Raw genomic sequence first — 49,149 nt, forward strand, 5'->3', positions numbered from 1 at the left:
CGCTGGATCGGGCACGTCAGCCGGCACCCGGTGCCGTACGCGGTCGGCGCGGCGGGGTTGCTGCTGACCGCGACGCTGCCCGTGCTCGGCCTGCGCGTCGGCCTGCCCGACGACGGCTCACTGCCCCACAGCCGCACCGAGCGCCGGGCCTACGACCTCGTCGCCGAGGGGTTCGGCCCGGGCACCAACGGTCCCCTCGTCATCGCCGCGGACCCCACCGGTGATCCGGGAGTGCTGGACCGACTCGTCGGGGCGGTCGCGGCGGATCCGGGCATCGCATCCGTCGCGCCGACGCACATCGATCGGGCCACCGGCATCGCGACCCTCGTGGTGTTCCCGACCACCAGCCCTCAGGACAAGGCCACGGCCGACACCATCGCCCGGTTGCGCACCGACGTGCTGCCCACGGCGATCGGGGACGGCCCGGCCAGGGCCCACGTCGGCGGCGCCGCCGCGAGCCTGTCCGATGTGGGCCGACGCACCAGCCAACGCATGCCGGTGTTCGTCGCCGCCGTGCTGGCGATGTCGTTCCTGCTGCTGATGCTGGTCTTCCGCTCGATACTCGTACCGCTCAAGGCGGTACTGCTGAATCTGCTGAGCATCGGCGCGGCCTACGGCATCATGGTCGCGGTCTTCCAGTGGGGCTGGGGAGGCGCACTCATCGGGCTGGAAGCGACGGTTCCGATCGTGTCGTTCATCCCCATGTTCCTCTTCGCCATCCTGTTCGGCCTGTCGATGGACTACGAGGTGTTCCTCCTCTCCCGCGTACGCGAGGAGTACCTGCGCACCGGAGACAACGGCACGGCGATCGTCGAGGGCGTCTCGCGCACCGCCCGGATCATCACCTCGGCCGCCCTCATCATGGTGGCGGTCTTCCTGTCCTTCGCCGTCGCCGAGGACCCCTCCACCAAGATGTTCGGGCTCGGCCTGGCCACCGCGATCTTCATCGACGCCACGGTCGTACGCATGGTGCTGGTACCGGCGACCATGACACTCCTCGGCCGGACCAACTGGTGGCTGCCGAAGTGGCTGGACCGGTTGCTTCCCCGCGGCCCGGTCGGCACCGACGACACCGACGACACCGACGCGGAGTCCACGGGTGAGGCCCCGCGTCCACGGCTGGCCGACCGTTGACTCGACTCCTGCCGCCCTTGGCGTCCGGCCCCCTGGGGACAGGTGGGAGGCGATGGTTTTCGGGGTTCAAGGGGAGGCGTGGGGGGAGGCTCCCCCCGTGGAGCAATCCGAGATCATGCGGCGAGTCGTGGGCATCCTCACCGAGGCGATCGAGATGCGGCGGCAGGTCCGTGAGCATCCCGGGGACGAGGTGGCGTTGACGGGCGCCGTCTCCGCGTTGCTCACGGAGACCCTGCCCGTGATCAGGCTGCCCGCCGACGCGAGCGCCCAGGAGGCCACCGCCATCATCACCGATGCCCTGGGGCCGGCGATCGTGGGCCTCGTCAACTGTTTCTCCTACGCCTTCGTGCACCTCGCCGAGGTGCACGACGAGGGGCGGTCCGACACCACGACCGCCGACGTCCTGCGGGCCATGTCCCTGCAGTTCGCGCAGCGGGACGGTACGTGACGCGGCCGCCCCGGCCGGGTCAGCCGAACATGCCGACCTGGTAGTCGCCCGCCGGCTGGCGCAGCATGACGTTCAGCCGATTGAAGGTGTTGATGAGGGCGATGAGCGCCACCAGGGCGACGAGCTGGTTCTCCTCGAAGTGCTTGGCCGCGTTCTCCCAGACCTCGTCGGGGACGCCGCCGGCCGCGTCGGCGATGCGGGTGCCCTGCTCGGCCAGCTCCAGCGCGGCGCGCTCGGCCTCGGTGAAGACCGTGGCCTCCCGCCAGGTGGCGACCAGGTGCAGCCGCTGGGCGGTCTCCCCGGCATGCGCGGCCTCCTTGGTGTGCATGTCGAGGCAGTACCCGCAGCCGTTGATCTGGCTGGCGCGGATCCTCACCAGTTCCTGGGTGGTGACCGGCAGCCCTGTCTCGTCGACGGCCTTGCTCGCCGCGACGAGGTGCTTGACGAGCTTTCCGGCGACGGGCTGGGCGAGCAGGTTCAGACGCGCTTCCATGGCGGGCTCCTTGTGCCGTCGTATGCGGTGACAACACGAGGACGGGCCGCACCGGGTCCGATGTGACATGACGGGATGTGACCCCCGTCACACTTCCTCTCGCAGCTGCTCGGCGTGAGGGTGACCGTGCCGTTGAGGAAGCCCATGGGGTCGCCCTCGGGCCACCAGGCGGTCCAGCGGCCGTCGGCGGCGAGGTCGGTCCGGCCGTCCACCAGCGCGGCCGGATCGGCGGCCCGGTCGTGGCCCCCGGCCTCGGCGGCGCGCTGGACGCGCACGGCGAGCGCGGTGTGCCGGCGCATGCCCCGCTGGGCGTGGAGCATCACCTTGCGGGCGGTGCCGAACAGCCAGGACCTCGGCTCCTCGGGGAGTTCGCGGCGCCGGCGCCAGGCCGCGAGGAACGTCTCGCCGACGATGTCGTCGACGTTCATGGGATGGGCCCGACGGCGCACGAACCGCAGCACGTCCGCGTAGTGGGCCCGGTACACCTCCGTGAACTGGGCCTCGGTGTCGATGGGCATGGCTTCCTTTGTTCTCGCGGGTTCCGTCCCGGCCGCCCGCACGCACGGGAAAGGGCCGGGCCCCACTCCGAGGAGCAGGGACCGGCCCTGTGCCCGCCCGTGGGCGGTACGGCTGTACGGCGGTCAGTAGAGGGCGATCCTCGGGTGGACCGTGCCCTCGGCCGCCGGGGCGGTGACGGTGACGCGGTAGAGCTCCGCGAGGGTGGCACCGGCCGGCAGGGTGCGCCGCGCGGTGCTCAGGTCGGTGAAGAGGGTGCCGGTCTGGCTGCCGAGGACGACGGCCTTCCAGCAGCCTCCGGCGGTGCGGTGCTCGACCCTGACGTCCGCCGGGTCGAGGAACGGGCCGGAGTCCGGGGACTGAAGCAGGAGCTGCGGGGCGACGGTCCGGTCCGCGCCCGAGTCGTTGCGGTAGGTGAGGGTGACCTCGTGGCTCCGGCCGTCCGCGGTGAGCGGGACGGCGGTGAGGTCGACGAAGTCGACGGGTATGGCGGGTGCCTGGGAGGCCGTGGACACGGTGGAGGCGGCCCTCGGCGCGGCGGCCGCGGCGGGACCCGCCAGGGCGAGACCGGCGGCGGCCACGGCCACGGCGAGGAGGGCGATCCTGAGACGACTGTTCCTGGATGACACGTGCCTGGATCCTTCGTGCTGGTGGGGGGTTTCCAGCCGGACCACACGGGAGCCGGCCGGGGACGGTCCCAGGTTACGAAGGGATGACTGTGGACGGTAACTACCGTTGGGTAGTGGAAAGATTGAGGGGAAACTCGGCCATGACGCCACCGCTCTGGCCTTTTTACCGTCTCTTCGACTAGACATTCTCCGAACTCACACTGACCAGTGGGTTCTCAGGGGTCTCAACCGCTCAGGGGGAAGACAACCATGACCACGCATCACCACGCACCCAGACGTTCCGCACGTCTCAGAATCGTCGGGGCGGCGCTGACCGCCCTCGTCCTCGCCGGCACGGGGACGGCGACCCAGGCGATGGCCGCGCAGAACACGGAGCAGCAGCCTCAGTCGGCGTACACACCGCCGCCCGTCCCGACGTTGGCCTGGTCCGACTGCCAGGGCGGCTTCGAGTGCGCCAACGCGGACGTGCCGCTGGACTACCGGCAGCCGCAGGGCACCAAGATCACCCTCGCGGTGGTCCGCAAGAAGGCCGCCGACCAGACCAAGCGCAAGGGCACACTGTTCATGCAGCCCGGCGGTCCGGGCAACTCCGGCGTGGACTACGTCCGCAACAACTACGCGGGCCTGCCGGCCAAGCTGCGCGAGTCGTTCGACGTCTTCGGCTACGACGTCCGTGGTGTCGGCCGCAGTTCGGCGCTCACCTGCTTCGACGACGCCCGCTACACCAAGGCCGTCACCGACGCCAAGGGCGTCCCCGGCCCGGACGCCTTCGGTCCCGCGCTGAGCGAGGCCGCCGAGTTCGACGCCGCCTGCCAGACCAACTCGGGCGCGCTGCTGCCGTACGTCGGCACCGAGTACGTCGCCCGCGACATCGACCTGCTGCGCCAGGCGCTCGGCGAGGAGCAACTGACGTACTACGGCCGGTCGTTCGGCTCGTACATCGGCACGGTCTACGCCGCCATGTTCCCGAAGCGGGTGCGGGCGCTGACGCTCGACGGCGCGTACGACCCGTACAAGTACGCCCACCGGCCCTACGCCTACGACCGCGACCAGTACCTGGCGCTGGACGGCTCGATGAGCCGCTTCCTCGACTGGTGCGCCTCCGACCAGCCCGTCTGCGGCTTCGGCGACGGCGACCCGCGCGGCGCGTTCGAGCAGCTGAAGAAGGACCTCGACGCCAACCCGGTGACCACCGCGAGCGGCGGCAAGGCCAACGGCTACACCCTGGTCTACCGGCTGATGTTCAACATCAACGAGGGCAAGGTCATCTGGCCCTCGCTCGGCGCGGCGCTGAAGAAGGCGCAGGCGCGGGACAACACCTCGTTCCTGCTGCGTCCGCCGTCCCCCGCCAGCTTCGACTTCCTCGGCCCGAACGTGGTCGTCGAGTGTGTCGACAAGGACTACCCCAAGAGCCTGCACAAGCTGGAGTGGAACGTCGAGTCCAACGCGGCGGCGGCGCCGCTGCTGGGCCCGGCCATGGCGTTCGGTCCGCCGACCTACGACCACCAGCACGCCACCGCGTGCGTCCAGTGGCCCGCCGAGACGCCCAGCCGCTACGACGGCTCCTTCCGGGCCAAGGGCTCGGCACCGATCCTGGTCCTCGGCACCACCGGTGACCCGGACACCCCCTACCAGCACGCGGTCGCGCTGTCCCACCAGCTCGACAACGCGGCGCTGGTGACGTTCGAGGCCGAGGGCCACACCGCGTTCGGCCGCAGCGCCTGCGCGACCGACGCGGTGATCGACTACCTCGTCGACCTGAAGGTCCCGGCCCGCGGCACCACCTGCGCGGACGAGACGCAGCCGCCGTCCTCCACCCCGAAGACGGCCCCGCCCGGCACGACGCTCGGTGAACTCCGCAACGGCGTCAACGAGCGTGTCGACGCCCTCGGCACCGTCAAGTGACCGGCCGGCCCGTTCGATAGGCCGAGGCGATCGGTGACCCGGCACGTCCGGTGATCCGACCGGCCCGGCACGGACCCCGGGGCGCCCGCCCTTCCACGGCGAGCACCCCGGGGTCCCGCACGTCCGCGGCACGTCCGGACGATGCGGGCCGGGAGCCGGCACCGCCCAGGGGGAGGCTGGCCCGTCAGGGTCCGTCAGCCCGTCAGGGTCCGCCAGGGTCCGTCAGGGCCCACCGGGGCCGACCTGTCGGCCGTGGTCCGGGGCGATGTCCAGGTCCTCGAAGGACAGCGACTCCAGGTCGCCGTCGAAGTCGTCGGGGATCAGGGGCGGAGGGGTCGGCGCGGTGAGGGCGGGGCCGGTGAGGGACTGTTCGGTCCAGATGCACTTGCCGGTCGGGGTGTAGCGGGTGCCCCAGCGCTGGGAGAGCGCGGTGATCAGCTGCAGGCCCCGGCCGCCCTCGTCGGTGTCGCCGGCCCGGCGGATGCGGGGCATGGTGAGGCTGCCGTCGAAGACCTCGCAGACCAGCGCGGAGCCGTGCAGGAGGCGCAGCCGGACGGGCCCCTTGGCGTGGCGTACGACGTTGCCGACGAGTTCGCTGGCGAGGAGTTCGGTGGTCGGGGCCAGGTCGTCCAGGTCCCAGGCCGCGAGCTGGTCGCGGACGTGGCGGCGGGCCTGCCCGGCGGCCCTCGGGTCGTCCAGCAGCGACCAGGAAGCCATCCGGTCGCCGGTCAGGGCGTGCAGGCGGGCGACGAGGAGGGCCGCGTCGTCCGCCGCCGCGTGCTCGGCGGGCAGCAGGCCCTGCGTGAGGGTGTCGCAGAGGCGTTCCAGGTCGGCGGCGCTGCCGTCCTCGTGGGCGGTGCGCAGCAGCCGGGCCAGGTCGGCCATGCCCTCGTCGATGCCGCGTTTCGCCGACTCGACCAGGCCGTCGGTGTAGAGGACGAGCAGGCTGCCCTCGGGCACGCTCAGCTCCACCGTCTCGAACGGCGGCTCGGCCGCGCCGAGCGGCGGGTCGGCGGTCCACTCGGGGAAGCGCACGGTCCCGTCCGGGCACACCAGCGCCGGCGGCGGGTGTCCGGCGCGGACCATCGAACAGACCTGGGTGGTGGAGTCGTAGAGGGCGTACAGGCAGGTGACGTACGACTCCTCGCCCATCGTGCCGACGATGTCGTTGAGGTGGCTCATGATCTCGTCGGGGGGCAGTTCGAGGTCGGCGAGCGTGTGGACGGCCGTGCGCAGGCGGCCCATGGTGGCGGCCTCGGCCAGGCCGTGGCCCATGACGTCGCCGACGACGAGGGCGACCTGTCCGCTGGAGAGCGGGATGACGTCGTACCAGTCGCCGCCGACGTCCATGCCCTGACCGGCGGGGAGGTAGCGCGCGGCGGACTCGCAGGCGGCGAGGACCGGCAGGTCCTGGGGCAGCAGGGCGCGCTGGAGTTCACGGGACCGGGTGTGTTCGAGGTCGTAGAGGCGGGCGCGTTCCAGGGCCTGGGCGAGGAGCGCGCTGATCGCGGTCAGCAGGGTGCGTTCCTCGTCGGTGAGGCGACGCGGCCGGTCGAAGGAGACGACGCACACGCCGAAGGTGTGGTCGGAGGCGGTCAACGGCAGGAAGGCCCACGCCTGTTTGCCCGAGCGGGCGGGCAGGTCGGCGTGCTGGGGGACGTACTCGGCGAACTCCCGCGGTGAGGAGATGAAGACCGGGGTGCCGGTGTCGATGGCGTCCCAGACCGGGCCGTACCGCGTTCTGGGACGGCGGTTGACGAGGCGGATGAAGTCGTCCGCGTAGCCGACGGCGCCCACGTTGTGCGGGCGGTCGTTCTCCACGGTCTGGACGAGCAGGCCGGCGGCGGCGAACGGCGGCAGGACCCGGAGCGCGACCGCGTCGACGACGTCCTGCGAGGTGGTCGCCTTGGCGAGGGCGGTGGTCAACGCGGCGATGCGGTGGGCCCGTTCGGAGGCCGCGCGCTCGGTCTCGCGGCGCTCCTCCTCGTGCCGTCGCTTCTCGGTGACGTCGCTGAAGTAGATGGTGCGGCCGTCGGGGCCGGGGACGAGACGCAGGTGGTAGACGAGATCGGTGTCCGGTACGTGGACGTCGAACCCGGCGGGCCGCTCCTGGGCGGCGGCCTCCCGGCAGCGGCTCTCCAGGCAGGGCGTCGCGCGCACGGAGGGCAGGTCCCACAGCAGCCGCCCGCACAGCTCCTCCGCGGAGAGGCCGAGGGTGCGTTCCGCCTCCAGGTTGGCGAAGGTGATCCGCCAGGCGTCGTCGACGGCGAGGAAGCCGTCGCTCATGTGCCGCAGCGCCCGGTCGAGCGCGTCCCGCGCGGACCGCGACTCGTCGCTCTCCCAGCCGACGCCGATCATCCGGTGGGGCCGGCCGTGCTCGTCGTAGGTCGCCCGGCCGCGGGCCCGTGTCCAGCCCCAGGTGCCGTCGAGGCGCCGTACGCGGTACTCCGCCTCGTACACGCCGTGCTCGCGGATCGCCCGTTCCGCCGCGGCGAGGGTCGGGGCGAGGTCGTCCGGGTGGACGATCCGCATCCAGTTCTCTATCTGGCCGGTGAACTCGGCGGGTCTGGTGCCGTAGAGCTCCAGGGCCGCCTCGTCCCAGATCAGGTCGCCGGTGCGGATGTCCCAGTCCCAGGAGCCGAGGCTGACCTCCTTGAGCGCCTGCCGCAGCCGGTCGGCGCCGGGCTCGGGCTGCGCGGGGCCCGTCGGCGGGGGTGCCTGCGCCATGCGGTCCTCGGTCCAGTCGACGACCGCGCGCAGGAAGTCCCATTCCAGACCGGTGGGTTCGCCCCGGTCGCCGGTGAGGACGGTGAGCGCGCCTATCGTGCGGTCGCGGCCCGCGACGGGTAACGCGGCCAGGCCGGTGCCGGGCCAGGAGGGGGCAGTGGAACCCAGCGGCGACCACACTCCGCCGTCCTGATGCAGCGCGCGGGCCGGGGGCAGCGGGCCCTCCTGGTCGATGATCTCCCAGGGGCGGGTGAGCGCGGGCGGCAGGCCGGTGGACGACACCAGGCGCAGGGCCGACATGGGCCCCCGCAGATGGACCATTCCCCCGAGCGCGTCGAGTTCTCCGACCGCGTGCTGGAGCGCCAGCCGGAAGACCTCGCTCTCCGCGACACCGGGGTCCACCGTGCTGAGCAGGGCCAGCCGTGCGTTCATACGGCAGACCCTAGTGCTCTACCCACCCGTAGGGCAGCCCGCCACAGTAATTCCACAACGACTCCCCGGGTCCGCGCCCCCGCCCCAACAGGGCGGTCGACAAAGCGAGTTGACCGGCCGGCCCGCCCTCGGCGTGACCAAGATCCGCCGACGGTCGTTGGGCCGCTGCGACACAGGAAGCGGCGCCACCCGGATCTCCGGCCCGACCTCAGCAGGCGGCATGTTCAAGGCATTGAAGACGTTGGTCAAGACGTTCGTCGAGCAGTACGCGAGGAACCAGCAGCTCGAACGGGAGCTGCGGGCGCAGCGCGACGAGCAGGAGCGGCGCTGGCGGGAGGAGGACCGGGTGGTCCTGCGGGCCGCCCTCGCCGCGAACCGGGTGGCCCTCGAACAGCACAACGCCACGCTCCGGCAGGCGGCCGGCGTCTCGTACCTCACCCTGCGCTGCCACGAGGACACCTGGACCTTCCTGGCCCGTACGGCGTTCGGCGCGTGGGAGCCCGGCTGGACCCAGAGCACGCGCGACCCCTACGACCGCGTCGGGCCGACCGCGACCGGGGCGGCCCGCCTCACCACCGACCCCAACCTGCCGCCGGGCCGTATCACCAAGGCGGACGGCGGGATGCAGGACGTCCTGCTCTCCGGCCACAACCTGGTGCTGGTCCTCGACGCCCTCCGCGCGGCCACGGCCTCGGACCTCACCGCCACCGGGGCCCGGGCCCGGACGCTCTACGACCGGCTGGCCTCCTTCACCGCCAAGCTCGACCCGGCGGCGCCCACGGGCCGCACCACGGGCATCCTCTGGCGGATCGACGACAGTCTGCACAGCCAGTACGTGAGCCGTCCGCCCGGCACGGGGCGCCCCACCGCCGCGCCCCTGCTCCACAAGGTCCCCTCCCCCGCCCCGGCGGTCCGCCGTCATCCGGAGCGCAACGGCTCCCCCGTGGCGCGGACGTAGGCGGCGGGCGCCGTCGGGAACGGGAGGGTTCCGGCGAGGGGCCGGGGGACGGGCGGGGCGGGGGTCGGGCGAGGGTCAGACGGGAATCAGGCGCACTCGTCTCCGGCCGGACGGTCCTTCTTGCGGAACGTCATCTGCGGGGTTCCGTCGTTCTTGAGTTCGTCGGCGACACCATCGATGTAATTGCCGTAGGAGTAAATACGGTCGTATCCGCGGCCACGCCAGGAATCGACGACGACGACGTCGTCACGCTTTCCGGTCAGATTCCAGGTGTACGACTCGATTTTGAACACCGGATTCACGCGGACGACCCGTTTGGTGGGGCTCGCCTCGATCCAGGCGGTTTTCTGGGGGCCGATGTCGATGACGTCGTTGTTGGTCACGGAGACGGAGTTCTCGATGGCCCAGGAGTAGCTGTAGGAGGCCTCGGCGGAGACGCCGAACCAGCTGCCGATGGACGCCTCGACGCTGGTGGAGCCGCCGACGGTGTGGGAGTACGACCGGGAGGTCGCGTACTCGCGGGCCAGTTCCAGGCCGTAGCCGCTGTCCGTGCAGTTGGTGCGGGTCTCGCTGATGGGACGCCAGGCGGCCCGGTAGGTCCAGCTGGCGGCGACGGGGTACTCGCAGTGGCCCTCGAAGCGCTCCCAGCCGGGCCGGAGCGTCCACTTGCCGTCGTCCTTGTGCCATACGGGGGCCTCGCGCCAGGCGGAGCTGTCACGCAGTTCGCCGGTCGTGATGTTGACGTACCAGTCCTCGTAGCCGGTCCCGCCGTCGGCGCCGCAGACCCGCGCCATCATCTCGTCGGTGTTCCAGGGCTCCTGGCCCCGGATGTTCACGGCGCCGTTCGGACCGGCCGCGTGCGCGGGCTGGGTCGCGAGCACGCCCGCCATGGCGCCGACCAGTGCCGCGCCGACGGCCGCGGCCCGCCGCACCCGAAAACGGGAAAGGAATCCGGAACGGGACAGCGTCGATTTTTCCGTCACTGAAGTGTTCGCTCTTTTCGGGGTTCGGGGCGGGATTATCGAATAACTTCTTACCCGAGAGTAAGTACACTATCGATTTCCGGTGCTTCAACTGTCAAACGCCCAGGAGGAACAGGAAACAAAGCGGCACAACCGGACACCCGAACCAGGGAAATTCGGGCAGTGGCGACCGCGCCCGCACCGTCACGCGCGTTCCTGTTACGTTCCTGGGACACTTCCGCGGTCCCCGGAGTACAACCTTCCGCCGAATCAGGTCGTCCCCTCCGACAACAGCGCCATCCCGGCGTTGCGCCACACAGGGGGCAGCATGCGACGAATCGGAGCCATGGTCATGGCACTCGCGCTCGCGGGGACCGCGATCGCGACGGCGGCGGTCACCGCCAGTGCCGCGCCGGGGGGCGCAGGGCGGGCCGCGGCCTGCCCTACGGGCTGGGGCAGCGGCCTCAAGGGCCGCCCCGACAGCGGCACGGCGCCGCTGGCGGACATCAGGACCGGCCGCCACGACTGCTACGACCGCATCGTGTTCGACGTCCCCGAGGGCGGCGACCACCTCGGCCACTGGGTCCAGTACGTCGACCGGCTCCACCAGACCGCCTCCGGCGACGTCATCCCCGTGGACGGGGGCGCCATCCTGGAGATCCGGGTCGCCGCCCCCAGCTACGACCCCGAGACCGGCGCGGTGGCCTACCCCGGGGACGTCGCCGAACCCCTGCCCGGCGTGGACATCGCCGGCTACCGCACCTTCCGCGACACCCGCTTCGCCGGCAGCTTCGAGGGCGAGACCCAGATCGGCCTCGGCGTCCGCGCGCGCCTGCCGTTCCGGGTGCTCCAGCTCCCCGGCCGCCTGGTGGTGGACGTCGCGCACAGCTGGACGTAGGGCACGCGAGGAGTCCCCCCGGGACACGCGGGGCCCGGCGGCGGCATCGCTCCGGGCCAGGTGACTTGTAGGGTCCGGACGGTGGAGAGATCGAACAACCATGTGAACGACGGAGCCGCGGCGACGCTGCTGGACGTGCTGCTCGGGGCCGCACGGGAGACCCCCGGCCGGACCGTCGTCCACGTCCGGGGGGACGGCCGCGAGCACACGGTCACCTTCGCCGAACTCCGCGACGACGCCCTGCGCGTGGCAGGCGGCCTGAGGGCGGCGGGCGTGACGCCCGGCACCCCGTTGCCGCTGGTCGCCGACCGGGGCGACTCCTTCCAGCCGATGTTCTGGGGCGCGCTGGCGGCGGGGGCCGTACCCGTGCCGCTCGCCCCGGAGCCGCGCCGGATCGGCCCGGTGTGGGAACTCCTCGGCAGGCCGCCCGTGGTGGTGGACGAGGCCACGGCCGGCGTCGTGACCGCGATGGGCGATGGAAGCGGCGCAGCGGTCACCCAACTCCCCTGCCCCATAAGGGTGTTGAGACTCGACACACTCCGCCGGGGACGTCCGCCGCGGCACCTCCCCCGGCCGGCCCCCGGTGATGTCGCCTTCCTCCAGTTCTCCTCCGGCAGCACCGGCGCTCCCAAGGGCGTGGAACTGACCCACGCCGGCGTCCTCGCCAACATCCGCCAGATCCGTACCGCGATGGCGATCGGCCCGGACGACGTGCTCGCGACCTGGATGCCGTACTTCCACGACATGGGTCTCATCGGCACCCACCTCGTCCCCATGGCCGCGCGCCTGAAACAGATACGGATCGAGCCGCTGTCCTTCGCGAAGCGGCCCGCCCTGTGGTTCGAGGCCGTCGACCGCCACCGCGCGACCCTGCTGTCGGCCGCGAACTTCGCCCTGGCGCTCGCGGTACGCCGCGTCCCCGCCGCCGCGCTCGACGGCCTCGACCTCGGCTGCGTACGCCTGCTGCTGGTCGGCGCCGAGCCCATCGCGCCGCGCGTGTGGCGGGAGTTCACCGCCCTCACCGCTCCGGCGGGACTGGATCCGCGCGCCCCGCTGCCGGTGTACGGCCTGGCCGAGGCGACCCTCGCGGTGACCGTGCCGCCGCTGGGCGAGAGGGCTGCCCCGCTGGTGCTGGACCGGGCCGTGCTCGGCCGCGGGCGGGTGGTGGAGGCCGAGCCCGGGCCGCACGCCGTGGAGTTGATGGATCTGGGGCGTCCGGTGGCGGGCTGCGAGATACGGATCACCGGGGGTTCCGGCGCTCCCGTGGGTGATCTGCGGGTCGGGCACGTGGAGGTGCGGGGCCCGCAGCTGGGGCGCGGATACCACCGGGCGCCCGAGGCGAGCGCGGAGGCGTTCGGGGACGACGGCTGGCTGCGTACCGGGGACCTCGGCTTCCTGCGGGACGGACGGCTGTGCGTCACCGGGCGCCACAAGGACGTGGTGTTCGTCAACGGCCGTACGTTCCACGCCGCCGACCTGGAGGAGACGGTGGCCGCGACGCCGGGACTGCCGCCGGGTGCCGTGGCCGTCGTGGGCTCCACCGACCCGGCCGGTGGCGGTGAACGGGCCGTGGCCTTCGTGCAGTGGGCGCGACCCGCGCCCTCGGCCGCCGCACCCGTGCTGCGCGCCGCGGCCGGCCGGCTGCGGGAGGCCCTCGGCCACGACGACGTCCGGGTACTGCCGCTGCCGCCGGGGGCGTTCGCCCGGACCACCAGCGGGAAACTGCGCCGAGGGGTGCTCCGGACGCGCTACGAGGGCGGCGCGTACGCGGGTGTCGAGGCGCGCTGGACGGGGGCGGAGGACACGACGGCGCAGGACACGACGGCGCAGGACACGACGGCGCAGGACGCGACGGCGGACGCGGCTCACGTGGCGACGGAAGCGGCTCGCGTGGCGGCGCAGGCCGCTCATGTGGTGGCGGAGCCGGCCGCGGCGGTGGGCCGCGGGACCGGGGCGACGAGCCGGACGGCCGGCACGGGAGGGGGCGTTCCCCGTTCGCCGCGGGAGGTCCGGGAGGCCGTACGGGAGGTGTGGGCGCGGGCGCTGGAGGTGCCCGTGTCCGACGTGGGGACGCGGGAGCGGTTCTTCGACCTCGGGGGGTCCTCGCTGCGGGCGATGGCCGTACTGGGCGGGCTGGAGGACGTGTTCGGGGTGACGGTGGAGTCCGGCGCGCTGCGGGACCACGACACGGTGGCGGCACTGTCCGGCCATGTGCTGCGCCTGCTGGAGGAGGGTGGCACGCGTGGCCGCCCGACGAGTACGGATGAGCCGTCCGCCGGGGTGCCCGCGGGCGCTCCCGCTGCCGGTCCCGCCGGTGCGGTCGCCGTGCTCTCCGTCGCCTGCCGGTTCCCCGGCGCCGGGACGCCGGAAGCCTTCTGGGAGCTGCTCGCGGACGGCCGGGACACGGTCGGCGGTCTGCCCGAGGGCCGCCGGGGGGACGGGCCCCGCGCGGGCTCCTTCCTCGCCGATCCCGCCGCCTTCGACGCCGGCTTCTTCGGCATGGACGACGCGGAGGCACGGGCCACCGACCCCCAGGCGCGGATCTTCCTGGAGCTGGCCCACGAGGCACTGGAGCGCGCCGGGTACGCGGGGCCCCGCCGGGCGGGCCGCCGGATCGGGGTGTTCGCGGCCACCGGTGACAGCGGCTACCGCGAGATCCTGGCCGAGGCCGCCGACGGGGACCTCGCCCGCCACCCGGCCGCCCTCACCGGCAACCTCCCCAACCTGATCGCCGCCCGCGTCTCACAGGTGCTGGACCTGAACGGGCCCGCCCTCGCCGTCGACACGGCCTGCTCCTCCGCGCTCGTCGCCCTGCACCTCGCCCGGCGCAGCCTGCTGGCCGGCGAGTGCGACCTCGCCGTCGTCGGCGGCGTCAACCTGGGCCTCACCCCCACCGGCCACCGACTCCTCGAAGCGACGGGCGCGCTGTCGCCGAGCGGCCGGTGCCGCGCGTTCGCCGCCGAAGCGGACGGCTTCGTCCCCGGGGAGGGCGGCGCCACACTCGTCCTGGCCCGCCCGGCCGACGCCCGCACCGCCGGCGACCCGGTCCTCGCCCTCGTACGCGGCACGGCGGTCAACAACGACGGCCGCTCGCTCGGCCTCCTCGCCCCCGCCCCGCGCGGCCAGCGCGAGGTGATCGGCCGGGCGTACGAGGAGTGCGGTGTCGATCCGGCCGAGGTGTCGTACGTGGAGGCGCACGGCACGGGTACGCCGATCGGCGACCCCGTCGAGGCGCGGTCGCTCGGCCAGGCGTTCCCGCCGCGCGCCGACGGCGTCCCGCGCGGGCTCGGCTCCGTCAAGGCGAACGTCGGGCACCTCCTGAACGCGGCCGGCATGCCCGCCCTCGTCAAGGTCGTCCTCGCCCTCGTCCACCGCCGCCTCCCGCCCTCGCCCCACTCCACCCCGTCGGCCCCCTTCCTCGCCCAGGCCGCCCCCGGCTTCCGGCTGGTCACCGAGGACCAGGAGTGGACGGGGCCCGGCAGCGCGCAGGGCCGTCCGCTGACCGCCGGCGTCAACTCCTTCGGCTTCGGCGGCACCAACGCACACGCCGTGCTGGAGGAGGCGCCCCGGGAGGTGCCCGCCGCCGACGCGGTGTCCCTGGCGGACTCCGAGGGCCCGCGTCTGCTGACCCTGTCCGCACGTTCCGCCGGCGGACTGCGCGCCGCCGCCGCCGAGTTGGCCGCGTATCTGCGGGCCCACCCCGGACTCGACGAGGGTGAGGTGTGCGCAGGCGTCAACACGGCCCGGGACGAGGGACCGCACCGGCTGGCCGTGGTGACGGCGGGCGGTGACCTCGCGGAGCGGCTGGAAGCGGCCGGGGAGCACCTGGAAACGGCGGGTGAGCCGGGTACGGCGGGCCGGGCCCGGCCCCGGACGGTGTTCGTCCTGCCGGGTCAGGGTGCCCAACAAGGGGGAACCGGGCGTGAGTTGTACCGCACGGCACCCGTGTTCCGGGACGTCCTGGACGAGGTCTCCTCGCTCACCGGACCGGTGCTCGGCCGGTCCCTGGCCGCCTGGTGTCTGGACGAGGACGCCGACCCCTCCGACCTGGCGCGTACGGAGGTGACGCAGCCGCTGCTGGTCGCGTTCGGGGCGGCGCTGGCCGGGCAGCTGGCGGCGTGGGGCGTGACGCCGGACGCGGTCGTGGGGCACAGCGTCGGCGAGATCACCGCCGCGTGCGTCGCCGGGGCCCTGTCCCCGGCCGAGGCCGTCGGCTTCGCCGCCGAACGCGGGCGGCTGATGGGCGGGCTCGCCGCACCGGGTGCCATGGCGGCCGTACGGGGTGACGAGGAGACCGTCGCCGCCGTGCTCGCCGCGTCGGACGGCACGCTCTGCGTGGCCGCCGTCAACTCACCGACGCAGGTGGTGCTGGCGGGCGCGACGGAGGCCGTCGACCGGGCGGTGACGGTCCTCGCGGCCCGTGGTGTGGCCGTCCGCCGCCTCCGCGTCTCGCACGCCTTCCACTCGCCGCTGCTGACCCCCGTGCTCGATCCGCTCCACCACGCGGCGAAGGCCCTGACCGTCCACCGGGCCGGCGTTCCGATGCTGAGCACGGTCACCGGCCGGTGGAACCCCGACCTCACCCCCGGCTCCGGCTCCGGGCCTGACTTTGGCGCCGGCTCCGGCTACTGGCGTGAGCACGCGATCCGTCCCGTCCGCTTCGCTGCCGCCGTCGCCCGGCTCCTCGACGAGGGGTACGACACGTTCGTCGAACTCGGCCCCGGTGCGACCCTCTCCGCGCCGGTCCGCGCGACCGCCGCCGCCCGGCCCGGTGTCACCCCCTCCGACGTCACGGTCCTGCCCGCGCTGCCCGCGATGGCGGGGGCGGGGGCCCTGCTGGAGACGGTCGGCAGGCTCTGGACCCGTGGTGTCCCGCTGGACCCGGCGGCTCCGGCCTCCCCGGTCCGGCGTACGGCACGACGTCGGGTACCTGTCCCCCCGTACCCCTTCCAGCGCGGCCACCACTGGCCCGAACACCTCGTCACGGCGCCCGAGTCCGGTACAGCCACCCCTGCGACGGGGCCCGTGGTCCGGCCCCTCCTCTGGCGCGACGCCCCGCTCACCGCCGCTCCGGGCCCCACCCCGCGGGTCGTCCGCCCGGCCGGCGCCGACACCCCTCTCCGCCGGGCCCTCACCGACCGGCTCACCGCGCGCGGAGTCACCGTGCGGGGACCGGCGGAGGGCGCGGAGACGGGCGCCGCCCCGGAGACCGTGCTGTGGTTCGCCCCCACCGGGGGACCGGGGGCGGCGGCGGAGGCCGTCGAGACCGCCGTCCCCGCCCTGCGGGACGTACTGTCCTCGCTCGGCTCGGGCCCCGCCCGTCTGCTGCTGATCACGGAGAACGCGTACACGACCGGCGGAATCGGCACCGACACCGCCGCCACCCCCCCTTCCCACCCCTGCCCCCGCCCCGCACAGGCCCTCCCGCACGGCTTCGCCCTGGCCCTCCCCGAGGAACATCCGGGGCTCTCCTCCCTGGGCGTCGACCTGTGCGCCGGAGATTCGCTCGACGTCCAACTCGTCGCGCTGGAAGAGGAGTTGAGCGCCAGCAGCGCCCCCGGCGGAGGCGGTACCGTCGCCCGGCGCGCGGGCCGCCGACTCGCCCGTACGGCCGTCGCCCCCGCCGCGCCGGTGCCCCCCGCACCGCTCCCCCCGGACGGCACGTACCTGATCACCGGCGGCGCGGGCGGTCTCGGCTCCGCGCTCGCCCGGGACCTGGCGGAACGCGGCACCCCCACCCTGGTCCTCACCGGCCGCACGGCCACTCCGCCCCGCGCCCTGCTCGCCGACCTGCGCGCCCTCGGCGCCGACGCCCGCTACCGGGCCGCCGACATCACCGACGCGTCCGCCGTCGACGCACTGGTCGCCGAACTGCCCTCTCTGGACGTGGTGTTCCACGCGGCGGGTACGGCCCGTCCCGGCAGCCTGCGCGGCAAGCCCGACGACGAGATCGAGGCCGTCCTCGCGGCGAAGGTACGCGGCACCGCCCTCCTCGCCGAGGCACTGCGCCGGCACGGCCGGGAGGACGTCGTGTGCGTCGTCCTCTCGTCGGTCTCCGCCGTGCTGCCCGGACTCGCGGGCGCCCTCGGCGACTACGCCGCCGCCAACTCGTTCCTCGACGCCTTCGCCGGTGCCGAACGCGCCGCGGGCCGCCCCTGGCAGAGCATCGCTCTGGGCCCCGTCACCGACACGGGCCTCGCGAGCGGCACGACCCCGCACACCCGCCTCCGGGACCACGGCCTCGCGCCGATGACCGTACGGGCCGCCCTGGCGGGTCTCCACTCGGCCGTCGGCCTGGACGCGGCACACGTCCTGGTGGCGGCCCCGGACACCGCGGCCCCCGGACATGGCGAGGGCCGCCCTGACGAGGGCCGAAGGCCCTTGAGGAGCGCGGAGAACCGCGCGACCGGCCACGACGAACCCGCGGCCGCCGAGAAACAGCCCCTGCCGAGCCCTCACACGCCCACAAGCACCGGCACTCCCGCCCCCGCAATCTCCCAGGTCACCACGCTCATACGCCGCCTCCTCGCGGAGGCCCTGCACCGCCCCCCGCAGGAGATCGACGACGACACGCAGTTCCTCGCCCTCGGCCTGGACTCCCTGACCGCCGTCGACCTCGCCCGCCGCCTGGAACGCGAACTCGGCCGCCCCCTCCCGGCCACCCTCCTCTTCGAACACCGCACCCTCGGCGAACTGGCCACCCACCTGGCCACCACCCCACCGCCGCACACAGCGACCCAGCCGTCGACGCGGCCACCGACCCCGGCGTCCGCTGCGGCACCCGCCCCGACGCCGGACGTCACCCCGGAGGCCACCCAGCCCCTCACCCCCCTCCAACTCGCCTTCCACACCACCGAGACCCTCCACGAGGGCATCACCGCCTACGGCTACCTGCGCCAGAGCGTCCGCGGCCCGCTCGACCCCGCGCTCCTCGGCCGGGCGTTCGCGCTCCTCGCCGCCCGCCACCCCCTGCTGCGGCTGCGGTTCACCGGGGACGACGGCGCGCGCCCCCGCCAGTACGCCGCCCCCGCCGGGCCCGTGGACACGGCACCCGGCTGGTTCGAGGTACGGGAGCCGCTCGACCTCCGGCAGCTGGAACACGACCTGTGCAACCGCCCGTTCGACCTGACGACACAGGACCCGGTCCGGGCCGTCCTCGTCCCCGACCGCGGCGACGCGCGCCTCGCGCACCTGCTGTTGGTCGTCCACCACGCCGCCGCCGACGGCTTCAGCCTCAAGCTGCTCGCCGAGGAACTCTGGTCGCTCTACACGTCCCTGGAGCGCGGGGACGACCTCTCCTGCCTCCCGCCGCCCCAGGGCCGGTTCGCCGACTACGCGGCCGCCGTGGACGCCGAGCGCCGGTCGCCGGCGTACGCGCGGGACCAGCGGTACTGGCGCGACCGCCTGGCCACGCACACCGTCCCCTCCCCCGCCCTCCCGTACGACGGCGACCCCGAGGCTCCCCCCGCACCGCCCCTCACCCACCACCGCACCGGCATCGACGAGGCGCTGACCGCCGCGCTCCGCGAGACCGCCGCCCGGCACGGGGTCTCGTTGTTCCATCTGCTGCTGGCGGTGTACGGGCGCTGTCTGGCGCGGTGGAGCGGGCGGCGGGCCGTCGCGGTGAACGTGGCGCGGGCCCGGCGGGAGCTGCCGGTCTGGGGCATCGACGCCCTGGTGGGGCCGCTGGCCGACACGCTGCCGGTGTTCGTGGACGTCGACCCCGACGAACCGGTCACCGGGCTCGCCGACCGGCTGCGGCGGATCTGGGCCGAGGCCGAGGCGCACGCGACCCCGAGCAGCACCGACCTGGCCCGGCTGCTGTCCGGGCTGCGGCCCGCCACGGGCCCGGCACCGCGCACGGCGGCCGAGGCGGGCTTCAGCTTCGCCCGCTTCCCGGTGGTCCACGGCCCCGACTGGCCCGTCACCGTCACCCCGACGGCCGCGGCCACGGCCTCCGCAGCCACCCGGCTCGGCCTGCTCTGCTGGGAGGCCGACGCCGCCCTGTGCCTGTCGTGGAACCACCCGGCCCGCCTCTTCCGCCCCGAGACCGTACGCCGCCTCGCCGAGGAGTACGTCGCCGAACTGCGCGCCGCCGTCGCGGACCCCGCCGCGGCCCCGGCCGCGGTGACCGGCGACGGCATCGTGGACCGCCTCCGCGCCCGGTTCCGCGCCACACCCCTGTCCGTCGCCGTCGACACCGGCGACGGGACCACGCTCACCTACGCGGCCCTCGACACCGCCTCCGCCGCCCTCGCCACCCGGCTGCGCGCCCACGGCGTACGCCCCGGCGACCTGGTCGGACTCCTCACCGAACCGGGCGGCACGGCCACGGTCACCGGAGTCGTCGGCATCCTGCGCGCGGGCGCCGGCTGGGTACCGCTGGACGCGACCCACCCGAGCGCCCGGCACCGGGACCAGGTGTCCCGCACGGGCGTGCGCGTCCTGGTCCACGACCGGGCGACCCGGGAGACGGCCGCCGCCCTGGACGGCGTCACGGCGGTCCCGGTGGTGCCCGAGCCGTCGCCGCCCGACACCCCGTTCCCGGCGACGGCCGAGGTTCCCGCACCCTCCGCCCCGCGCGCGCCCTCCCCCTCCCCGGACGCCATCGCGTACGTCATCTTCACCTCCGGCTCGACGGGCCGCCCCAAGGCCGTCCCCATCACCCACCGGTCGATGACGAACTACCTCGACTGGTCCCTGGACACCTTCGGCTACGGCCCCGGCGACCGGCTCGCGCAGACGGCGTCCGTCTGTTTCGACGCCTCCGTACGGCAGTTGCTGGCCCCGCTGCTGGCCGGCGCCACCGTGCACACCCTCTCCCGTGACCTGTTGCGCGACCCCGAGGCCCTCCTCGACCGCGTCGTGGCCGGCCGGATCACGGTGTGGAGCTCGGTCCCCACCCTGTGGGAACGCCTGCTGACCGCCGCCGAGGACCGCCTCCGGCGGCACGGCACGGCCCCCGATCTCTCCGCACTGCGCTGGGTCCACGTGGGCGGCGAAGCTCTGCCCGCCGCACATGTACGCCGCTGGTTCGACCTCCTCGGCACCCCCGCCGGTGACAGCTCGCGCCCCGCGCACGCGCCCCGGATCGCCAACCTCTACGGCCCGACCGAAGCCACCATCAACGCGACCTGCCACCTCATCGACACCCGCCCCGGCGACGACGTACGCCACCTCCCCATCGGCCGCCCGATCGCCGGCACCGAACTGGCCGTGATCGGCGAGGACGGGCACGAGTGCGCCCCCGGCGAGCCCGGCGAGCTGCTCATCGCCGGCACCGGACTCACCCCCGGCTACCTGGGCGAGCCCGGCCTCACGGCCGCCGCCTTCACCGAACGGGACGGCCGCCGCTGGTACCGCAGCGGCGACCGCGTCCGGCGCGGGGCCGACGGGGTGCTGGAGTTCCTGGGCCGGCTCGACGACCAGGTCAAGGTCCGCGGCCACCGCGTCGAACTCGGTGAGATCGAGGCCGCCCTGCTCACCCACCCGGGCACGGCCCGCGCGGCCGTACTGCTGCGCGAGGGACGGCTGGAGGCGTACGTCGAGCCGAGGACCGGCACCTCCCCGCTCGACCCCCGTGAGGTGCGCGCCTTCCTCTCCCGCGCCCTCCCCCCGTACATGCTCCCCGCCCGCGTCCACGCCCTCCCGGCCCTCCCCCTGACCGGCACGGGGAAGATAGACCGCAACCGCCTGGCTCCGCGCGGCCCGGCGGCCACGGAACTCCCCGCTTCGGCGGCCGAGTTGCCGTACGCGGCTCCCTCGACCCCCACCGAACACCTGCTGGCACGCGTCTGGTCCGCGCTGCTGGACGTGCCGGAGTCCCGGATATCCCGGCAGGACGACTTCTTCGCGCTCGGCGGTGACTCCCTCACCGTGCTGGAACTGTTCGCCCGCCTGCGCCACGAGCGCCCCGCCCTGCCCCGCCCGACCGCCGTCTACACCCACCGCACCCTGACCGCCCTGGCGGCGGCCATCGACGCCACCACCGCGGGGGCCGCGCCCACCGGCGTCCGCGAGAACCGTCGGCCCGAGCACGACCTCACCCCCTACCCCCTCACCCCGTCCCAACAGGGCTTCCTCCTCGCCGACGCCCTCGCCTCCGGCACTCCCGGCGGCCCCGGGGCGCCCGGCGCCGACCCCGCCTGGCTGGCCCGTTTCCGGGTCCGCGGGCCCCTGGACCCGGACCTCCTGCAGCGTTCCGTCGACGTGCTCGTGGCCCGCCACCCCATGCTCCGCACGGTCTTCCCGGCCGGCGCCCGCCCGCCCGTGCAGCAGGAACTCCCGCCCTCGCTGCGGCTCCCCGTACGGACGGAGACCCTGGCCCACCCGGGTCTCCTGGAGGAGCGGGCCGCCGAGGAGGCCGGCCGCCGGTTCGAGACCTGGGCCTGGCCCCTGCTGCGGCTGCGCCTGCTCACCGTGGCGCCGGACGACCACGTGCTCCTCGTCCACGCCCACCACCTCATCGGCGACGGCTACAGCGCGGCCCTCCTGACCCGCGAACTCCTCACCGTGTACGGCCGCTTCGCGCGCGGCCTCCCCCACGGCCTGGAGCCCCTGGAGTCCACCTTCCGCGACCACGCGCTGCACCGCGCGGCACCCCGGCCGCCCCTGACCCCGGAGGGGGAGGCGTACCGCGCCCGGCACCTCGCCCCCTACTCCCCGCCGGTCCTGCGCGCGCCGCACCAGGACGGCACCACCCCCGCCTTCCACACCGCCGCCTTCGCTCTGGACGCCGCCCGCACCCGCGCCCTGCGCCGCCTCGCCGAGGCCGCGGGCACGACGCTCCACGCCCCGGTCCTCACCGGCTACTACCGTGCCCTCACCGCCCTCACCGGCCGCCGCGACCTGGTACTCGGTCTGGCCGTCACCGGCAGGGACGAGACCGTCCGGGACGCGCACCGCGTCTTCGGCCCGTTCGCCGAGGCGGTGGCCGTGCGCCCGGCGCTGCCGTCCGACGGCAGCGCCGGCGACGGCGGCTTCGACGCGGACCTCCACCGGGTCGCCGCGGAGTCGGTCGCGGCCCGTACCGCCGGTCCCCTGGATCTCCGTACGCCCCAGGGCCTGCCCCGTACCGCCCAGTTCTTCTTCACCTTCCTCGACTTCACCGCCCTCGGCACCCCGCCCGACACCGCCCTGACCCTCCGGGCCGACGACACCGGGACGGAACTCGCGCCGCCGCCCGTGGGCACCGACGTCTTCCTGGCCGTACGCCCCGCCCCGACCGACGACACCGACCACGGGAAGGGCGACGGCGACGGCCTGCGCGTCACGGTCCGCGTATCGGCGGCCGCCCTCGCGCGCGAGCAACTGGACGACTTCACCAGGGAGTTGCGGCGCCAGCTGGAGCAGGCACCGCGTACGGGGAGCACCTCACCCACCAGGACCGCCGTCGCCGCTCCGCCCCTCGACGCGGCCCTGGTCGGCTACCTCCCGGCCCCGCGGCAACTGGCCGCCTACGCCGGGCTCGCCCCGGACACCGCACCCGGCCGCGAGGCGATCCGCGCCCTGCTCTTCCCGGACGGCCGCCCCAGGCTCCTGGAGAGCGTCAGCACGCCCCTCGGCAGATCCGGCTTCGTCTCGCTGCCGCTGTTCGCCGACGAACTGACCGGCCCGCCGCCCACCGGCGGCCCGGCCACCCTCGCCGCCCTGACCGCGCGCGCCGTGGACCACGCCGCGTCCCTGGGCGCCCGCTGCGTCTCCCTGGCCGGCATGATCCCGGCCCTCACCGGCTACGGCTACGACGTCCTGCGCGAGGCCTCCCCGGCCGCGGGCACCACCCTCACCACCGGCCACGCCACCACGACCGTCGCCGTCGTCAGAACCGTCCGCGCGGCGCTCGCGGCGACCGGCCGGGACCTGGCCGGGCTCACCCTCGCCGTCGTCGGCTGCGGCTCCATCGGCACGTCGTCCCTGCGGCTGCTCCTCACCCTGAGCCCCCGCCCGCCGGCCCGGCTCCTGCTCTGTGACGTGCCCGGCAGCGCCCCCCGCCTGCGGCGGCTCGCCGCCGAACTTCTCGCCGGCCATCCCGCCCTGTCCGTACGGGTCGTCGAGCCGGCCGGCCCCACCGCCCTGCCCGCCGAGGTCTACGGGACGGCCGACGTCATCGTCACCGCCGTCAGCGGCGGCCCGACGGCCCTGCTGGACATCGACCGGCTGCGCCCCGGCACGATCGTGGTGGACGACTCCTTCCCGCACTGCTTCGACACCGGGCGGGCCCTGGACCGGATGCGCAGCGAGCGGGACGTCCTGATCGTCGGGGGCGGGCTGCTGGCGCTGGACTCCACCGAGACCCGGCTGTCACCGGACCTCCCGGCCGCCGCCCTCACCGGCCACGCCGCCACCGGCCGGGCGGGGCAGCACCTCGCGCTCCACCTCCCCGGCACCCTCGCCTCCTGCCGCCTGGAATCCCTCCTGCACGCCCATCTCGCCGACCCGGCATCCGGTACGGAACTGCCCCTGGTCCACGGCCTGGTCGACCTCCCCCGCGCCCTCGCCCACTGGGACGCCGCCGAGGCCGCCGGCGTCCGCACCGCCCCGCTCCACCTCCTCGACCACACCGTCCCGCCGGAGGCCCTGCGCGCCCTGCCCCCGCCCCCGGCCCGGTGACCGCGGCCCGCCCGGCACCACGGGGCTCCCGGTCAGGCGCCCGACTGCCGTACCAGTTCCCGGGCGAACGCCTCCGTCGCCGGCGCCGTCCAGCGTCGGCGGTGCCGGGCCAGCCGCACGGGGACATCGTCGAAACCGGGCCCCGGCACCCTCGTCAGCCGCCCCTGCTCCAGATACTCCGCCACGGTCGTCAGCGGCAGCAGGGTCAGCCCCAGCCCGGCGGCGGCGCAGGACCGTGCCGCGTCCACACTGCCGAACCGGGTGAGCCGGGGCCCGGTCCCGGGCAGGGCGAGCAGCCGCCGCTCGAGCGCGTCACTGTACGAACAGCCCTGCTCCAGCAGGAAGAAGGTCTCCGTCGCCAGCCGCGCCCAGGTGGCGGGACGGGTACGCGCCGCGAGCGGGTGGTGGGGCGCGCACACGAGGGCGAGCGGTTCGCGGGTGACCGGCTCGGCCGTGATCTCCGGGAAGTCGGCCTCGTCCTCCAGCAGCAGCGCCAGATCCAGCCGCCCGGCCCGCAGCCCCGCGACGCACTCCGCCGTACCGGCCGCGTGCAGGTCGACGTCCACCTCGGGGTGGCGGGTGCGCAGGGCCGCGATCACGCCCGGCAGCCGGGTCGCGCACAGCGACTCCGGGGTGCCGACCCGCACCCGCCCCCGTACGACACCGTCGCCCTCCCGGCCGCCGGCCCGCAGCCGTGCCACGGCGTCGAGGACCTCCTCCGCGCCGTCCAGCAGACGGCGGCCCGACTCGGTGAGCAGTGTGCCCGTGGGCAGGCGGTCGAACAGCCGGGTGCCCAGCTCCCGTTCCAGGGTGCGGATGTGCACGGTGACCGTGGACTGGGCGAGGTGCAGTTCGGCGGCGGCCGAGGTGAAGCCGCCGGTCCGGGCGAGGGTGGTGAAGGTGCGCAGCAGTCTGGTGTCCACGACGCCAGCGTAGGCCGCCCATCGCTCATCCCGATGGATGGCATCGAAACCGATCGTTGGACGCGATCCCCGTCCGGTGACAGCGTGGGGCCATGACCCACGACACGAACGCGACGAGCCCGCTGTCCCGCCCCGACCCGTCGGCCGGTGCGCCGCGCCCCGGGAACCCGCTGCCCGGGGACCCGTTGCCCGCGATCCTGCGCTACTCCGCCTTCACCGACGACCCGGCGGGCGGCAACCCGGCCGGGGTGGTGCTCGACGCCTCCGGACTGGACGACACGGCGATGCTCGCGATCGCCGCCGAGGTGGGCTACTCGGAGACCGCCTTCGTCACCGCCGCCGACGAGGCCGCGCGCCGGTTCCGGGTGCGGTACTTCAGCCCGCTCGCCGAGGTGGCGTTCTGCGGGCACGCGACGGTCGCCCTGGCCGTGGCCCTCGCCGGCCGACTGGGCCCCGGCGAGGTCCTGCTCGACACCCTCGCGGGCGAGATCCCGGTCGCCACCTCGGTCGACGCCTCCGACGGCACGGCCCGCGCCACCCTCACCAGCGTGCCGGCCCGCTCCCGCCCCGCCACCGCCCCCGAGCGGGACGCGGCGCTGGCGGCCCTCGGCTGGTCCGTCGACGACCTCGACCCGGCGCTGCCGCCGCACGTGGCCTTCGGCGGTGTCCAGCACCTGGTCCTGGCGGCCGGTTCCCGCGCCCGCCTCGCGGACCTCGCCTACGACTTCGACGCCCTCGGGGACGTCATGCGCCGGCACGACTGGACGACCGTGCACCTGGTGTGGCGCGAGTCGCCGGACCGCTTCCACGCCCGGGACCCGTTCCCCGTCGGCGGGGTCGTGGAGGACCCGGCGACGGGCGCGGCGGCGGCCGCCTTCGGCGGCTACCTGCGCACCCTCGGCCTGGTCGGCGCCCCGGCCACCGTCACGATCCGCCAGGGCGAGGACATGGGCCGCCCCAGCGAGCTGCGCCTCGACGTCTCCCCCGAGGACCCCCGCTCACGGGTGACGGGCCGGGCGGTGCCGATCGGCTGAGCCGGGGGCGAGGACGGACAGAGGGCGAGCGGCTGCTCCAGCTGCCGGAGCAGACCGGCCACGGCCTCGGCAGGTCCATGATGACCGTCGGTCTGGTACTGGCCCCGCAGGGTCTGGTGATGAACGAGACCGCCGGGGCGGCCACGGGCTGACCCCCGCACGGCCCCGTGACGGCGACGACCCCCGGGCCCGAGGGCCCGGGGGTCGTCCTTGCCTGCGGCGTCGCCCGTGTCGCTACGACCCGTGCGTCAGCGCGCGTTGATCAGGTGGTGCGGCGGCACCTTCACCGTGCGGGCGCCCGGGGTACCACCCAGGACCACCTTGCGCAGGGCGATGTTGTTCTTGTGGTTGCTCTCCTGGAGACGGTTCTCCGGGTTGGCGATGACCTGGATGTAGTACGTGCCGTTCGGCAGGTCGGTGATGTCGAAGGACTGGCCGGGACGGTACTGGGTGTACGTGTCGCCGGAGCCGACGTCGAGGACCTCACGCACGGAGATGGCGTCCTCCGAGCCGCACGCGGTGGACAGGTCGGTGTTGTCCGGGTGCCAGTTGGCGTTCTTCACCGTGTAGTCGATGGCGTCGGTGTTGGCCAGGCAGAACGCCTCCTTGCCGGAGCGGACCTGCTTGGACTGGTCCGCGCTGAGCAGGCGGTAGCTGGCGAAGTCCGTGAAGTGCCAGTGCTCGTGGCCCTCGCGCGGGTCCCACTCCATGGTGCCGGTGGGGGTGTAGCCGATCTGCTTGCCCTTGGCGTCGTAGAAGTACTGGTAGGCGTCCATCTTGTCGGCGCCGGGCTTGCGGAAGCCGTCGACGACGAGGGGCGCGGGGCCCGCGTTCCAGACGTTGGCGCTGAAGGCGAGGTAGTCCTTGCCGGCTACGTCGCCGTCCTCGCCGTCGGTGATGGCGATGTCCCAGGCGGGCAGCGACCGCAGGTCCGGCTTGGGAACGCTCTTGGCGACGCCCGCCTTGCCGGTGGGCCGCTTGGCGTTGGCCTTCAGCGCGGGCGCGATGCGGGAGCCGTCGGTGTGGCCGGCGCCGTCGCCCAGGTGCTTGGCGATGCCCCGGTCGACGAGGGCGAAGGGGAGCTGGGGCGGGGTGGGGGCGTCGGCGCCGCGCGGGCCGTAGTGGTGACCGTCCTGGGCCGGCTGTCCGGCCGGGGCCGACTGCGAGGAGTGGCCGCCGTGGCCGCCGTGGTGGGACGACGAGGACTTCGACGCGGTCAGACCCTCGCCTCCCTCCTCGTCCTTGCGGACCGTCACCTTGATGGTCGGCTTGTTGTCGGGGATGCCGAACAGGTCGCGGTACTTCTTCGCCACCCGCACCTGGGCGGTGTACTCACCGACGGGCAGGTCCACCATCGTGTCGTAGTCGTAACCGGTGGTGTTGGTGGCCCAGCCCTTCTCCACACCCCACACCGAGCCCAGCGTCCACGGGTTGGTGGAGCAGCTCTGCGGATAGTGGTTGGTGGAGGGGGCGTCCGGACGGATCCGGCCCGAGGCGTTGTTCGGGCAGAAGTTGCCCTTGGTCTTCACGACCTGCTTGCCGGTCGCGTCCTTGACCGAGACCTCCAGGAAGCCGGTCAGGCCGGAGAAGTCGTCGACCGTGCCGGCGGGCAGGGTCCTCGTCTTCACGGTCTTGCCGTTGCGGAGGATCTGCTTGGCGACGATCGGGTCCTTGTACGACTTCCGCGTCACCTGGACCTCCAGGGGCGCGTTGTCGACCGAGAGGTACGTGCCGAGCTGGAGGTTGACGCCGCTGTTCCCCTCCCAGCGGGTGAGCGTCACGGACTTCGACGCGGCGATCAGCTTGATCTGCGGCGTCCCGGGCTTCGCGGCGGGCGCGGCACCTGCGCCGGGCGCGGCACCGGCCACGGCCGCCACCACGGTGAGGGACGCCAGGGCGGCGAGGCCGGGACGCTTCAGGCGGCTGCGGCGGTCCTGGCCGGCACCGCCGGCCGTCCCCTCCGCGGCCCCCTCGCTCCCCGAGCTGTTCGAACTGTTCGTCGGACTGGTCATCTGGCTGGTCATCGGTTCCTCGTCTGCGAGTGCCATGGTCGGTGGCATCGGACTGGACAACCCACGGACGACGGCCGGCCGCCCGGACGCACCCCAACACGTCCCGGCCGACCGGACTCGAACCCTCCGCCCTGTGAGCAACCTGTGAGACCGGTAAATCAGGTGCGGGGGTTGCCTGTTGCCGCGGAATTCGACGAAAAGCGCGGTGAGCACGCGTCGGACACATGCCGGTGCGTCCCTGCGGAAACGGCTCCAAGTCCGTGGCGAATCCCCTCAGGAGCATCACACAGCCTGCACACAGCTCTGAGAATGCCTCGTTAGCGTTGCTGACCACTCGATCCGCTCGATCCCACGTGCGAACGTGACGTGGCCGGGCCGCGGCCCGGCGGGTCGACGGCATGTCAACACAGGAAGACCTCGATGGACTACTGCTCCTCATGTCGCCGACATCTCAACGGTGCCCTCGTGTGCCCCGGCTGCGGCGCCTACGCGCCCGACATCGCCCCGGCCACGATCGACAGCGGTGTCACCCCGGCCGGCCCGGCGACCGGGGCGGTGACGGTCCCGGCGGCCGACTGGGGTTACGGGGCGGCGGACGACGGCCCGCACAGTGGTCCGGTGGAGGGGTTCCCGGCCGGGGGATTCCTGGCGGACGGGTTTCCGGCGAAGAGGTTCCCGGCGGACGGGCCCGCGTCCGGCACCGGGGACGCGGCCGCCGAGGTCGCCGCGGACATCGATGTCGACACGGAGGGCGTTCCGGAGCCTTCGCGCGGGCGGGCCGCGCGGCGGCGTCAGCTGGCCCGGTGGAAGAAGAACCAGCGCCGCGCCGTGGTCGCGACCACGGTGGCGCTGGTCGGCGGCGGTCTGACCGTGCTGGGGATGGACCGGCAGTCCACCGACCGCACCCAGGCGGCCACGGCGCCGGACGCCGAGAGCCTGGGCTCCGTCGAGGAACAGGGCTCGCAGCGCGGCCGTACGCCGGATTCGGAGACCGACGACGCCCGGCGCACCGCGGACGCCCCCGCCCCGTGGACCCCGTCGGGCGACACCTCGCGCGACCGCTCCGCCGCGAACCGCTCCGGCTCCCGCGCGGCCCAGCCCGACGCCCCGCACACGGCGTCGGCCACACCGTCCGCCGAACGCGCCCGCACCGGTTCCGCCGGCACGGACGGCACGGCCACCGACACCGACACCCCCACGGACAGGGCGACGACACCCCCGGCCACCGACGCCCCCGGCTCCTCGGCGGACACCGGCACGGGCGCGGACACGGGCACGGGCACGGGCACGGGAAGCGGCGCGGACACGGGAAGCGGCGACACCGGCTCGGGCAACGCCAACGGCAACGGCTCGGGCACCGGCGGCGGCACCGGCGCGGCGGACGGTTCGGGTTCCGACACCGCGACGACGTCCCCTTCGGGGTTGTGCCTGCTCGGGATCGTGTGCGTGAACTGACGTACGCCGGGCGGGAGCTCACCCCCGCCCGGCACCCGGCCCCTGGCGCGTGCCTGACGTGCTCGTCGGCGCTTGTCCGTGCGCGTCAGGGCTGGTCGGCCATCGGGCGTGGCCAGGAACGTCCGCTGACGCGTTCGATGTCGGTGCTGAACCGCTCCAGACGTGCCCGGGCCAGGCGTTGACCGGCGGTGACACTCCGTCCCTCGGCGAGGGCCCGGCGGCCGGACGGACGGTCGAGATGGGGCACGACCGAGGCGTAGAACCGGTGCACGGCGTCGTCGACCCTGCGGATGACACCGGACTCGGCGTTGCCCGGCCACGGACAGGCACGGACGCTCAGGTGCGGACGCTCAGGTGTAGACGAGGGGGCAGCCGCGTCGTAGGGCGTGCTGGGCCGCGCGCAGGTACAGGGCCACGTAGAAGGCCGCGTCGAGGTCGTCGGCCCACGGGCCCGGCCTTCGGGCGGCCAGTTCCTTCGCCGGGCCGTCGAGGAACCACGTCGTCAGGTCGAGGTTGTCGCACATCGCCGGGGTCTCGGGCGGCAGTTCGACGGCCGCCGCCAGACGCTCGGCGAGCGCCAGCACCCGGGGGGCGCCGGCGACCACGGTCGAGTCCGTGTAGGCGGACCCGACACCGTCCAGCCGGATGTCCTCCTCCAGCTGCATGGGCACCAGCACCGTCCACCCGCAGAGGGTCTCCGTCTCCTCGTGCGTGAGACGCGCCTCGCACAGCCTGACGAATCCGTCCATCGGCGGGACCAGTTTCTCCTCGAACGCCAGGCCCGAGCCCCGGACGAAATCCGTCTCCTCGGGCATCGACTCGAAGGCCGGCAGCCCCCGCCGCCGCAGTTCGTCGTTCAGCGCGAGAGCGACCCGCCCCCAACCGTCCTCGGGCTCCTCCCCCTGTTCGAACCACTCCCGCCTGCCGACGCTCACCACGTAGATGCCCATGCCCGAAAGGTACTCCGGGCCGCTGACACCCCGGACCCGTCACCGACGGAACCTCCTCCCGCGCCCGCGCGTCCCCTCTGTCGTACAGCTGACCGAGGAGTCCACCGGCGCCGACACGACGGCGCACAAGGACCCCTCCGCCGCCCGGAACCCCGGCAACGGCCCCCCGACACCACAGGGAGCGACCGACCACCGTGCTCGTACTCATCCTGTCCGTCCTCGTGCTGCTCGCCGTCGGCGGCGTCGTCTGCGTCTACTGGACGGCCCGGGGCGACGCCCCACGCTGGGCCCGCGGCGTGGCGACGGCGACCGACGTGCTGAGCGAGGTCGCCCTCAAGGCGAACAAGAACTCCACCTCCCGCAACAACGGGGGCGACTAGGGCCCTTCTAGGATGCGGCCGGCTGCGGCCGCCGGGTGGACGGGCGGGTCATCGCATACCGGCCGCCCGACCGGGGCACCGGAGCTAGGCTCGGCGCGTGCAGGCGCCAACCGACAGCGGCAATCCATTGGTCACGGCATTCCCGGCCGAACTCGCGAGCGACGCCGAGGCGGTCCTGGCGGTGATGCCAGCTGCCCGGCTCCAGCCGCTCGCCTCGTTCTCCGTCGTGGTGGCGGGCCGGCAGGTCTCGATCCCCGGGCGCCTCTACAACGACGAGCCGCCCGCCGAAGCGGTGGCGTCGCTTTCGCCGCGCCGACGGCAACTCCTGCACTGCCTGTACTCACGGCACTGCGACGGGGTGGTCAGGCAGCGCCATCTGGAGAAGATCGTCGGTTCCACGGACCCATGGGTCGTCCCGTTCGTCGTGCAGCTGGCCGGCGAGTACGTCGTGGAGATCCTGGTCGTCATCCGCGAAGCGCTCCGTGACCTCAGCACGCCCGGTACGCGCGGCCACCTCGCGTACGGGCAGTTCGTCGTGGACAACCCGGCCTTCTTCGCGCGCACGCAACGGCGCGTCGTGAGCTACTGGAGCTGCTATCACCGCGGCGCCTACGCGAGTTTCCAGGGCTACCCGGGGTGCACTCTTCTCGACCTCCTCCGGGCGGCCGCCTCCGACAGAGCGGGGCGCCCCTGGCCCAACCTCGCTCCAGCCGGCGGCAGGGTGCACGGCTACTGCTAGAACCGGGCCGGGACGACGCGGGGGGCGCGCGATCAGGCGACCGTCCCGCCCGCGTTGCGGATCAGCCGCCGGAGCACCTTCAGTGTGGTGACGTAGTCCGCGTCGTCGATGCCCTCGTGGAGGGCGGCGCGGATCGCGGGAGCGTTGCGCGCGAGGTCGACGCGGGCCTGCTCCCCCGTCGTCGTGAGCCACAGCCGGTCGTCGGCGTCCCGGGTCAGCCAGTCTCGCTCCAGGAGCACCTCGGACTCCGCCGCCAGATCGTCCTCGGGCCGGAGGTAGGAGGCCATGGCCGCCCGCAGCTCGGGCAGGGTCATCCCGTCGCCGTCGGGCGAGAGGTCGTTCGGCGACAGGTTGCGCAGCAGCCAGAACTGGGGCTGGGTATATCCCTTCTCGGCCTGCCGGGCCCGGGTGTACGCGATGAGGGACTCGTGGGCGACACCGGTCCAGTACGCGGCGGGCTGTGCGGCGAGTTCGGCGTCGGAGATTTGCTGGGTCATGGGAATCCCTTCGGAACGGATGGGCGGGGGACACTCGGAGCCCTCACCGCGTGCGGGCCATGCGGTGACCGTAGGACCTCAAGCAAGGTTGAGGGCAAGGGCGTACTCCTCGGCAGCGCGAGCCGGTCCGCATGACTCCCGGGCCCGGGAGCGAGCCGGTGCCCGGTCGCGGTCATCCCGAGGTCCGGGTGGCCGCCGCCGTGGCGCTGGGCGAGCGCGGGGACCCGAGGACCACCGAGCTGCTGCTGCCGCTCCTGCGCGATCCCGACGAGCGGATACGGGTGGGAGCGCTGCGAGGGCTGGAGGGACTGGGGCGACACGGGCGGCTCCGCCGACAGCGGCGCGCGACGGTCGAGGCGCTCCTCGCTCTCCTGACGGCCGACGAGGCGGTCCTCCGCCACACCCGGAACGCGCTGAGCGAGTACCCCGAGGCGCTTCCCGCTGTACGGCGGCTGATCGGCCACCCGTCCGACGGGGTCAGGGCGGCCGTCGTCTCCCTCCTGGACGAGGACGGTGACGTGCGCATCCTGCTCGACCACCTCCACGATCCGTCGGAATCGGTGCGGTACGAGGCCCTGTGCGGGATCAGCCGGTACGTGGACGGGTACGGCGAGCTGCCGCGCGACGCGGACGGCCTGCTCGGCGAGATCGAGGCGCTCGCGCACATCCCCCGCTCCTCCGTCACCTCGTTCAACATCGGGCTGACGGCGGGCCGGATCGTCGACGCGTTGGGCAGGCGCGGGACCTCCTGACCCTTCCGGGAAACGGCGAAGGCCGGCTCGACGCGGGTGGCGTCGAGCCGGCCTGTGCCGTGATGCGAACCGTTGCCGGCCGGCGGTCAGTCCGTGCCGGACTCCATCGCCGCGCGGTCCAGCAGCGCGTCCTCCTCCGAGACCTCGCCGCGGGAGGCGATGGCCTCGGCGCCGCCCTGCGGCAGCTCCGGCATGGTGCCGATCAGGCCGGTGGCGGCGGCCTGGGAGGCACCGACGGTGGGGCTGCCGGTGCCGATCAGGCCGAGACCGGCGTACTGCTCCAGCTTGGCGCGCGAGTCGGCGATGTCGAGGTTGCGCATGGTGAGCTGGCCGATCCGGTCGACCGGGCCGAAGGCCGAGTCCTCGGTGCGCTCCATGGACAGCTTGTCCGGGTGGTACGAGAACGCCGGGCCCGTGGTGTCGAGGATCGAGTAGTCCTCGCCGCGCCGCAGCCGGAGGGTGACCTCACCGGTGACGGCCGCGCCGACCCAGCGCTGCAGGGACTCCCGGATCATCAGGGCCTGCGGGTCCAGCCAGCGGCCCTCGTACATCAGGCGGCCGAGGCGACGGCCCTCGGAGTGGTACTGGGCGAGGGTGTCCTCGTTGTGGATGGCGTTGACGAGACGCTCGTACGCGGCGTGCAGCAGGGCCATGCCGGGGGCCTCGTAGATGCCGCGGCTCTTGGCCTCGATGATGCGGTTCTCGATCTGGTCGGACATGCCGAGGCCGTGGCGGCCGCCGATGGCGTTGGCCTCCATCACCAGGTCGACGGCGGAGGCGAACTCCTTGCCGTTGATGGTGACCGGGCGGCCCTGGTCGAAGCCGATCGTCACGTCCTCGGTGGCGATCTCGACCGACGGGTCCCAGAACCGGACGCCCATGATCGGCTCGACGGTCTCGACGCCGGTGTCCAGGTGCTCCAGGGTCTTGGCCTCGTGGGTGGCGCCCCAGATGTTGGCGTCGGTGGAGTACGCCTTCTCCGTCGAGTCCCGGTACGGCAGCTGGTGCGCGACCAGCCACTCGGACATCTCCTTGCGGCCGCCGAGCTCGGTGACGAAGTCGGCGTCCAGCCAGGGCTTGTAGATCCGCAGGTGCGGGTTGGCCAGCAGGCCGTAGCGGTAGAACCGCTCGATGTCGTTGCCCTTGAAGGTCGAGCCGTCGCCCCAGATCTGGACGTCGTCCTCCATCATCGCCCGGACCAGCAGCGTGCCGGTGACGGCACGGCCGAGCGGGGTGGTGTTGAAGTACGCCCGCCCGCCGGAACGGATGTGGAACGCGCCGCAGGTCAGCGCGGCCAGGCCCTCCTCGACCAGCGCGGCGCGGCAGTCGACCAGGCGCGCGATCTCGGCACCGTAGGTCTTCGCGCGGCCGGGCACCGAGGCGATGTCGGGCTCGTCGTACTGGCCGATGTCAGCCGTGTAGGTGCAGGGGACAGCACCCTTGTCGCGCATCCACGCGACGGCGACCGAGGTGTCGAGCCCGCCCGAGAAGGCGATGCCGACGCGCTCGCCGGCCGGAAGAGAGGTGAGGACCTTGGACATAGGAAGATTATGCACGCTAACGCATGATCATGCAAAGCCGGGTGGTGGTGATTCAGCTCCCATCGCCGCCGCCGTCCCCCTCCCCGCCCTCACCGTCGCCGAGTTCGGTGAACAGGGTCAGCTGGAGGGCCCCCGGCGCCTCGAGGCGGGCGTTCAGGGAGTTCCAGGGAGTGCGGGTCGGCTCGGCGAGCACCTCGGCTCCGGCCGCCGCCAGCCTCGCCGTCGCCTCGGTGGAGTCGTCCACCTGGAAGGCGACCCGGATCTGCCCGGCCACCCGGCGGCCGACCTCCACCTCGTCGATGAACTCCGCGTGGCGCGGATCGGTGATCTCCAGCGTCGCCCGGCCCGCTTCGAGGATCGACACCCGCCCCCCGTCGGACGAGAACGCGGCCCGCTCCGGAAGCCCCAGCACATCCCGGTAGAAGTGCAGTGCGGCGTCGTAGTCGGCGGCCGTGACGACCAGCCGGAGTTCACGGACGGCGGGTACCTCGCCCTCGGACAGGTGTTGACGCTCGGACCGTCGCTGACGCTCGGACATACGGACTCCTCGGTGTTCGCGGGCGGTTGTAGGGTCGCCCGTCATGGGTTCCCCTGTGGAGGACTGGCGTGCGGACCGGATCGGAAGCGCGCTCCGGGGCCGCAACCCGACCGTGCTGCGCCGGCTCACGGCCGGGTTCGCGGTGATCGGGGACACGCAGTTCCTGCCCGGGTACTGCGTGCTGCTCGTGGACGATCCGGCGGTGGGTCGGCTGTCGGAGCTGCCGGCGGAGAGGCGGACGGCGTTCCTGGCCGACATGGACCGGCTGGGCGAGGCCGTCGAGCGGGCCTGCGCACGGCTGGATCCGGCGTTCCGGCGGGTCAACCTGGAGATCCTCGGGAACAAGGACCCGTTTCTGCACGCGCATGTGTGGCCGCGCTACGCGTGGGAGCCGCCCAGGCTGACCGGCAGGCCGGTGTGGCTGTATCCGCGGGAGCGGTGGAGCGACGGGAGGCACACGCTCGCGCCGCGCCACGACGGGCTGCGCGAGACGATCGGCGAGGAGCTGGACCGCCTCGCCGACCGGCCGGGGAGCCGATCAGCCACCTAGGGCCCTGCGAGCAGGCCGTCCGGCAGTGCGGTCCCCGTCCCCGCCAGGTGACGCAGCGCCGTCGCGATGGAGTGGCAGTCGAAGAGGGCCGAGTGTTCGTCGCCCGGGACGGCCGGCCGGGGGAGGCCCAGGGCCTGCCACAGGCGGCCCGAGTTGACGCCCGCCGTCGTCGGGGCGACGGCGTTCAGCCAGGGGCGGAGGTTGACGAAGCCGGGGGTGAGGGCGCTGTGCCCGATCTCCTCGCCCCGGGCCCGTGCCCAGCCGATGTTCTCGCCGACGACGACCATGTCGTTGCCGTAGGAGAGGACGGCCTGTCCCTGGCAGAAGGCGAGGAAGTCGCTCAGCGCCCGGGCCGGCGCGAGACCGTCCCGGTCGACCGCCCCCTGCCCGATACCGGTGAGGGCGGTGAAGTGCGGGGAGAGGACCGGGTTCACCACCGGCCGGACCAGCGTGTCGTACGAGTCGACGACCGCGTACTGCGCGTTCAGCCGCAGTGCGCCGATCTGCACGATCTCCCGCAGCTGGCCGGGGGCCGACCAGTGCTGTTCCATGGCCCCCGGCCAGGTCGTGAACTCCAGGTCGAAGATGACGAAAGTGGACAAGACGCTGCTCTCCCAGGACGTGCGGGCGGTGACGGAAGCGTCCTACCCACCGCGGCCGACGATTCAGGGATTCGGGGCCACGAGACGGATCGGGGCCATCGGGCCGCTCCCGGTGGACAGGCCCACGTCCGGCAGCCCGTTCGGCAGGAACCGCCGCGCGTCCGCCGCCGCGATCCCGGACTTCAGCGCCGCCCCGGAGCCCGGGCCCGTGTCCAGGGACGGGCACAGCCCCTTCACCAGGTGGATGATGATCGCCTCGTCGATCGGGCTCGGCTCCAGCTCCGTACCTTCCTCGTTGAGACGCTGGTACTTCATCAGGTTGTAGCCCATGGAGAGCTGCCGCTTGCCGTCCGCGCCCGTGAAGCTGATGGTGCCGGCGCCGAAGACCCCGCCGTCGTGGCCCCAGAAACGCCCGCAGCCGGGGAGGTCGAGGGCGTAGATGCCGAGGCCGTAGTCGATGGCGGAGTCCGGGCCGACCAGTACCGGGACCGTGCGCCGCATCTCCGCGAGGGACGCCCGGCCGACGAGGCCGCCGGTCAGCAGCTCGCGGTAGAAACGGTTGAGGTCATCGGTCGTGGAGACGATCGCGCCGGCGGACCAGGACATGTCGTAGACGCTGTAGTCGCGGGGCGGGTCGATCAGCCCGTAGAACGACTCGTACATCCGGGCGTGCGGCCCCTTGAGGTACGGGGTGCGCGGGAACGAGGTGTGGTTCAGCCCTGCCCGGTCGATGACATGCCGGGTGATGTACGTCGACGCCTTCTGGCCGGTGACCTTCTCCAGGATCAGTCCGGCGATGACGTAGTTGGTGTTGGCGTACGAGCCGGGCTGTGCGCCGGGGCTGCCGGTGGCGGGGGCGGCGAGACCGAGGCGGACCAGTTCCCGGGGGCTGATCGAGCGGAAGCGGCCCTCGTCGAGGCTGCTGGTGGAGCCCTGCGCGAGGGAGGGGAAGGCACCGAGGACGTAGTCGCCGATGTGGCTGGTGTGGTTGAGCAGCATGCGTACGGTGATGGCGTCACCGCGCTCCCGGGCGTTCGCGTCGGTGCCGGTCCCCCTGAACAGCTCGGGGACGTAGCGCGTGACGGGGGCGTCGAGGCGGATCCGGCCCCGCTCCACCTGCTGCATGACCGCCACCGCCGTGAACGTCTTGCTGATGCTGCCGACGCGGTGCCGCATGTTGGGGGTGACCTTGCGCCCCGTGTCCACGTCGGCCGTCCCCGACGCGCCGGTCCAGCGCTCGCGGCCGTCGCGCACCGAGGAGTACGTGCCGTACATCCCGGCCTCGTGGATCGCGGCGAGCGTGCCGCGCAGTTCGGCCCGGTCCAGCCTGCCCGACCCGGGAGCGGTGCCGTCGGCGGTGCTGCTCGCCGCGGGGACGGCCGAGGCGGCCGGTACCGCCGTGAGAAGCAGGAGTGTGGTGCCCAGAGCCGCCCCGGCGAGATGGGTGATGCGCACGGTGTTTCCCTCGTTTCCGGCGTTCGTGACGACGCCGACGCGCCCGACCCCGGCACGTCCGGCTTCCGCAAGGCCCGGGTGGTCAACTCCCGTGCCCTGTACAGCGATTGTCACGAGCAGCCGGTGCGCGCCGCATCGTTCCCGTGGACGAGCGGCTTCACAGCGGGGCCATGACATCTGTCACGGCCCCGCGTACGTCGGTGACGGGAGGGGGGCAGAGGCCGTAACGGGACTTCATGTGACGCCAGACGTCGCGGAACATCCACGGGTCGAACTCGGTGATCTGGGTGGCGCTGCCGGCCTTCATCAGGAAGCAGCACTGGCCGGTGGGGGACCAGTCGTAGAAGTCGTCGAGGCCGAAGGTGTGGCCGACCTCATGGAGGTAGATGTGGATGTCGTCCTGGCCGAGGGCGCCGGTGAAGGAGGAGCGGCCCATGCGCTGCCCCCGGTCACCGCCGGCACCGCCGCCGAAGCCCTCGGTGAGCCAGAGGGACTGGTCGTAGTGGCGGGCGGCGCCGCCGGGACAGCGTGAGCAGTTGCCGCCCTGGTGGAAGGAGCGGCCGCAGTCGGGAGCGCGCTGCGGGGCTCCGGCGCCGTCCAGCATGGTGGTGTAGACGTCGACGGAGTGCCGGTCGGCGCACCCCGCCCGCTCGCGAGCGGAACCGCCCCCCGTGGACCGGCGCCACGGATCACCCCCATGGACCGGCACGGACCACCCCCATGGCTGCCGGACAGCTCGCCCTCACCCCACCGCTTCTCCGGATCAGCGCACAGCCCCTCCCCCGCCCCCCGCCTCCCCCGCCTCCCCGAACCGCGCCAGTGCCACCCCGCCCCCCACACACCCCACGAACCCGATCACCGCCAGCCACCCGTACCCGTCCCGTGTCGAGTCGCCGAGGCAGGCCACCCCGAAGGCGCCCGGCCAGACGGTCTCGCAGATGACCATCGCCGCCGTGGCCGCCGTCACCGAGCCCGACTGGAGGGCCTGGACGAGGAGGAGGTAGCCGCCGAGACCGGAGACGACGACGGCGTACGCGGACGGCTGGGCCAGAATCGCCGGGACGGTCGCGTCCGGCAGCAGACGTACGGCGATCGCGGTGAGGCCGAAACTCAGGCCCGCCGCCGCGCCCAGCACGACGGCCCGGCCCCGCCGCAGCCGGCCGCCCAGGACCCACCCGCCCGCCACCACCAGCACCGACGCCACGAGCACCGCGACCCGCAGCCCGGTGTCGCCGTGGCCGTCGCCCGTGCGCCCGGCGGACACCGCGAGCGTCGCGAGGCCCAGGCACACCACGGCCACCGCACCCCACTCGGCCCGCCGCAGCCGCAGCCCCAGTACGAGCGTGCCGCCCACCGCCGTGACCGCCAGCGAGGCGGCCACCGCCGCCTCCACCAGGAACAACGGCACCAGCCGCAACGCCACCACCTGCGCGGCGAAGCCCGCCGTGTCCAGGCCCGCCCCGGCGAGGAAGGGCCAGCCGCGCAGCACCTCCACCACGGTCCGGCCCCGGCCCCGCACGTCTTCGCGTCGCGCCGCCCGCCGGGCGCCCAGCGCCTGCAGCACGGTCGCCGTCCCCATGCACACCGCCGCGCACAACGCCCACACCACACCCACCGCCATGGGGGCACCGTAAGCGGCGGGAGGGGTCCGGGCCGGGCAACACCAGCGCACGCACCCACGTGGCCGTCACCCTCGCGCTGTCACACCGCCCCCGCCCCCGCACCCGCCCCGCACCCTCACGACCGCACAAAGTGCGACAGATTCATTGCTCCCGTTCTGTTCGAAGTCCTAGGGTGGGCGCGGTTTTTCAACAACTTCGGACACCATCCGACGCTCCTCAGCACGTGCACTCCCCAATGTCGTCGAGGAAGGCCCCGGTACATGCCAGACCAGCACCCGCACACAGGTACCCCCGCCGCCCGCCCCGTCATGAGCCGCCGCCGTCTGCTGGAGGGCAGCGCCGCCCTCCTCGGCGCCGTGGCCCTCTCGGGCGGCGCCGCCCACGCGGCCCCCCTCCTTGCGCCGAAGGCCGACGGCACCCCCGAGTGGTCCGGCAGCATGGCGCTCTTCCAGGTCGGTGCCGAACCGCCGCACACCACCCTCATGCCGTACGCGGACGTCAGACAGGCCCTGGCCGGCGACCGCACCCGCTCCCCGTACCGGCTGAGCCTCGACGGCAAGTGGCGGTTCGCGTACGTCGACAGGCCCGGCGACCGGGACGAGGACTTCTACAGGACCGACGTCGACGACAGCGACTGGGACACCATCCCGGTGCCGTCCAACTGGCAGCTGCACGGCTACGACTTCCCCATCTACATCAACATCACCTACCCCTGGTGGGGCCCCAACGGCCTCGGCGAGGAGGCGCAGCCGCCGAACGCGCCGACCCGCTACAACCCCGTGGGCCAGTACCGCCGTTCCTTCAACCTCCCCAAGGACTGGACGGCCGGCGACCGCCGCACCTTCCTGCACTTCGAGGGCGTCAAGTCGGCCCACTACGTGTGGATCAACGGCGAACTCGTCGGCTACCACGAGGACTCGTACGACCCGGCCGAGTACGACATCACCCAGCACCTGAAGCCGGGGTCGAACCAGATCGCCGTCGAGGTCTACCGGTACTCGGACGGCGACTGGCTGGAGGACCAGGACATGATCCGGCTGAGCGGGATCTTCCGCTCGGTCTACCTCTACTCCACCCCGGCCGTGCACCTGCGCGACTTCAAGCTGGACACCCCGCTCGCCGACGGCTACACCACCGCCGAGCTGGCCGTCACCGCGAGCGTGCGCGCCTACGAGGCCGGGCACGAGGGCGCGTACTCCGTCGAGACGCAGCTCTACGACGCGGGCGGACACGCCGTCTGGTCCCGCCCCCTCGTCCAGTCCGTCACCGTCGCCGCCTCCGCGGTCGGTGAGGACGTGACCGTCCGGGCCGCCAAGGCCGTCCCCTCCCCCGAGCTCTGGTCCGCCGAGCACCCGACCCTCTACACGGCCGTGCTGCAGCTGCGCGACCCGGCGGGCAAGGTCGTCGAGACCCTCTCCCACCGCGTCGGCCTGCGCGAGTTCGCGCTCAAGGACGGGCTGATGCGCATCAACGGCAGGCCGGTCTCCCTGCGGGGCACCAACCGCCACGAGATGCACCCCGACCGGGGCATGGCGCTCACCCGCGCCGACCTGGTCCAGGACATGCGCATCATCAAGCGCCTCAACATCAACTCCGTCCGCACCTCGCACTACCCCAACAACCCGCTCTGGTACGAGCTGGCGGACGAGTACGGCCTCTACCTCGTCGACGAGACGAACCTGGAGACGCACGGCATCCGGGACCGCTTCCCCGGGAACGACCCCGACTGGACCAAGGCCTGCGTGGCCCGCGCCCGGAACATGGTGCACCGCGACAAGAACCATGCCTCCGTCGTCATCTGGTCCCTCGGCAACGAGGCGGGCGGCGGCTCCTCCTTCGTCGCCATGCGCGACTGGATCGAGTCGTACGACAAGACCCGTGTCATCCAGTACGAGGGCGACGACCGGCCGACGATCAGCCAGATACGGTCGGAGATGTACGACAGCCCGCAGCGGGTCGAGCAGCGGGCGAAGGACACCTCGGACACCCGGCCGTACGTGATGATCGAGTACTCGCACTCCATGGGGAACTCGACCGGCAACTTCAAGAAGTACTGGGACCTCGTCCGGCGCTACCCCGTCCTCCAGGGCGGCTGGATCTGGGACTTCGCCGACCAGTCGCTGACCTGGCCGATCCCGCGGCTGAAGGTCTTCACCGACGAGGGCCCGAGCAAGCTGCAGGGCCAACTGCTCACCGCCGCAGGAACGTTCAGCCGCGACAAGGGCCTGTCCGGCGCCACGGGCTTCACCCGCGACCCGGCTCTGGACCTCACCGGCTCCCTGACGCTGGAGGCGTGGTTCACCCCGCACGTCACCGGCGGTCACCAGCCGATCATCGCCAAGGGCGACACCCACTACGCGCTGAAGCAGAGCGAGAAGAACATCGAGTTCTTCATCTACGGCGGCGGCCAGTGGGCCAGTGTCAGCTGGGGGCTCCCGGCCGACGGCTGGACCGGCCGGGAGCACCATGTCGCCGGTGTCTTCGACGCCGGTTCCGGGTCCCTCACCCTCCACGTCGACGGCGAGGTGAAGGCGACCCGCACCACGACCCGGCGGCCCAGCGTGAACGTGGCCCCGCTCGCGCTCGGCACCGACACGGACAACCCGACACGCGAGCTCAGCGGCACGATCCGGCGGGCGCGTGTGTACGCCCGCGCCCTGAGCGGCTCCGAGCTGGCCTCCACGGGGCGTGGCGCCGGTGACGCCGGGGTGCGCTTCTGGTTCGACGCGGCGACGGTCCCGGTGGAGGAGAGCCGGGCGAAGGACCGTTCGTTCCTCGCGTACGGCGGTGACTGGGGCGACAACCCCAACGACGGCGCCTTCGTCGCGGACGGCATCATCAAGGCCGACCGGAGCCACACCGGCAAGGCGGCCGAGGTCAAGCGCATCTACCAGGCCGTGCACGCGAAGCCGGCCACCGGCACCGCCCTGACCTCGAAGAAGGTCACGCTCACCAACGAGTACCTCTTCACCAACCTCCGCGAGCTGGACGGCGGTTGGACCCTGGTGGCCGACGGCAGGAAGATCCAGGAGGGCCGCCTCACCCGCGACCAGCTGGACGTCGGCCCCCTGTCCAGCAAGGACATCACCGTCCCCTTCGACCTCCCCGCCTCCCCCGCCCCCGGCACCGAGTACTTCCTCGAACTGTCCTTCACCACCAAGGACGCCGCCCCCTGGGCCGAGGCGGGCTTCGAGGTGGCCCGGGAGCAGCTGTCCGTGGACGCGGGCAGCCCGGCGGTGACACCCGTCCCCCTGGCGGACGTCCCGGAGCTGAAGTACGAGGAGAGCGACGAGGCCGTCACGGTGACCGGCAAGGGCTACCCGGGCCGCTTCTCCGTCACCGTCGACAAGGCGAGCGGCACGATCACCTCGTACAAGGCGGGCGGCAACCGGCTGATCTCCTCCGGCCCGGTGCCCAACTTCTGGCGGGCCCCCACCGACAACGACCACGGCAACGGACAGCACACCCGCAACCAGACCTGGCGGGACGCGGGCACGAACCGCAAGGTCACGGGCGTGACCGTGCGCGCGCTCGGTGAGCGGGCCGTGGAGATCAAGGTCAGCGGCACACTCCCGACGACCACCGAGTCCACCTACACCACCACCTACACGGTGTTCGGCAACGCCGAGATCAAGGTCGACAACACCCTGCACCCGGGTGCCTCCTCCCTCCCGTACATCCCGGAGGTGGGCACCCTGTTCCTGCTCAACCGCCGCTTGGAGCGCCTGCACTACTACGGCCGCGGCCCCGAGGAGAACCACTGGGACCGCAACAACGGCACCGACGTGGGTCTCTACTCCGGTGACATCGCCGACCAGTGGTCGGGCTACATCCGCCCCCAGGAGAACGGCAACAAGACCGACGTCCGCTGGGCCGCCGTCACCGACCGCGACGGCCAGGGTCTGCTGGTCTCGGGCGACGCGCTGATCGAGATCAACGCCTCGTACTTCACCCCGGAGGACCTGTCGACGGGCCTGCGCCACGACTACCACCTCACCCCCCGGGACACCCCCGTCCTGCGCGTCAACCACCGCCAGATGGGAGTCGGCGGCGACAACAGCTGGGGCGCCCACACCCACGACGAGTACAAACTCTTCGCCAACCGCGACTACGCGTACACGTACCGGCTGCGCCCGCTGTCGGACGTGGCTGGGGCGACGGCGGCATCGAGGAGGCCCACGGCGGCCAAGTGACCCGTCGGCACCGGTGACCGAACCCACCGGCAACGACCGCACCGCCGACACGACCGGCCCGAAGGTCCCGTCTCCCCGTGAGGCGGGACCTTCGCGTGCGCACGGCGGCGGGCCCACCCGCACCGCCCCCACGCCCAGGGTCCCGGCACGCCGACCGTACGAAGCCCCGGCGAGTCCCTGCTGCGGACGTTCCGGAGCCGTCGACCACCAGGCACCGCACCACACCCCCGGACACGGACCGGCCGACCCACCTGCCGAGCCGCATCCGCATCCGTATCCGCAGAGCACCTGGTCCGCCGCCAGGGCGGCCCGCCACCTCACCCTCCACGGCCCACCGCCGCGAGGGCGGCGCGAGCGCACGGCGCGACGGCAAGTCGGCGAGTCCGCGAGTCGGCGGCCATGCCGGCGAATCCGGGCGGCGACGCGCGCACCGCCCTGCACCGGGACGACGGCCACGGCGAACGAGGACGCGGCCGATTTCGTCCGGTGGACGGCGAAGGTGACCGGTCACAATCCCTGACCAGGCCGAACGCCTCCTGGGCCCGACCGCCCTTCCCGAGGCCGGGCGAGCCCGTGCTCCCCTCACGCAACACGACCGCCCGAGCGCGGCGCCGGGCCCCGAGAGGCCCGGCACCGTCACGTTGTGACCGGTTCAAAAACCACCTGTGCCGCACCCGTTGACTTCCGTCTCTCCCGGCCCTACTTTCGGCCAGCCGAAATGTTCGGCGAGCCGATCCTTGTTCGAGATATCGACCCCCGGATATTCATCGAAGGAGCCGAATGCACCCCCCTGTCCGCGCCAACTCCCGTGATTTCAGGCGCCGTTGCAGAACCACGCTCATACGGTCCCTCGCCCTGGCGACAACCGCGGCGGCCGCCCTTCTCTTCGCCCAGCCGCCCACCGGCACCACCCACATGAGCGCCCCCGCAGCCGAACTCCAAACCGCGCCAGTCGCGGTGACGGACCGTCACATACCGGTACCCGAAGCCCCGATGGGCTGGGCCTCCTGGAACGCCTTCGCCGCGAAGGTCGACTACGACGTCATCAAGCGGCAGGTGGACGCGTTCGTCGCCGCCGGGCTGCCCGAGGCCGGCTACGAGTACATCAACATCGACGAGGGCTGGTGGCAGGGCACCCGCGACAGCGCGGGCAACATCACCGTCGACGAGGCCGAGTGGCCCGGCGGCATGAAGGCCATCGCCGACTACATCCACGGCAAGGGCCTGAAGGCGGGCATCTACACCGACGCCGGCAAGGACGGCTGCGGCTACTACTTCCCCACCGGCCGCCCCGCCGCGCCCGGCAGCGGCAGCGAGGGCCACTACGTCCAGGACATGACGCAGTTCTCGAAGTGGGGCTTCGACTTCGTGAAGGTCGACTGGTGCGGCGGCGACGCCGAGGGCCTCGACCCGAAGACGACCTACCAGGCGATCAGCGACGCCGTGGCCACCGCGACCGCCACCACGGGCCGCCCCCTCACCCTCTCCCTGTGCAACTGGGGCTACTCCAACCCCTGGAACTGGGCGCCGGGCATGGGCCCGATGTGGCGGACGAACACGGACATCTTCTACCACGGCCAGGGCCTGACGTACGCGGGCATGCTGACCAACTACGACCGGAACGTGCATCCCACCGCCCAGCACACCGGCTACTACAACGACCCCGACATGCTGATGATCGGCATGGGCCTCACCGCCGCCCAGGACCGCACCCACATGAACCTGTGGGCGGTCTCCGGCGCCCCGCTGCTCGCGGGCAACGACCTCTCCACCATGTCCACCGCCACGGCGAACATCCTCAAGAACCCCGAGGTCATCGCCGTCGACCAGGACCCCCGCGGCCAGCAGGGCGTCAAGGTCGCCGAGGACACCACCGGCCTCCAGGTCCACGGCAAGGTCCTCTCCGGAACCGGCAACCGCGCGGTCGTCCTGCTCAACCGCACCTCCACCCCGCAGAACATGACCGTCCGCTGGTCCGACCTGGGCCTGACGAACGCCCCCGCGACCGTCCGTGACCTGTGGAGCCACAGCGACGTCGGCACACCCGGCACGAGCTACACCACCAGCGTCCCGGCGGGCGCCTCCGTGATGCTCACGGTCAAGGGCGGCACCGAGCAGGCGTCGAGCGCGTACACCGGCACCGCGAGCTTCTCCGGTGTGGTCGCCGGCAACACCGGCCTGAAGACGGTCGACGTCTCCTACACCAACAACACCTCCTCGGCCCGCGTCGGCACCCTCACCGTCAACGGCCAGACCTCCACGAAGGTCTCCTTCCCGCCGACCGGCTCCTCCCCCGGCACCATCTCCGTCGCCATGTCACTGACGAAGGGCAGCGCCAACACGATCACGTTCTCCGGCGCCCCGACCCTCGAAGGCATCGTCGTACGGCCGCTGCCGGGCACCAACGGCACCCTGATCACCGGCACGGGCTCCGGCCGCTGCGCCGACATCGACAACAACACGATCACCAACGGCACCGACGCCCAGCTGTGGGACTGCTCCGGCGGCCGGAACCAGGTCTGGCAGCACACCTCCCGCAAGGAACTCGTGGTGTACGGCAACAAGTGCCTGGACGCCTGGGACAGGGGCACCTCCAACGGCACCCGTGTGGTCATCTGGGACTGCCACGGCGGCACCAACCAGCAGTGGAACGTGAACGCGGACGGCACGATCGTCAACGTCCACTCCGGTCTCTGCCTGGACGCCTACAACGCGGCGACCGCCAACGGCACGAAGCTCGTCCTGTGGTCCTGCAACGGCCAGAACAACCAGAAGTGGAGCCGGACATGAGCGACACCCCGCACGGACCGGGCCCGCAGGGCCCCTCGCGCCGCCTCTTCCTCGGCATGGCGGCCACCGTCCCCCTGGCCGCGACGGGCGCGCTGACCCTCGGCGCGGGCACCGCCCACGCCGCCGACTCGGCGTACGCGATGGTCTACTTCACCGAGTCCACCACCATGCTGGAGGCCGACTACGGCCTGCACCTGGCCGTCAGCCAGGACGGACTCAACTGGACCCCGCTGAACCAGAACGCGCCCCTGGTCACCCCGACCCAGGGCGCCGGCGGGCTGCGCGACCCGTTCCTGCTGCGCAAGCAGGACGGGACGTTCGTCGTCCTGGCGACGGACCTCAAGGGCACCGACTGGAACTACAACAGCACCTACATCCACGTCTGGGACTCGGCCGACCTGCGGACCTTCACCGGCTACCGGCGCGTGAAGCTGCACGACATGACCAACACCCACAGCTGGGCCCCGGAGGCCTACTGGGACGCCTCGCGCGGCCGGTACGGCATCCTCTACTCCTCGGTGAACAGCAGCGGCCACAACGTCATCATGGTCAGCTACACCACCGACTTCGTCACGACGTCCAGCCCCCAGGTCTTCTTCGACCCCGGCTACGACATCATCGACGGCAACCTCACGGTCGGCGTCAACGGCGTCAACTACCTCTACTACAAGGTCAACCAGACCCTGGTGGGCGCCCGCTCGACGACCCTGGACCCCGGCAGCTTCACCCCGTTCAGCACGGCGGCCTCCCACGGCGGCACCGAGGCCCCCACGGTGGTGAAGTCCCTGACCTCCAACACCTGGTACCTGTGGGGAGACACCTACACCCCCAACGGCGTCTTCTACGCCTGGCAGTCCAGTGACCTCGCCGCCGGCACCTGGACCGCCCTCGACCAGCGGCTCTACACCCAGCCGCTCAACTCCAAGCACTGCGGCATCCACCCGATCACCTCGGCCGAGTACACCAACCTGCTGGCCAAGTGGGGCGCGCCCGCCTGGAACCGCCTCAAGTCGTACAACTTCCCGTCCCGCTACGTCCGCCACAGCAACTACGTGGGCCGGATCGACGCGTACCCCTTCGACCCCTTCACCGACTCGCAGTGGAAGCTGGTCCCGGGCCTGGCGGACGCCTCCGCGGTCTCCTTCCAGTCGGTCAGCCACCCCACCCGCTACCTCCGGCACTACAGCTACAACCTCCGGCTCGACGTGAACGACGGCACGCCGACCTTCGCCGCCGACGCCACGTTCACCCGGGTCGCCGGGCTCGCGGACTCGACGTGGTCGTCCTTCCGCTCGTACAACAACCCGACCCGCTACATCCGCCACAGCAACTACGTGCTCCGCATCGACCCGATCTCGACGGCGACGGAGAGGGCGGACGCGACGTTCCGGGTCGGCTACTGAGACGACCGTCCCGCCCGGTGTGACCTGCGGTCCCCCGCGCCCCTGTCTCCCGGGGGCGCGGGTCGCCGCGCGAACGGGCTTGTCCGGCAAGCGTGTTGGGGCCCGGCGGGTCCTGGCATCGTGCGCGCATCTGCGATGCTGTGCGGATGAGCAGAGCATGGCAAGGACACCTCATCGAGGGCACGCGCTTCGTGGTCCCGGCGTACGGTGTGACGCCCAGGCACGTGCTGTGTGCGATCGGCGTGGGCCTGGATCTCGACGTCCTCGGCCGCGTGGTCGAGGAGGCCGGCGGCGGGGGCTTCGAACTCGACGAGTTCCAGCGGGAGCCGGACCCTCGGATGCGGGAGTGTTTCGACGCCGCGCTCGAATCCCGCCAGGTCACCGGCGAGGACGGGTTCGGCGAGAGCGACTGGGCCGCGGTGGACGCACACGACTCGGTCGTCTACGTCCTGTCGCCGCCGATCTCCCAGGCCACCGGCCTCGACGTGTCCCGCCGCACGCTGGCCGTCACCGCGGCCCTGCTGGCCAACGGGGTCACCGCGGTGAAGAACGAGTCCAGCGGGGTGGCCTGCGGGCGCGACCGGTGGCTGGCCCTGGCGAGCGAGGCGGCGGCCGCCGAGACCGTGGACGACCTGGCCCTCGCCCTCGTCCGGGCCTGGGTCGCGCCGGTGATCTACGACGGGGAGGTCTACTACAGCTGCGGCATGCACCTCCTGGGCGAGGCCGACGTGGAGCTGGCCCCCGGGACCACCGGGGTGCCCGAGCCGAAGCTGATGCTCGACTGGATGACCACCATGGAGATCGCGTCGTACTACCTGCTGACCGAACAGCCGGAGCACGGAGTCCAGGACGGCGAGGGCTTCCGCGTCACCCAGGACGCCCCGCGCTGGATCATGAACCGTGTGGAATGCGAACGCTTCGAGGACGACGACTTCTTCCACAACCCGTACGGATACTGGCGCCTGACCCCGGCCGCCCGCAGCCCACAGAGACGGGTGAGGCTCAGTGTGCGCAACCCCCGCGCGACCCTGAGAACACGACGAAAGGGGTGAGAACGGCTAGGGCACGGCTAGGGCGTGAAATCTCCGGCCCACGGGCCGAACGCCGCGCCCTCCTCCGGCGTCTCAGTACCGATCGCGGCCCCGCCCACCCGGGCGACCGCGCCTGGAGCGAAGAACCGGAGGGACACATGGCCGAGCGCACATCCGCCAGGCCCGGCACGATCGCGGCCGTGGCCATCGCCGTACTGGCTCTCGGCGGACTCCAGGGCTCGACGGCCGGCGCGCAGACCGTGGCAGCCGCACCGGCCGCCACGACCACCTGCCACGGCACCCGCCCGGAGGGCAGCTTCACCGAGCGGGCCGGGGCCGACACCGTGGACGAGACCCCGCTGGAGCGGACCCTCACCCGCCTGGAGAAGCTGGCGACCGGAACCCACGCCGACGCCTACGCGGGACTGGTCGTCGACGAGGACACGGCGACCGCTGACCTCTACCGCATCCCCTCCGCCGCCTTCGACAAGGCCGCCTGCGACGCGGCCGAGCGGGGCGTGACCCTCCGCATCCACGACCACGACATCAACGAACGGGACCTCACCGTCCTCCTCGACCGGATCAGCGAGGACATGACCCGCTGGGACGGGACCTTCGACCTGCGCGAGGTCGGCCTCGACGGCACCGGCCACATCGTCATCGGCGTCGACGACCCCGCCACGGCCGAACCGATCCTCCACGCGGCCTTCGGCGAGCACAACGCCAAGCACCTGGTCGTCGAGTACGCCCCCCAGGCGCACTTGCTCTGACCGGCGGATCTCCGAGGTGCAACGCCCCCGAGGATCCGCTATAGTTGATCACGAGCCGCTCACCGGAAACGGAAACGCCCGGTAGTACTCAATGCGTTGGTGGTCCAAGGAAAGACGCCCCGCTTCCTGCGGGGAAATGCAGGTGCAAGGCCTGCCCGGCGCTCCATGACGAGAGCCCCGCTTCGCCCAGGCGAAGCGGGG

The 49,149-nt window shown here is 73.0% G+C and carries 32 protein-coding genes and 1 pseudogene; 17 read left to right on the top strand and 16 right to left on the bottom strand.

Annotation, left to right across the window (positions count from 1 at the left end):
- Positions 1 to 1,134: MMPL family transporter (locus tag ACFU5F_RS32350; RefSeq protein ID WP_383894985.1), on the top strand; the 1,134-nt coding region annotated here is incomplete at its 5' end.
- A 97-nt stretch (positions 1,135 to 1,231) separates the two neighbouring features.
- The gene (locus tag ACFU5F_RS32355; RefSeq protein ID WP_383894988.1) at positions 1,232 to 1,582 is read left to right on the top strand and encodes a hypothetical protein; all 351 of its coding nucleotides are present in this window, start codon (positions 1,232 to 1,234) and stop codon (positions 1,580 to 1,582) included.
- Between the two features lie 19 nt (positions 1,583 to 1,601).
- Here the strand turns inward: ACFU5F_RS32355 and ACFU5F_RS32360 are convergent, their stop codons facing one another.
- The 3 genes from ACFU5F_RS32360 to ACFU5F_RS32370 all read right to left on the bottom strand — a co-directional run bounded on the left by ACFU5F_RS32360 (position 1,602) and on the right by ACFU5F_RS32370 (position 3,220).
- The gene (locus ACFU5F_RS32360) at positions 1,602 to 2,075 is read right to left on the bottom strand and encodes a carboxymuconolactone decarboxylase family protein (protein ID WP_383894991.1); all 474 of its coding nucleotides are present in this window, start codon (positions 2,073 to 2,075) and stop codon (positions 1,602 to 1,604) included.
- Positions 2,060 to 2,593 (bottom strand): RNA polymerase sigma factor, encoded by a 534-nt coding sequence (locus tag ACFU5F_RS32365; RefSeq protein WP_383894994.1) that lies wholly within the window; start codon positions 2,591 to 2,593, stop codon positions 2,060 to 2,062. Before ACFU5F_RS32365 ends, ACFU5F_RS32360 begins: the two co-directional genes overlap by 16 nt.
- Positions 2,594 to 2,716: 123 nt before the next feature.
- A complete protein-coding gene (locus ACFU5F_RS32370; protein ID WP_383894997.1) occupies positions 2,717 to 3,220 on the bottom strand; it encodes a signal peptide protein in 504 nt (167 codons plus the stop codon).
- Between the two features lie 249 nt (positions 3,221 to 3,469).
- Here ACFU5F_RS32370 and ACFU5F_RS32375 point away from each other — a divergent pair, with 249 nt between their 5' ends.
- Positions 3,470 to 5,125, top strand: a complete 1,656-nt coding sequence (locus ACFU5F_RS32375) for an alpha/beta hydrolase (RefSeq protein ID WP_383895000.1) — start codon at positions 3,470 to 3,472, stop codon at positions 5,123 to 5,125.
- A gap of 222 nt (positions 5,126 to 5,347) precedes the next feature.
- Here the strand turns inward: ACFU5F_RS32375 and ACFU5F_RS32380 are convergent, their stop codons facing one another.
- Positions 5,348 to 8,284, bottom strand: a complete 2,937-nt coding sequence (locus ACFU5F_RS32380) for a SpoIIE family protein phosphatase (protein WP_383895003.1) — start codon at positions 8,282 to 8,284, stop codon at positions 5,348 to 5,350.
- A gap of 220 nt (positions 8,285 to 8,504) precedes the next feature.
- Here ACFU5F_RS32380 and ACFU5F_RS32385 point away from each other — a divergent pair, with 220 nt between their 5' ends.
- The gene (locus tag ACFU5F_RS32385; protein WP_383895006.1) at positions 8,505 to 9,242 is read left to right on the top strand and encodes a hypothetical protein; all 738 of its coding nucleotides are present in this window, start codon (positions 8,505 to 8,507) and stop codon (positions 9,240 to 9,242) included.
- Positions 9,243 to 9,328: 86 nt separating this feature from the next.
- Here ACFU5F_RS32385 and ACFU5F_RS32390 read toward each other — a convergent pair whose 3' ends face one another.
- Positions 9,329 to 10,174: a hypothetical protein gene (locus ACFU5F_RS32390; RefSeq protein ID WP_383895008.1), complete on the bottom strand. Its 846-nt coding sequence runs from the start codon at positions 10,172 to 10,174 to the stop codon at positions 9,329 to 9,331.
- A gap of 358 nt (positions 10,175 to 10,532) precedes the next feature.
- Between ACFU5F_RS32390 and ACFU5F_RS32395 the strand changes: the two genes are divergently transcribed.
- Both ACFU5F_RS32395 and ACFU5F_RS32400 read left to right on the top strand, forming a co-directional pair.
- Positions 10,533 to 11,102: a hypothetical protein gene (locus tag ACFU5F_RS32395; RefSeq protein WP_383895011.1), complete on the top strand. Its 570-nt coding sequence runs from the start codon at positions 10,533 to 10,535 to the stop codon at positions 11,100 to 11,102.
- Positions 11,103 to 11,183: 81 nt separating this feature from the next.
- Positions 11,184 to 23,711, top strand: a complete 12,528-nt coding sequence (locus ACFU5F_RS32400) for an amino acid adenylation domain-containing protein (protein ID WP_383895014.1) — start codon at positions 11,184 to 11,186, stop codon at positions 23,709 to 23,711.
- A 32-nt stretch (positions 23,712 to 23,743) separates the two neighbouring features.
- On the opposite strand, the gene ACFU5F_RS32405 is transcribed toward ACFU5F_RS32400, so the two are convergent.
- On the bottom strand, positions 23,744 to 24,634 hold the full coding sequence (locus ACFU5F_RS32405; protein ID WP_383895017.1) for a LysR family transcriptional regulator: 891 nt from the start codon (positions 24,632 to 24,634) through the stop codon (positions 23,744 to 23,746).
- A gap of 92 nt (positions 24,635 to 24,726) precedes the next feature.
- Here ACFU5F_RS32405 and ACFU5F_RS32410 point away from each other — a divergent pair, with 92 nt between their 5' ends.
- On the top strand, positions 24,727 to 25,668 hold the full coding sequence (locus ACFU5F_RS32410; RefSeq protein ID WP_383895020.1) for a PhzF family phenazine biosynthesis isomerase: 942 nt from the start codon (positions 24,727 to 24,729) through the stop codon (positions 25,666 to 25,668).
- Positions 25,669 to 25,916: 248 nt separating this feature from the next.
- Here the strand turns inward: ACFU5F_RS32410 and ACFU5F_RS32415 are convergent, their stop codons facing one another.
- Entirely contained in the window at positions 25,917 to 27,716 is a 1,800-nt protein-coding gene (locus tag ACFU5F_RS32415) for a lysyl oxidase family protein (RefSeq protein ID WP_383895023.1), read from the bottom strand.
- A gap of 429 nt (positions 27,717 to 28,145) precedes the next feature.
- Between ACFU5F_RS32415 and ACFU5F_RS32420 the strand changes: the two genes are divergently transcribed.
- Positions 28,146 to 29,135 carry a hypothetical protein gene (locus tag ACFU5F_RS32420; protein ID WP_383895025.1) on the top strand — a complete coding sequence of 330 codons (990 nt, stop codon included), beginning with the start codon at positions 28,146 to 28,148 and terminating at the stop codon, positions 29,133 to 29,135.
- 85 nt (positions 29,136 to 29,220) lie between these two features.
- On the opposite strand, the gene ACFU5F_RS32425 is transcribed toward ACFU5F_RS32420, so the two are convergent.
- Together ACFU5F_RS32425 and ACFU5F_RS32430 are read right to left on the bottom strand one after the other, a co-directional pair.
- Positions 29,221 to 29,382, bottom strand: coding sequence for a hypothetical protein (locus ACFU5F_RS32425; RefSeq protein ID WP_383895028.1), 162 nt, complete (start codon positions 29,380 to 29,382; stop codon positions 29,221 to 29,223).
- Positions 29,383 to 29,485: 103 nt separating this feature from the next.
- Positions 29,486 to 30,085 (bottom strand): hypothetical protein, encoded by a 600-nt coding sequence (locus tag ACFU5F_RS32430; protein WP_383895031.1) that lies wholly within the window; start codon positions 30,083 to 30,085, stop codon positions 29,486 to 29,488.
- Between the two features lie 194 nt (positions 30,086 to 30,279).
- Here ACFU5F_RS32430 and ACFU5F_RS32435 point away from each other — a divergent pair, with 194 nt between their 5' ends.
- Positions 30,280 to 30,465: a hypothetical protein gene (locus ACFU5F_RS32435; RefSeq protein ID WP_383895033.1), complete on the top strand. Its 186-nt coding sequence runs from the start codon at positions 30,280 to 30,282 to the stop codon at positions 30,463 to 30,465.
- 97 nt (positions 30,466 to 30,562) lie between these two features.
- Complete coding sequence (locus tag ACFU5F_RS32440; RefSeq protein WP_383895036.1) at positions 30,563 to 31,204, top strand: hypothetical protein; 642 nt, start codon at positions 30,563 to 30,565, stop codon at positions 31,202 to 31,204.
- Between the two features lie 32 nt (positions 31,205 to 31,236).
- On the opposite strand, the gene ACFU5F_RS32445 is transcribed toward ACFU5F_RS32440, so the two are convergent.
- Positions 31,237 to 31,701, bottom strand: coding sequence for a MarR family transcriptional regulator (locus ACFU5F_RS32445; protein ID WP_383895038.1), 465 nt, complete (start codon positions 31,699 to 31,701; stop codon positions 31,237 to 31,239).
- A 158-nt stretch (positions 31,702 to 31,859) separates the two neighbouring features.
- On the opposite strand from ACFU5F_RS32445, the gene ACFU5F_RS32450 reads away from it, so the two are divergent.
- Positions 31,860 to 32,453, top strand: a complete 594-nt coding sequence (locus ACFU5F_RS32450) for a HEAT repeat domain-containing protein (RefSeq protein WP_383895041.1) — start codon at positions 31,860 to 31,862, stop codon at positions 32,451 to 32,453.
- Positions 32,454 to 32,539: 86 nt separating this feature from the next.
- Here ACFU5F_RS32450 and argG read toward each other — a convergent pair whose 3' ends face one another.
- Complete coding sequence (gene argG, locus ACFU5F_RS32455) at positions 32,540 to 33,994, bottom strand: argininosuccinate synthase (protein WP_383895044.1); 1,455 nt, start codon at positions 33,992 to 33,994, stop codon at positions 32,540 to 32,542.
- Between the two features lie 52 nt (positions 33,995 to 34,046).
- Positions 34,047 to 34,532, bottom strand: a complete 486-nt coding sequence (locus tag ACFU5F_RS32460; protein ID WP_383895047.1) for a VOC family protein — start codon at positions 34,530 to 34,532, stop codon at positions 34,047 to 34,049.
- Between the two features lie 43 nt (positions 34,533 to 34,575).
- Here ACFU5F_RS32460 and ACFU5F_RS32465 point away from each other — a divergent pair, with 43 nt between their 5' ends.
- Complete coding sequence (locus tag ACFU5F_RS32465) at positions 34,576 to 35,082, top strand: HIT family protein (protein ID WP_383895050.1); 507 nt, start codon at positions 34,576 to 34,578, stop codon at positions 35,080 to 35,082.
- Here ACFU5F_RS32465 and ACFU5F_RS32470 read toward each other — a convergent pair.
- The 4 genes and pseudogenes from ACFU5F_RS32470 to ACFU5F_RS32485 all read right to left on the bottom strand — a co-directional run bounded on the left by ACFU5F_RS32470 (position 35,079) and on the right by ACFU5F_RS32485 (position 38,760).
- A complete protein-coding gene (locus ACFU5F_RS32470; protein WP_383895053.1) occupies positions 35,079 to 35,684 on the bottom strand; it encodes a 3'-5' exonuclease in 606 nt (201 codons plus the stop codon). The genes ACFU5F_RS32465 and ACFU5F_RS32470 overlap by 4 nt on opposite strands.
- A gap of 63 nt (positions 35,685 to 35,747) precedes the next feature.
- On the bottom strand, positions 35,748 to 37,139 hold the full coding sequence (locus ACFU5F_RS32475) for a serine hydrolase domain-containing protein (protein ID WP_383895055.1): 1,392 nt from the start codon (positions 37,137 to 37,139) through the stop codon (positions 35,748 to 35,750).
- A 217-nt stretch (positions 37,140 to 37,356) separates the two neighbouring features.
- Positions 37,357 to 37,767, bottom strand: a pseudogene (locus ACFU5F_RS32480) (hypothetical protein); the annotation flags it as partial.
- Positions 37,768 to 37,902: 135 nt separating this feature from the next.
- On the bottom strand, positions 37,903 to 38,760 hold the full coding sequence (locus ACFU5F_RS32485) for a hypothetical protein (protein ID WP_383895057.1): 858 nt from the start codon (positions 38,758 to 38,760) through the stop codon (positions 37,903 to 37,905).
- 261 nt (positions 38,761 to 39,021) lie between these two features.
- Here ACFU5F_RS32485 and ACFU5F_RS32490 point away from each other — a divergent pair, with 261 nt between their 5' ends.
- The 5 genes from ACFU5F_RS32490 to ACFU5F_RS32510 all read left to right on the top strand — a co-directional run bounded on the left by ACFU5F_RS32490 (position 39,022) and on the right by ACFU5F_RS32510 (position 48,948).
- The gene (locus ACFU5F_RS32490; protein ID WP_383895060.1) at positions 39,022 to 42,954 is read left to right on the top strand and encodes a glycoside hydrolase family 2 TIM barrel-domain containing protein; all 3,933 of its coding nucleotides are present in this window, start codon (positions 39,022 to 39,024) and stop codon (positions 42,952 to 42,954) included.
- A gap of 780 nt (positions 42,955 to 43,734) precedes the next feature.
- Positions 43,735 to 45,744, top strand: a complete 2,010-nt coding sequence (locus tag ACFU5F_RS32495) for a ricin-type beta-trefoil lectin domain protein (RefSeq protein WP_383895061.1) — start codon at positions 43,735 to 43,737, stop codon at positions 45,742 to 45,744.
- A complete protein-coding gene (locus ACFU5F_RS32500; protein ID WP_383895064.1) occupies positions 45,741 to 47,147 on the top strand; it encodes a glycoside hydrolase family 43 protein in 1,407 nt (468 codons plus the stop codon). The genes ACFU5F_RS32495 and ACFU5F_RS32500 overlap by 4 nt, the downstream gene beginning before the upstream one ends.
- Positions 47,148 to 47,293: 146 nt before the next feature.
- Positions 47,294 to 48,199 carry a hypothetical protein gene (locus ACFU5F_RS32505; RefSeq protein WP_383895066.1) on the top strand — a complete coding sequence of 302 codons (906 nt, stop codon included), beginning with the start codon at positions 47,294 to 47,296 and terminating at the stop codon, positions 48,197 to 48,199.
- Positions 48,200 to 48,336: 137 nt separating this feature from the next.
- Entirely contained in the window at positions 48,337 to 48,948 is a 612-nt protein-coding gene (locus ACFU5F_RS32510; protein ID WP_383895068.1) for a hypothetical protein, read from the top strand.
- Positions 48,949 to 49,149: the final 201 nt, after the last annotated feature.

The organism is Streptomyces sp. NPDC057438 (assembly GCF_042802995.1).
GTDB lineage: Bacteria > Actinomycetota > Actinomycetes > Streptomycetales > Streptomycetaceae > Streptomyces.

Coding starts and splice junctions, on each gene's coding strand:
- ACFU5F_RS32360 (WP_383894991.1), bottom strand. CDS start 2,075: ATGGAAGCGCGTCTGAACCTGCTCGCCCAGCCCGTCGCCGGAAAGCTC.
- ACFU5F_RS32365 (WP_383894994.1), bottom strand. CDS start 2,593: ATGCCCATCGACACCGAGGCCCAGTTCACGGAGGTGTACCGGGCCCAC.
- ACFU5F_RS32375 (WP_383895000.1), top strand. CDS start 3,470: ATGACCACGCATCACCACGCACCCAGACGTTCCGCACGTCTCAGAATC.
- ACFU5F_RS32380 (WP_383895003.1), bottom strand. CDS start 8,284: ATGAACGCACGGCTGGCCCTGCTCAGCACGGTGGACCCCGGTGTCGCG.
- ACFU5F_RS32385 (WP_383895006.1), top strand. CDS start 8,505: ATGTTCAAGGCATTGAAGACGTTGGTCAAGACGTTCGTCGAGCAGTAC.
- ACFU5F_RS32395 (WP_383895011.1), top strand. CDS start 10,533: ATGCGACGAATCGGAGCCATGGTCATGGCACTCGCGCTCGCGGGGACC.
- ACFU5F_RS32410 (WP_383895020.1), top strand. CDS start 24,727: ATGACCCACGACACGAACGCGACGAGCCCGCTGTCCCGCCCCGACCCG.
- ACFU5F_RS32415 (WP_383895023.1), bottom strand. CDS start 27,716: ATGGCACTCGCAGACGAGGAACCGATGACCAGCCAGATGACCAGTCCG.
- ACFU5F_RS32430 (WP_383895031.1), bottom strand. CDS start 30,085: ATGGGCATCTACGTGGTGAGCGTCGGCAGGCGGGAGTGGTTCGAACAG.
- ACFU5F_RS32445 (WP_383895038.1), bottom strand. CDS start 31,701: ATGACCCAGCAAATCTCCGACGCCGAACTCGCCGCACAGCCCGCCGCG.
- argG (WP_383895044.1), bottom strand. CDS start 33,994: ATGTCCAAGGTCCTCACCTCTCTTCCGGCCGGCGAGCGCGTCGGCATC.
- ACFU5F_RS32460 (WP_383895047.1), bottom strand. CDS start 34,532: ATGTCCGAGCGTCAGCGACGGTCCGAGCGTCAACACCTGTCCGAGGGC.
- ACFU5F_RS32465 (WP_383895050.1), top strand. CDS start 34,576: ATGGGTTCCCCTGTGGAGGACTGGCGTGCGGACCGGATCGGAAGCGCG.
- ACFU5F_RS32485 (WP_383895057.1), bottom strand. CDS start 38,760: ATGGCGGTGGGTGTGGTGTGGGCGTTGTGCGCGGCGGTGTGCATGGGG.
- ACFU5F_RS32490 (WP_383895060.1), top strand. CDS start 39,022: ATGCCAGACCAGCACCCGCACACAGGTACCCCCGCCGCCCGCCCCGTC.
- ACFU5F_RS32495 (WP_383895061.1), top strand. CDS start 43,735: ATGCACCCCCCTGTCCGCGCCAACTCCCGTGATTTCAGGCGCCGTTGC.
- ACFU5F_RS32500 (WP_383895064.1), top strand. CDS start 45,741: ATGAGCGACACCCCGCACGGACCGGGCCCGCAGGGCCCCTCGCGCCGC.
- ACFU5F_RS32505 (WP_383895066.1), top strand. CDS start 47,294: ATGAGCAGAGCATGGCAAGGACACCTCATCGAGGGCACGCGCTTCGTG.
- ACFU5F_RS32510 (WP_383895068.1), top strand. CDS start 48,337: ATGGCCGAGCGCACATCCGCCAGGCCCGGCACGATCGCGGCCGTGGCC.